A 54,686-nucleotide genomic window follows, 5' to 3' on the forward strand; every position below is an offset into this window, starting at 1 on the left:
CAATCGTGAACCTCGATCGCTCCGCGCTGGCTGATCTCAACATATTCGTGACAATCGTACGCCGCAAAAGCATGAAAATGGCTGCAATCGAGCTCGGCGTAACAACCTCCGCTATCAGTCATCGTATGAAAAATCGAGTGTGTCCGGAAGCCTGGCTCCCAATGCCCACTAAGTGAGGGACTTATTCATATTGATACCCGTCACATGAAATCCCGTTGCATCATAAACATGTCTGGCACGTGCGTTGTCAGCGGACTGTTTTATGCTGGCGATATGTCCGGTGCAGATCGCTGAGCCTGTCTTGGTGCTCGGATTTATGCCGCTCAGCCCACTCGAATACCGGCCTATACGTGGAAGAAACTTTCAACCGCATCTTTATCGGGAACAAAATGGCTTCAGATTCATTTAGTTCGAGCGTTTGTCTGGGAATCACCGGATGATTTGCTGCGTCCAGGTTTCCGGTCGTCACAAATCGGAAGTTTGGGGGCATATCGGTTTTCAACGATTGGAGTTCATTATGGGGATTTTCGATAAGATCAAGAACGCCATTTGGGGCGAGGCACAAGCGGCAACTCCTGAGGCGGAAACGGCTGCACAGCCTGCTCCGACACCTACCGCTTCCTCTACTGCCGCCGCTCCGGCGCCATCTGCATCCGCACCCGCTGCCGCGGGCGCTGTCGACGTAGGCGCCATTCTGGACGCTGCCGTTGCCAAAAGCGGCCAGAAGCTCAACTGGAAGACTTCGATCGTCGATCTGATGAAGGCTCTTGGCCTCGACAGCAGTCTGGAGCACCGCAAGCAACTTGCCAAGGAGCTGGGCTATACCGGCGACACAGGCGATTCCGCGACCATGAATGTCTGGCTGCACAAGCAGGTTATCCAGAAACTCAAGGATAATGGCGGTAAAGTTCCCGCCGGATTGTAATCAGGAGGGTTCCCGATGGGAAGCGCAGGAATTGGCTGGATTGCGGCGATCATCATAGGCGGCCTGGCCGGCTGGATTGCCTCCAATTTCATGAACAGCAATACCGGGATATTCATGAATGTCATTCTCGGTATCATCGGCGCAGCCGTAGCGAGTTTTATTTTCGGATTTCTCGGTGTTTCGTTCGGCGGCTGGCTGGGCTATCTGATCGCGGGCTTTATCGGTGCCTGCATATTGATATGGCTGGGCCGATTGGTAAGTTAGCAAAAAGGCGCCTTACGGCGCCTTTTTCTTTTGGTGCGTTATTTTCTTGCCCTATGCTGGGCGAGAAAAATACGGTCGTCGCGATTGGAACAAATGACTGCGAAGATGACCGCCAGAGCTGCGCCCAGAAACGTATCGAGGATACGTTCGGAAATTATACCATTGTGGGACACTCCGGGCATTGCCAGATAGGTCATCAAAAGCGCCATCGGAGTTACCAGAATCTGCCCCAGCGCATAATTGCTGCCAATAATGACTTCGGTGGCGAATTGCAGTCCGGCCAGGATTGCAATGACGCACCAGAGACTGGGGCCTTGCGCAAGCACCAGCCATGTAATCAAGGCGCCCAGAAGCGTACCTGCCATGCGTTGCAAGGCTCGGTTCATGCTGATGTGCAGATGCGCGCCCTGCATCACGGCGACAGTGCCCATGGCTGCCCAGGCTGGGTGGATGGCGCCGAGAGCATAAGCGGTCAGCGCGGCAATTGCGGCGCCAAGCGAAATCCGACCGGCGGCAATAAGCCGGTGAACTGTCGGACGTGACGGCTCGGATGGAAATGGCTTTTCCGGCGATGCCTGATGACGAAACTTCTCGGTCAGGGCACAGATCAGGCAAGCGAGAGCCGAGACGATTGCTGTCGCGGCGGTACGCTCAAACACAACGTGCAGCGACGCGACCGGCGTCATGGAGGCGCCGGCTGCGAAGATGAATATGAGCGCGCCGGGTGGTCCGAATTTGCCGGTAACGGTTATGAAAGAGAATATGCCCGCAGAAAGTGCCAGCAGCAAAAGCTGGCCGGGCAAGGGCAGGCCAACCCATGTGGCGAGCGACATGAAAAACACCGCGAGTGTCTGGCAGATCGCGCACAGGAGGACGATCCATTCGCGTTTTGCCTCCGGAGCAAACCGGCCGAACAATGCGACGAGCGAGCCAAGCGAGGCAAAGCCGATTAGATGCGACCACGAGGACAGGCTGACCAACGGAAGCGCGATGGCAACCGTGGCGGCAGCCTGTAGCCCGGCAAGCGACGAGTTTCGGAGCGATGGCTGGCCAGCAAGGGCGATGCTTTCGCGAAACTGCTGAGGCTTCAGAAGGTTATAGGCGGCGTGGCGGCGTCCTGAAAGAGATCCGTCCGCTTTCATTATTCTCGGTCCTGCTCGCGATCGGATTGCATCAGCGTCAGTCGGTGCTCAATGCTGTCAAAGCTGCGAAGCATGATTGCAATGTCATTGTCTGACAGATCGGCGAGCATTTCTTGCTCGCCCTTTGCCAGCTCCTGACGAATTTCGGCAACCCGCTTTTCCCCTTGCGCCGTCAGATGAACCAGCCTTGCACGACTATCCCTTTCATCGACGCGGCGCTCCGCCAGACCTTGCCGACATAGAATGTCGAGGAGGCGTACGAGACTGGACCCATCTATGCCGACCAGGGCAGCCAGTTCCTTCTGCGTCAGGCCACCGCCGGTCTGGTGAAGGTGGACAAGGGGAACCCAGGTCGCATCAGTCAGCCCGGCTTGGGCAAGGCGGATGTCGAGCGCACGTCGCCAGCGCCGTGCCAGCAGTGAAAAGCGAATACCGAATTGAGAGCGGGGAGCGTCTGAAATCATGAGGTCATTAAGATGCAATATAGTTTGAATTGCAAATCAAATTATATTGCGGAATGCGAATGACAGTTGCCGGAACGGGATTAGCCGCTCCGGCTTATGGCCTGTCCCTATTGCGGCAAGCGAGCGATGACTTTGATTTCAAAGTCGAAACCGGCGAGCCAGTTGACGCCTATAGCAGTCCAATTGGGGAAAGGTGGGGCGCTGAAAATTCGGTCCTTGACCTGCAGGACGGCCTCGAACTGGTTTTCAGGATCGGTATGAAAAGAGGTTATATCAACAATGTCATCGAAAGTGGCGCCGGCTGCCTTCAGTGTCGCTTCAAGATTATCGAAAGCGAGTTGAACCTGCTTTGCGAAGTCGGGTTCGGGCGTGCCGTCGCTGCGGCTTCCAACCTGACCGGAGACAAACAGCAGGTCGCCCGAGCGGATAGCGGCGGAATAACGATGCTTGTCATAAAGGGCACTGCGGTCGGCGGGGAAAATTGTTTCTCTTCTGGTCATTTTCGTTTTCCTTTTTGATGCTGAGGCGTGCGTTATCGGAAGATTTTTGTATTTGCGGCTTCACAAACAACCGGGATATTTGATATACGTCACGTATACTAAATAGTCATATACGATCCGTATGTCAATTAATATACGGTTCGTATACCAAAAAGGTGTGACGATGGCCATGAACCTGCGCATCAAGGCGATGGAAGAAAACCGGGTGAAGCTGATAGCGGCAGCCCGGAAGGCTTTTGCGGAAAAGGGTTATGCCGCCGCCTCTATGGATGAACTGACTGCGGAAGTCGGCCTGACACGTGGTGCGCTCTACCATAATTTTGGAGACAAGCGCGGGCTGCTAGCGGCTGTGGTCAGCCAGATGGATGGCGAAATGGCCGAACGTGCTCAAGAGATTGCTGCGCGGGCAGATAATCTGTGGGAGGGGCTTTTGGCGGAAGGGGTTGCCTATATCGAGGCGGCACTCGATCCTGATGTCCAGCGCATCGTGCTGCTTGATGGACCGGCGTTTCTCGGCGATCCGTCACAATGGCCGAGCCAGAACAGTTGTCTGCAGGCGTCCCGGCAAAAAATTGCTCTTTTGATAGAGCAAGGCGTGCTGAAACCGGTTGACCCGGAAGCCGCCGCACGGTTGCTCAACGGGGCAGCATTGAATGCAGCACTCTGGATTGCCGCCAGTGAAGATCCGAAAGGGGTTCTTTCGAAGGCGATTGATGCCTTTCGAGCGCTTGCAACCGGCCTGCTTGCAAAACCGGTTTAGATATCAGGTAGTCTGGATCGCAATCCGGTTGCCTTCGCTGTCCCTGATCTCCGCGACAAAGCCGTTTCCAACCGGCGTTTTCGGGAACAGCATTTCGCTGCCCTCTTGCACGGCCTTGGTGATGACGGTGTCCACATCGTCGACATTGAAATAGATAATCGCGCCATGCACGGTTGGAATATAGACGTCGCCTTCGGCAAGCGCGGCACTCGCGCCATCCTTGCCTTCTTCAAAAGGGAAATAGGCCATTCTGTTTCCGTGTATCGTAACGACTTCACCAAAAGTCGCTCCGAACACTGCGGAGTAGAATCGCATAGCCCTTTCAAGATCAGCTACCGGTATTTCCACATGGGCGATCAGGTTCATTCTTGCTCCGTTCTATATAACCACATGGAATGTAAGCCATAATCAGTTCGGCTGCCACATCGCGGATGGAATTTGAATCCGGTTGACGGAGATGCGTTAATTGTTCAGTTTTTATTGACTCGGTATATTAGTGAAACATAACAAACGGATCCTGACACGGAGACCATATGGCGACTGAAGGACTTGGACAGACACTCGGGCCTGCGGTGGTTCTGCTTGCCGCCGGTGTCGTGGCGGTGCCGTTGTTTCGGAAACTGGGTCTCGGTTCTGTGCTGGGATATTTCGCTGCCGGTGCCCTGGTGGGGCCTTCGGTCTTCGGCTTCTTCACTGATCCCGCAACGATCCTGCATTTTTCCGAACTCGGCGTCGTCATGTTCCTGTTCGTCATCGGACTTGAAATGCGCCCTGGCAAGCTCTGGACGATGCGGCAGCAGATATTCGGTCTCGGTCTTGCACAGGTTCTGGGCTGTATCGCCCTTCTGACAGGGGCGGGGGTTCTTCTGGGCCTGTCTCCAATAACGGCCTTGATCGCGGGGGCTGGCTTCGTGCTGTCTTCCACAGCTGTCATCATGTCGATGCTGCAGGAGCGAGGCGAAATAGCCACGCCCGACGGCCAGAAGGCCGTTTCCATTCTCCTGCTCGAAGATTTGATGATCGTTCCGCTGCTGGCGCTCGTTGCTTTCCTTTCGCCTTCCCAGCATGAGTCCGGCGGAATCCTGGGCATTGCGACGGCCATTGGCGCCATTTTGCTGCTGATTGCTGTTGGGCGCTGGCTGCTGGATCCGTTCTTCTCCTTGCTGGCGCGTGCGAGGGCGCGCGAGGTTTTGACGGCTGGCGCACTGATCGTTGTGCTCGGGGCTGCCCTGCTGATGGAAGCGAGCGGCCTTTCCATGGCGATGGGCGCTTTCCTGGCCGGGGTCATGCTGTCCGGTTCCAGTTACCGGCACCAGATCGAAAGTGACATCGAGCCGTTCAAGGGGCTCCTGATGGGGCTGTTCTTTCTGGCTGTCGGCATGTCGCTTGATCTCGGCGTGGTTGCTTCGGACTGGCCCACGGTCCTCATCTTCCTCATTGCCTATGTGATTACCAAGGCAATCGGCATCTATGCCGTCGCCCGAATTTTCGGCTCCAGCCATCGTTCGGCGCTCGAACGGACGTTGCTCTTCGCGCAGGGCGGAGAATTCGCCTTCGTGCTCTACACGTCGGCATTCGGTAACGGGTTGCTTTCAGCACGCGACAATGCGCTGTTTTCGACTGTCATCATTCTATCGATGGCCGTGACACCGTTCGTGCTGCTTCTGGGTTCCCGACTTTTGCGCGAGGAAGCGCCTTCTCTCGAAGGCGTTGAAACCGCTCATAATCTCAAAGGTCGGGTGTTGATGATCGGTTTCGGGCGTTTTGGACAAATCGCGGCGCAATTGCTTCTTGCCCAGAGATCGGATGTTTCGATTATCGAAGCCGATCCCAACCGTATCCGTGAAGCCGGGCGGTTCGGTTTCAAGATATTTTATGGCGATGGATCACGTCTCGATATCCTGCATCATTCAGGTGCAGACGAAGCGGAAGTCATCATGATCTGCGTGGATGACCGAAAGACGGCCAATCGCATTGTGGAACTGGTCAAGTCTCATTTCCCGGCAGCAAAGATCATGGTGCGCTCCTACGACCGCACGCATTCCATCGAGTTGTTGAAGGCAGGTGTGGATTTTGAACTGCGCGAAACGTTCGAATCTGCACTGCTTTTCGGAAAGGAAGCGCTTTGCGAGCTTGGTCTGGATGAGAGTCTCGCAGAGGATACGCTACGCGATATTCGCATGCGCGATGCTGAACGGCTGACGGCACAGGTGCAGGGCGATATTTATTCGGGGGCCGATCGGCTGCTCACCGGCGTTCCTGTTCCTGAACCGCTGACGCCGCCCGGCAAGGTTACGAAGCTTGCCGGGGACGAAGGTTCAAACTGAACAATATGGATGGGGCGGGGAGCTAGTCCCGCAGCGCCATCTGAAGCTCGGCATGACGTCCCAGCCTCTCCATCAATTCGGTAAACTGAGGGGTGCGTTCAATCTGGCGTCCGTAATGTCTGCGCAATGCAGCGGTGAGTTCGCCTCTGCGTCCAAGCTGCTCGTCGGCAAAGCCGATCATCTGGGAGTTCGGCCATGCCTGCGGGCGAATGGCGACAAGGCGGGTGAAAAGGCTTTCTGCCGTCTCGTCCGGATTGGCCTGTGCCATAAGCGAAACCATTGCCGCCGTCGAGCGCGACACGCCCATATGGCAATGGACCAGCAGATGGCTCGGCGCTTGCGGGTTCGGTGCCGCCTGGAATTCCGAGCCGAACTGCAGGATCGCATTCACATGGTCGGGCGTTGGCATTGTGTGGTTGTCGGCTGCGTTGATGATGTCGTGAAAACGCAGCGTTACACGATGGTGTTGCTCGAAAGTTTGAAACGCATCCAGTTCCGGAAGGTCCGGATCAACCAGCGAAAGAACATGTGTGACTTTGCGCGTCCGCTGATCGGGCAGTTCCTGAATTCCACACACAGTCAGTTGCGGGGCGAAATGCACAGTCATGCCGGTCTCCTTGAATTTCAGTTATGTTGTTCAGTTTACATTGACGAATGGTGATACATCGGCGGGACGACATTTTCATGGCTGCTATCAGTCCCTTGGAAGCTGTCGTCTGGCCCATTCTCTTTCCGGAATTGCCCTGCCGATATTGTAGCTGAAAGAGCCAATCACCATTGTTTCCGCATCGACCTTGCATGTGAAGTCGATAGCATACCACTTGCGCTGGCTGCGAAAGGCGCCGTCGCTGACGGTCAGGCCGGTTGTCGAAACGAAGCCGCCTTCACGCGCAAGCATATCCGGAAAAGCACCGGCTTTATGGCGGCGCACCTGTTCAAGCGCTTCGATGCCGCAAATCTGGATGATCCGGTCCTTCGGCGCGAGCTTTCCCAGCGCCTGTTTCACACGAGGATCGGACATGGCGTCCTTCGAATAGATTTCACGCGCTCGCGTCAGTTTCTTGGCAGGCGTCGCCGGTTTGGGAGCATCGGCTTTTTGCTTCGGTGCAGTTTGAGTTTTTTCCGCGGCGGCCTGACCGGATTCAGATGGTTTCTCCGCTTGAAGAAGCTGTTCGGAAGGCTGGCCCTCCGTCACAGAAGGTTTTTCTTCCGCCTTGTCAGCATCCGTTGTGGCTGCAGTCTCGGAGGGTTCGTCCGGCTTCTGTATTTCTTCAGGCGCTGCGGGCGGCAGGTCCTGCTCTGGCGGTGACTTCACGTCTTGCTTCGCCGAGGCAGATTCGAATGCCTGTGGCTGCGGTGGAGGGGCGGCCTGTTCCGGCGTCTTTGGTGTTTGCTGCTGAGGCTTCTTTTCAGGGGGCGGTGGTTGAACCAGCTCCACATTGACGCTTTGTTCCGAAGCCGGCGAAGGGAGTGCCGGAAGGCGGACCAGAAACAGAGTTGCCAGCACCAGATGCAGGACCACTGAGGCTGGCAAGCCCCAACCGGCCTCTTGCAAAACTCTTCTGGTGAACTGCAACATGGATCCAACGATCAGGGACTCGAAAGCTTCAATCTAGAGCGCATCCTGAAAAGTGTGAAACGGTTTTCGGGTAAGATGCGCGTCAAAATAAACAGTCAGAGACCGACATTCGGCCGGTCGATCACCTCACGCAGCGCAAAACTGGAATTGATCTTCACGACATGCGGAAGGGCCGAGAGCCAGTCGCGATGGATGCGCTCGTAATCCTCAAGATCGCGGGCTGCAACGCGCAGAATATAATCATATTCCCCCGACATCAGATAACAGACAAGTACGTTGGGACAACGCTTCACCGCAGCCTCGAATTCGGCCAGCGTCTTGGCGAACTGTCCGGAGAGCGAGATATGGACAATTGCAATCATCCGGTATTCGAGCGCCTTCTGGGACAGGCGGGCATGATAACCGGCGATTACATCGCTTTTTTCCAGAATGTCGAGGCGACGCGAACAGGCTGAAGGCGACAATCCAACCTTCTCCGCAAGTTCTGCATTGGTGATGCGCGCATTGGCCTGCAATGTCCTGAGAATTGCAAGATCGATAGGATCAAGATTGCTCATTCGAAGAACCTTCGAAAAAGAGGATCATCTGCACAATAATTCACTAAAAAATCTGCGCAGGCAAATCTTCTTTGCAAGGACATTGCAAGCTGCAGATGTTCTCATTTTCGGATCGACAACGACCCACGGCAAGTGGGCAAAAAATGAGAGGAACGCTTATGCGTGTCGGCTGCCCGAAGGAAATCAAGAACCATGAATATCGTGTCGGACTGACCCCCGCCGCGGTTCGTGAATATGTGGCTCATGGCCACGAAGTCTGGATTGAAACAAAGGCAGGTGCCGGTATCGGTGCCGATGATGCCAGCTACATCGCCGCTGGTGCGAAAATTGCCGCTTCTGCAAAAGACATTTTTGAGAAGTGCGACATGATCGTGAAGGTCAAGGAGCCACAGCCCTCCGAATGGGCGCAGCTTCGCGAAGGCCAGCTTCTCTACACTTATCTCCATCTCGCCCCCGACCCGGAACAGACCAAGGGCCTGCTCGCCTCCGGCGTGACGGCAATTGCCTATGAAACCGTAACGGATGATCGCGGTGGATTGCCGCTGCTCGCCCCGATGTCGGAAGTGGCGGGCCGTCTGTCGATACAGGCCGGTGCGACGGCGCTCCAGAAAGCCAATGGCGGCCTCGGTATTCTGCTGGGTGGCGTGCCCGGCGTGCTACCGGCAAAAGTCACGATCATCGGCGGTGGCGTCGTCGGGCTTCATGCGGCCAGAATGGCAGTGGGACTTGGCGCCGACGTGTCCATTCTGGATCGCTCGCTGCCGCGTCTGCGCCAGCTCGACGATATATTTAGCGGTCGCGTTCATACCCGCTATTCCAGCATTCAGGCGCTTGAAGATGAAGTCTTCTCTGCCGATCTCGTCATCGGCGCCGTGCTGATCCCCGGTGCCGCAGCGCCGAAACTCGTCACCCATGAAATGCTCTCGGGCATGAAGAAGGGGGCAGTTATCGTCGATGTGGCTATCGATCAGGGCGGCTGTTTCGAGACATCCCATGCAACGACACATTCCGATCCCACTTACGAAGTGGACGGGATCGTCCATTACTGCGTGGCCAATATGCCGGGTGCTGTTCCGGTGACCTCGGCGCACGCCCTCAACAATGCCACCCTTCATTACGGTCTGGCGCTTGCCGATCGTGGCCTGAGGGCAATTGCCGAGGACAAGCACCTGCGCAATGGCTTGAACGTTCACAAGGGGCGCATCACCAACAAACCTGTTGCTGAGGCGCTCGGTTACGAAGCTTTCGCGCCCGAAAGCGTTCTGAACATGGCGTGAGGCTTTATAGGAACAGCGATGAAAAGGGACTGCGATGGCGCTTTGTGCCATCGCAGTAACAAGTAGTCCACTAATATTCCGGTGCGTCGGTCTTGCGTGGAACGGGAAAAAGCTGGATTAGGCTTTGATCTATATCCTGGCAGGAAAATCCCGTGCAGTTTAAATTTTCGCGATCGGCATTGTGTTTCACGCTGATGCTTCTGGCGCTACTTGCTCTGCTCGCGACAATGGGGGCAGGATTGGGCTGGATCAGAAGCTTCATCGGGGATGTGATCGCCGTCATCTTTGTCTATGCGGTGCTCAGAACTTTTATTGACGGAAACCGCCTGCTGCTGGCCTTGATCGCGTTTCTGACCGGCGTGGCGGTGGAATATGGTCAGTATCTTGCAAAGCAGTTCGATATCGTGATCGGAAACCCGGCCCTGCGTATTATTCTCGGAGCGACGCCGGATTGGCTGGACGTTCTGGCCTATGCGATCGGTGGCGGAATTGTCGTCGTGTATCTGCTGACGCGACGTCAGGTTAAGGCGTCAAACTAATTTATAGAAATTGTTGCACGACCTTGTTTTGAACAAGATGTGCACCTATATGGCTGTCATAGGCATTGCTTAAGAGCGCTGGAACGCGTCTGTCGCTCGCAATAGCCTTCATCGCTTGATGCTTTTGACCACGGATGTACTGGCACTGGTAGGAAAGCGATGATCAGGAAGGTCGGTGCGTTTTCGCCCCGGCCTTTTTTGTTGTCTGCAGTTTCACGAGAATGAAGCATAACGGCCTGCTGAAATCCTCAAGCAGGCCGTTTGGCTAGAAATTAAGCAGCCAGTGCTTCGTCTTCCGAGGTCGGGACTTCAGAAATCGTCTTCAGAACCTGCGAAGCGATCTGGTATGGGCAGCCCTGCGAGTTCGGGCGGCGATCTTCCAGATAACCGCGATATCCATCTCTGACGAATGCGTGTGGAACGCGGATCGAAGCGCCACGGTCGGCAACGCCATAGGAGAACTTGTTCCATGGGGCGGTTTCATGCTTGCCGGTCAGGCGCATGTGGTTGTCCGGGCCGTAAACGTCGATATGGTCCTGCAGGTTCTTGTCGAACTGAGCCATGAGCGCTTCGAAATAGTCCTTGCCGCCCACTTCACGCATATACTTGGTCGAGAAGTTGCAGTGCATGCCCGAGCCGTTCCAATCGGTATCGCCGAGCGGCTTGCAATGGAATTCGATATCGATTTCGTACTGTTCGCAGAGGCGAAGCAGGAGATAACGGGCCATCCAGATCTGGTCGGCGGCGTTCTTGGAGCCCTTGCCGAAAATCTGGAATTCCCACTGGCCCTTGGCCACTTCAGCATTGATGCCTTCGTGATTGATACCGGCATCAAGGCAGAGATCGAGATGTTCCTCAACGATCTTGCGGGCGATGGAGCCGACATTCTTGTAGCCGACGCCCGTGTAATATGGACCCTGCGGGGCAGGGAAGCCCTGTTCCGGGAAGCCGAGCGGACGGCCATCCTTGTAGAAGAAGTATTCCTGCTCGAAACCGAACCATGCATCATCGTCTTCAAGGACGGTTGCGCGGCTGTTGGATGGATGCGGCGTGATGCCATCCGGCATCATGACTTCACACATCACCAGAACGCCGTTCTTGCGCGCGGGATCGGGATAGATCGCGACCGGCTTCAAGACGCAATCGGAGCTGCGGCCTTCGGCCTGCATCGTCGATGAGCCGTCGAAGCCCCAGAGCGGCAGTTGTTCAAGTGTCGGAAAAGCGTCGAATTCCTTGATCTGCGTCTTGCCGCGCAGTCCGGCAGCAGGGGTGCATCCATCGAGCCAAATGTATTCGAGCTTGTACTTGGTCATCGCTAGTCTCTCTGTCATCCTCGGTTGATCGATCACCACAAGTCATGCGGTGTCGCGCGGCTCGGTGTTCGATTTAATAGAAGCAAGGACCGTGCCAGTTTCAAATTTGACGCATTTCCACGGTGGCACAGGCGCAAGCGATAAAGCGGGCAAGATTTGCACAACGGAAAGCGGAGAATGTCTGCTCAAAAAACAGGCAACAGATTAGAATTTCATCACACCTGAAATACCGGGTGCGTCATCCCAATCTTGTCACCTGTCACTCAAGCCCAGAAACCCCTGAAATTCAAAGGCATAAAGCAAAATCGAACAGGCGGACAGAATAAGTCGCTGGACGCTCCGACCACCATTCTTCACCTTACCTTCAAACAAAAGGGGAGTGACTGATGGCACGTTCGATCAACAGAAAATCGGCTTTTCTGGCAAGTTTAGCGTTGAGTGTTTCGGCAATGACTGTTTTCGCAGCCAATGCTGCTGAAATCACGGTGATGGGTTATCGCGGCGCATTCCAGGACAATTATGTCAAGGCCGTCATCGAGCCGTTCCAGAAGGAACATCCCGACATCAAGGTCACCTATTATGGTGTGCAGAATGCAGCGACATCGCTCGGCAACATGCGCGCCCAGAAGTCCTCTCCCCAGACGGATGCGGTCATCTATGACCTTTCGGTCGCCAAGATCGCCGATGAGGAAGGGCTGGTCGAGAAGCTCGATCCGGCATCGCTCAAAAATTATGCGGATGTCGCCGACCTCGGCAAGGAACTCGCAGGCGCTGCAATTCCGATCACATATGACACGCTTTCGCTTCTTTATAACAACGATGCATTTGCGCAAGGTGCACCGGATAGCTGGGAAGCGCTCTGGGACAAGCAGCAAAGCGGCAAGGTTATCATCCCGGCACAGGGCGGCGGCGATATTCAAGCCATCCTGCTTACGATCATCGCGAACCGTCTCGCTGGTGAAGACGACTATACGAAGACTGTGAAGCCGGGCGTCGACAAGCTGGTGGAGCTGGCGCCTGCCGTGCAGACGTGGGAACCGAAGCCCGATGCCTATACGCTGGTTGCAAACGGCACTGCGACCTTGTCCATCGGCTATAATGCCCGCGCCCAGTTCTACTTCGACCAGACCGGCGGAAAGCTTCAGTCGGTCGGCCCGAAGGAAGGCACGGCTGCGCAGGTGAATGTCATCAGTGCGATTGCCAACGGCAAAAATATGGATGCAACCAAGACATTCATCGACTATGCGATAAGCCCCGAGACGCAGGCCCGGTTCGCCGAGATCATGTTCTATGCGCCATCGAACACGAAAGCGGACGTGAACGACGAAACGAAGAAGCGCATTCCGTACATGGATGCGGCCCAACGCGAAAAGCTCATTCCGGTCAACTGGATGACCATTGGTGATATGCGCGACAAGCTGCTCAATCCCTGGCGCCGCCAGATCATTCCGGCTGGTCGTTAAAACTCTACCTCACCCTGAAATTCACGCTTCCGCCCCGTTTCTCCGGGGCGGCAACGACCCCTCACAGGTTTCGATATGGTAGCAGAAAGCTCATTTCTACAGTTGAAGGCCCTCACCAAGCTTTACGGTAACAACTACCGGGCAGTGGACGATCTTCATCTCGATCTGCCGCGCGGAAAACTGCTTGGCCTCCTCGGTCCATCCGGTTGCGGCAAGACGACGACTTTGCGCATGATTGCAGGTCTCGCTTCGATCTCGGACGGCAACATCCTGATTGATGGCAACGATATTTCGCACAGGCCGCCCCATCAGCGCGATATCGGTCTGGTTTTCCAGAACTACGCCCTGTTCCCACACATGACCGTGGCCGAAAATGTCGCTTTCGGTCTCGATATGCGTAAGGTCGGTAAGGCCGAAGCAAAGAAGCGCGTTGAGGAAGCACTCGAAATGGTGCGGCTTCCCGGCTACGGTTCGCGCAAGCCCAAGGAGATGTCCGGTGGTCAGCAGCAGCGCGTGGCGCTGGCGCGCGCGCTGGTCATCCGTCCGCGCATTCTTCTGCTGGATGAGCCCCTGTCCAATCTGGATGCGAAGCTGCGCGACGACATGCGGATCGAAATCCGCGAGATTCAGAAGCGCCTCGACATCACGACGGTTTTCGTCACACATGATCAGGTCGAAGCACTGACAATGTGCGACGTCGTCGGCGTGATGGATAGCGGCAAGCTGGCACAGCTCGGTTCGCCGGAAGAAATCTATGAGAAGCCATCCTCCCTGTTTGTGGCCAAATTTGTCGGACGCGCCAATGTCCACAATTGCGAGATCGTTGACGAAAATGTCTGCCGTCTGGGCAGCGGCACCTATCGCTGCAACACGCATGGAAAGTCACGCGGGTCAGGGCAGATCGCCATTCGTCCGCATCGCATCAATCTCACGCCCAACCGCGATCGCAATCTTGTCAGTGTCGTAACCAATAGCGCCCACGGCGTGGTCGAGCGCACGACCTATATCGGTGACATCGTTCAATATGACATCGAGATTGAGGGCGCCTGCCTGAAAGTAGAAGTGCCAACCGCCAGTGCAGGACATGCATTCCATACCGGCGACCGACTGTTATGCGAATGGAAACCGGAAGACATGCTGGTTTTCGGGAGCTGATGTCATGACAGCGATCACATCGACCGACATCATCCCGGCAAAGTCATCAAGGCGCAGACGCTACAGCCTCGTCGCCGTTGCGCTTCTTCTGCCGATGGCCTTGATCAATCTCATTGCCTTCATTGCACCGGTTGCCCATCTGGCGCAGATATCCTTCCTGCAGAGCGAGAGCGGCGGTGTCCTGACAGACCGCTATACGTTTGAGAATTATATCAATTTCTTCACCGACAGTTTCAATTGGGGTCTGGTGTTCAACTCGCTCTGGCTGAGCGCGTTCATCACGTTGGCAACGCTTATCTGTGCCTATCCGATCGCGCTTTTCCTGCACCGTGTTTCGCCGGTCTGGCGCAACTTCCTTTTCGTGGTGACGGTCTCGCCGCTGCTCGTCAGCAGCGTGGTGCGCACCTATGGCTGGATGGTGCTTCTCGGCGATCAGGGACTTGTCAATGGAGCCTTGATGAACCTCGGCATCATTTCCTCCCCCATCAGGCTCGTCAACAATACGCTCGGCGTATTCATCGGGATGGTGGAAATCCTGATCCCCTATATGGCGCTGTCGCTGATTGCCGGTTTCGGGCGCCTGAATGCCTCGCTTGAGGAGGCTGCGGCATCCCTCGGCGCCAATGCCTTCACGCGGTTTCGCCGGATCATCCTGCCACTCACCTTGCCGGGCATCGCACTTGGCTGCCTGCTTTGCTTCGTGCTGGCAATCAGCTCCTTCATCACACCGAAATTGCTTGGTGGCGGGCGCGTATTCCTGCTGGCGACGGAAATCTACGATCAGGCTGTGATCCAGCTTGAATGGCCGCGAGCCGCCGCAACCTCCGTCATTGTCCTGATCATCTTCGGTCTCGCCTTGATGGTCTATTCCCGCATCGCACGTCGCATCGACTGATTGGCAAAGGAGAAACGAGATGATTGGTTCAACTTCATTGCCATTCCGCCTACTGGTCGGCCTGCTCTATTTGTTCCTGCTGGCCCCAATTCTGGTCGTCGTGCCGCTATCGTTCAGCAACGACAACTATCTCACTTTTCCGCCGCAGAGCTGGGGTGTGCGGTGGTATGCGGAAATGCTGCATCATGAAACGCTCATTCAGGCGTTCTGGATCAGCCTCGGCATTGCATCGGTCGTCACCGTCCTGTCGCTTCTGGCAGGTATCCCGGCGGCCTATGCCATCCGCCGTTATCAGTTCCGTGGACGCGAAGCGGTGCTGAACCTCTTTACCGCGCCGCTGCTTCTGCCTTCCATCGTGCTTGGCCTTGCCATTCTGCTGGTCTTTGTGCGGCTGGAACTGCTCGGCACGTTCACCGGTCTGGTGATCGCCCATCTGATCGTGACGACCCCTTACGTCATCCGCATCATGATAACGGCGTTCTCGACACTGCCGCCATCGGTTGAAGAGGCGGCCACGATGCTGGGTGCGTCACCGTTCACCGTGTTTCGTCGCATCACCCTGCCGTTGATGATGCCGGGTCTGGTGGCAAGTGCCGCACTGTCCTTTCTTCTGTCCTTCGATGAGGTGGTGATCTCGCTCTTCATCACCGGACCGCGCATGACGACGCTGCCGGTGGAAATCTTCAACTATGTCGAAAGCCGCACCGACCCGATGACCGCTTCCATCTCGGTCGTGCTGATCGCGGCCACGCTGCTCATCATCTTCGTCATCGAACGCACACTCGGATTGTCACGCACAATCGGCAAATAACCTCCCAACTGAAAGTGACTGCAAGCATGGAAAATATCGCCCTCTGGATGTCGCAACCGCATTTCAGCTATCTCGAAATTGCCCGGACCTGCGGCTTCTCATCCTTCGTTCTGGAACTCGAACACGGAACCTTCGACCTGTCGACGCTGGACCAGTTTCTGGCTTTCACCAAGGCGCAAGGTCTCTCCACCCTGACGAAGGTGCTGGCACCGACGCCAGAAGCCATTCAGCAGGCGCTGGACTTCGGATCGGATGGCGTCATCGTTCCGCATATTCTCGGCGTGGAACATGCGCATCAGGTTACGAAGGCTGCAAAATATCCGCTGGTCGGCACGCGCTCTTATACGGGTGGCCGCATTTTCGGCTATGCCCGCCCGGCGACCGATGCCTTCGAAAAAGAGAACAAGCGCACCAAATGCTTCGCCATGGTCGAGACGGCGGAAAGTCTAGCCGACGTCGAGAAGATTATCGCGCTCGATACGGTCGACGGCCTGTTTCCGGGCCCTTCGGATCTGGCGCTTGCGCGCGGTCGGGGAGCATACGCTTTCAATGATGACGACAAGGCCGATCTGCGCCGCTGTGCGGCGGCTGCACGCGCTGCCGGGAAGCCATGGATCATGCCCGCCTGGACTGAAGCCGAACGGCGCTTCGCACAGGAAGAGGGCGCCGCGATGCTGGTCGTCGCTACCCAGAACATGACGCTTCGCCAGGGCATGGTTTCGACTGTGAACATGCTGAAAAACGAAGCCCTGGTTGCCTGACTGAACTGAATACCCACTCATTCGCTGGAGGAAGAAATGAAGATTAGCCTGATCCAAACGAGCCCGCAGACCGACAAGGCAGAAAACCTGCGTATTACGCGGGGATTGATGGAAGATGCCGTGCGCACGGATTCTCCGGACCTGATCGTGCTGCCCGAGTATTTCGAATATTACGGTGGTACTCCGGAAGAAAAACTTGCGGCAGCCGAGAGCGTTCCCGGTGGCCCTGCCTACAAGATGGCGCAGGACTTTGCTCGCGAGCACAAGGTCTTCGTCCATGCCGGAACCTTGATGGAAAAGGTTCCAAACGAAAAGCGCATCTACAATTCCACCTTCGTCTTTAATCGCGAAGGCAAGGAGATCGCGCATTATCGCAAGATCCATATGTTCGACATCGTCGGGCCGGACGGGACGGCCTATAAGGAATCCGCAACCGTCAAGCCGGGCGAGAATGTTGTCGTCTATGACCTTGACGGGTTCAAGGTCGGCTGCGCGATCTGCTACGACATCCGCTTTGCCGAACTTTATCTGGAGCTGGAAAAGGCCGGTGCCGATGTCATCGTGCTTCCCGCCGCATTCACGCTGCAAACCGGCAAGGACCACTGGGAGGTGCTGGCGCGTGCCCGTGCCATCGAAACCCAGACCTATTTTGCCGCCTGCGGCCAGACCGGCAGCACGGTTTCGAATGGCGAACGGCGTCATACCTATGGTCACTCGCTCGTCTGCGATCCGTGGGGCCACGTTGTGGCGCGCGCGTCAGACGGTGTCGGCTTCGTGACGGCGCGCATCGAGCGCGCGCAGATCGAACGTGTGCGTTCACTCATCCCCATGGTCAGCCATCGCCGTATCGGCAAGCAGTTGCAAGCCTGCGCATAGGAGGCCCCATATGTATACGATCAATCCCATGCCGGAGCAGGTTGCTGCCGGTGACCTCCAGCTTCTGTCGGGGGTCGAGACAGCCACTGTCGGACACTGGCGCTTCTTCGGTTTCATGCACCGTTCCATCCAGCCGCTCCTCCCGAAGCGCCGTGTGGTCGGTACCGCCGTCACCATCGCCATACCGGGTCCGGATTCCACCCTGCTTCACCACGTAACCGGAATGCTTCGCCCCGGCGATATTCTGGTGGTGGACCGGATGGGCGACGACCGCTATGCGTGCTGGGGCGGCGGTGTGACCATCGCTGCGAAGGCCTCGGGTGCGGTTGCTGGCATCGTGGATGGCCCGTGCACGGACCTGACGGAAATCGAGGATTCCGATTTTCCGATGTGGGCGAGGGGTATCTCGCCCATCACCACGCGGCTCTATGATCTGGGCGGTGGCATCAACATTCCGGTCTCTTGCGGCGGTGTGGTTGTCAATCCCGGTGATGCCATTCTGGCCGATGAGAGCGGGGTTCTGGTCCTGCCGCGGGACGAAGTGAACGCGGTTGCCTCGCGCGCGCTCGATATACAGGACAAGGGAAAGGTGCGTGAGGCTTCGGTGAAAACCGGTCTCAAGCTCGGTGACGTGTCTGGCGCCACCAAGAAAATTCTCGCCCACGCGGGAAGCTGATCCGATACGGGCCGGTTTCGGCCGGCCCTGATCATTTGTGGGATGGAATATGACTATTTGCTTATTTTCATCCCGCAAGTGTCTTAGAAGGAAAGGACGAATCTGATTGCCCGCAGCGCTATAAGGGACTTCAAGAAACGCAGGCGCGCGGGTGATTGAAATGGGAAGGGACATGCCCGTCCATGAATATCCGTTTTCTGGAAACGGTGATCTGGTTGTCGGAACTGCGTAATTTCCGGGCGACGGCGGCTCGCCTCAATATGACCCCGGCGGCGATATCCAATCGTATCGGCGCGATGGAGCAGGAACTGGGGTTCCGGCTCTTCGACCGCGATGCCCGCGACGTCAATCTGACGGCGGAAGGCGAAGCTTTTGTCGAGGGCGCGCGCGATGTCGTACGCCGTTATCATGATCTGGTGGAAAGCCTGAGTCCGCAGAACGGGCTTGAAGGCACGCTGAAGATTGGTATTGTTCCGAGCCTCGCCATGACCATATTGCCGGGTATTCTCGATATCGTCCGCCAACGCTATCCGCAGATACGCATCTCGATCACGACCTCATCATCGAAAGGGATCGTGCAGAAGCTGGAGCAGCGGGAACTCGACATCGTTTTTGCCATCAAGCCCGAGCCTACGCCCAACCTGCGCATCGTCGACATATGCACTTTCGGCATGTTCTGGATATCGCGCAGCAATCAGTTTCCGGGCGGGGCTGAAGACATGCTGTCACGCGATGACCTGCTTGGCTGCAATCTCATTTCCTATGAGAGCGGTTCCTATAATTATCAGCAGATCATCAATTATTTCACCGAAGAGCGCCTGAAAGACGCGACCGTTCATTATTCCAATTCGCTCACCACGACGATCAACATGATTTCGGCTGGTGTCGGTATTTCCGTCATTCCGCCGGTGGTGATCCAGAAAGAGCTTCGGACAGGTGAGCTGCAGGTGCTGAACACCAATGCCGTTTTCCCGGCGACGAGCTATAGCGCTATTTATCTCGAAAGCGCAGCGACGCGCCTGATCACGCTTGTGGCCAATATCGCCCGTGAAGCCGGGCGCAATTTCAGCGGCAATTTCAGTGATAGTCTGGCCTATCAGGACTAGCGCGCAGCTTTCCGTTCAGGCTGGTTTCAGGCTCTGCGTGGGCATATCCCCGCAATAAATGCTGATGATCTCTTCGGCGACCAGGCGCTGCAACTCCCAGAGATTGCGGTCGCGGATGCCTTTTTCTTCCAGATGCTTGACGGTGAGATAGAGATATTCGGCGCAGGAGCCCATATGCCCGCAGGCGCGCGCAAGCAATTGTGCCACGGACGTCAGGGGCATGTTGTCCGAAAGCCTGTCTCCACGCGGTCCGGCCCAGAAAACGAGCGCACGTATTGGTCCATCCTCGGTGTCGATCGAAACCCAGCGGATGGAATAGGCATCGTCAATCGAACTGATTTCGCGCCGGATCATTCGACGCAATTGTCCAAGGCGGTCCTCATCGGACAGCCGGAAAGCAATACCCTTGCAGCTGCCGCCCGGTCGCAGCGCCAGCATAAGGCCCGGCTGGGCCATCGTTGCGCGCCAGCGGGTCAGCCGAAGGCAGAATGAACGGTGCCAGCCGCTCGCCGTTCCGGCGCGCGAGTCCACCGCCTCGAAATCCGGCTTCCAGATCAGGGAGCCATAGGCGAAAACCCAGAGCGGTTCGTCTCCTGCTTCGTGAAAGAGCTGTTCCGCCAGTTCATCGACCTCATTGTCGGTGATCGGTGCCCGGCTTGGATCAGGACCGCGATCAACCTCAAGCCGAAGGCTCAGCGAAACGAGCTCCTCGGTCAAAGCCATACGGGACAGATCGGCAGAAGGCGCGGCGTATTCAGGCTGATCGTAATTCTGGGTCATTCTTTCACGGCAAAGCATGTTCATGGATGCGTCGCCTCAGATACTCGCATTTTTGCGCATATCATCAAGCTGCCGCAATGATGAAAACAACAATTCCCGGTCTCGCAGATGTTCTTCGTAGAGAGACACGAAAATGGAATTCGTCGTTACATGTGGCTCAGGCGCGGACTGGGCGCGTCGCAAGCTGTTGTTGGCCTTGCGCTTGGCATCTTCGACTTTGGCAAGCAATTCCTGAAGCCTGCCGGAATTGCCAAACGCACGAACACCGGCTTCCGGTGCGCCTGAGGCGACTGTATTCGATGTCGAGTGGATCATGGTCTGCATCTCCAATGGCAAGATATAGAGCTGATCGTGGAGTCTGTTTATGATATAATGATGTTATAAAATGTACTAAATTACATTCTTGTGATGTTGTGTTTCGGGCATTGTTTTTAAGAATAATTCTATTTCTTGCTGGGAGCATTTTTAGCACTGTCGCCCCGTTGAAAACGAGGCATTCAATGCCAAAACATCCAGTGAACAAGGAAAATTCGCGTGGTAGTGCTGCGCTCGGACAGATTCCGGGATGCGCGGGCAGCTGGCATTTGAGACCGGGATATCAATCAGCGTCATGATTCATGAAGGGGAGCATATCGACCGTGTCGATTGTCGTCGGCTCGACGGGCTTGCCGTCTGGCTTGGCAAAAATCATCACTGCAAAACAGTAGATCAGGAACACTGCCACGCCGATAGCTAGCAGGCTGGCAAATATGAGTGGCCAATCAATCATGGCCGACACCTTGGCGCAGTTTTCGCGTCAACTCAACCGTCTGTTGCGATGGGAAAGCCTTAACGCTAGCCTGTAAAAGAGAGCGGCAGGTTTCGACCGGAGGCTGGATGTCGGAAATAAAAACACTGGGATCCAGACGGGTCTACGAAAATCGTTGGATGAAGGTTCGCGAGGATCGCATTGTTTATCCGGACGGCAGCGAAAGCATTTATGGCGTTGTCGAGAAAAACGATGCCGCACTGATTTTCGCAATGGATGACGAAGACGGCGTCTATTTAGTGGAACAGTTCCGCTATCCCGTCGGGCGCCGCTTCTGGGAGCTTCCGCAAGGGGCCTGGCAGGAGCAGGAGAACGTCGATCCGCTCACTTTGGCTCGTGGAGAACTGCAAGAGGAAACCGGGCTGACCGCTGAGGAAATGGTCTATTTCGGAGAGACTTACGAAGCCTACGGCTTTGCGGCTAACAAGTGCCATATCTTTCTCGCTACAGGACTGAAAATGGGAAAGCCCAACCTCGATGCCGAAGAGCAGGGGCTCATCTGCCGCCGCTTTCCTATCGGGGAAGCCGTCGAGATGATCCTTCGTGGCGATATCAAAGATGCGAGTACTATTGCCGCCTTCGGGCTTCTGCGCCTGAAAGGGATTATCTGAAGCATACTGCGCGGTAACAGGGAGCGCCCACTGAAATCAATGGGGCAATCTCCACAGCAGATAAAGGCCTACGACCGTTGAAAAAATGACGCCTGACCAGAGCCAAATCTGATCGGCAAGTAACAAGCGCGTCATTTTCTGTGGATCTCGATCCAGGTAATGCCGAAGACAACAGCGCTGACGGCCAGGATCGCTGTTAACTCAATCCAAAAAATCAACTGCATGGCGATGTCCTCCAGCATGGTTAACAAACAACTAATGAAAAGGTTCACTCAGCCGGGTGAGTTTCATTGACATCATGACATCATGATGTCACTATCTTCTGATGAAAATCGCAGAAGATCATGCTCCGCTCTATGCCAAGGTGGAAACATCGCTGGCGGACGATATTTCAGCCGGTGCTCTGCCTGCTGGCAGTCAGCTTCCTCCAGAAGATCGCCTGATCGAACGTTTCGGAGTCAGCCGGACGACCGTTCGCAAGGCCATCGAGAATCTGGTCGCGCGTGGCCTTGTCGAAATTCGTCGCGGCAAGGGAACCTTCGTTGCCCAGCCCAAAGTCACGCAGGAATTGACGGAGCTGACCGGTTTCGTCGAAGACATGCAGGCGCTTGGCCGCGCGCCGACGGCACGATTGCTTGACACGGAGATAGTGCCAGCCGATGCAGACGTTGCGCGTCAGCTCGCTCTGCCGTCCGGAGCTCTGGTGATGCGGATCCGGCGCGTTCGGCTTGCCGACGGCGTCGCCATGTCTCTGGATGAAACATATCTGTCACGTGAAATCGGTGAGAAGATTGTTACGCACGATCTGGACGTCGAGCCGATCTTCACACTGCTGGAAGACAAATATGATCTGCCGCTTGTCGAGGCGGAGTATCGGCTGGAGGCTATCACTGCTTCGCCAGATGTTGCGGAGGCCCTCGCAGTCGAGCCGGGCAGCGCTGTCTTCCTGATCGAGCGCACGTCCTACACCGAGGGGCATCGGGCAATCGACTACGAAAAGCTTCACTATCGCGGTGATCTCATCAGCTTTGTCACTCGCCTGGCCCGGCGACCGCGCGGCCAAAGATAGCCGGGGGGTGAAATGTTGGCTTTATGGCTGTTCATAGCGGCTTTCGGGGCAAGCGCGCTCGGTGGCGTGCTGGGCATGGCAAGCGGCATCTTCATCGTGCCGGCGCTTACGCTGTTTTTCGACGTGGATATTCACGTCGCTATCGGGGCGAGCATTGTTTCGGTCATCGCCTGCTCTTGCGGCAGCGCGGCTCCGCTTTTGAAGCGACGGCTGACCAATGTCCGGCTCGCGGTCGTTCTTGAGACGGCAACCACGCTTGGTGCGCTGACCGGCGTGCTTCTGATCGGAATCGTTTCGACTTCGGTTCTATATGGTTTGTTCGCAGCCATTCTGGTGCTTTCTGCAAAGCAGATGCTGGTACGGCGGCGCGACGAAATCGGCTCAGCGATGCCGGATGCGAAGAGCCTCGCAACAAGCCTGCGACTGCATTCCAGCTTTCCCGATCACATATCCGGGCAGGAGGTGCACTATCGCGTCGGCCATGTTCCGCTGGGCATGGCGCTGATGTATGGGGCAGGACTGGTCTCGGCCCTTCTGGGGATAGGCTCGGGCGTTTTGAAAATCCCGGCGATGGACACCGCCTTGAAACTTCCTATCAAGGTCTCGTCCGCCACCTCCAATTTCATGATCGGCGTGACGGCTGCTGCAAGCGCAAGCGCCTATTTTGTTCGCGGTGACATCGATATCGGGATCACGGGGCCGATTGCGCTTGGTTCGGTCATCGGTGCGCTGGTCGGCGCCCGCCTGCTGATGAGCCTTCCGGCGGAAAAACTGCGCATCTTCTTTGTCGTGGTTCTCCTTGTTCTCGCGGTCCAGATGCTTCTGAGCGCTTTCGGTATAGAGATCTCTGGAGGCTTAGAATGAAAGTTACCGCAGACGCCGGACGACGGGACAAAATCATTGCAGCGCTTCTTTGGTATGGCACATGGTTCGCTTCTGCCTTGATCGCGGTCGGAGTCGTTATGACTTCTATTGAACCGCCGTCGCTTGCACTGAACGGCTATGACATCGTGAAGGCTGGTATTGCGGTATTCATTCTCCTGCCGATCATCCGGGTCGCGCTGACGATGTATCTTTTTCTGCGCGAGCGTGATTACGTCTACACCGTCATTGCCGCAACGGTTCTGCTGATTATCGCAACCGGCATCGTCGTGGACTTTCGCTAATCCCGATAAATCGCGTGAAACATAAGCAATATGGCTTGCATCGGCGTGCGTGGGCTGATTTTCTGCTCGCCAAAGCCGAAAGCATCGACCCTGATCTGTCGCACGCTCCGGACAAAAGCGGAGGGGACGGGATGGCCACTGGATTGGCAAAGCGACTGGCAGCATTCGGCATGGTTATCCTGCGCGAGGCGATCGGCGTCTACTGGACGCTCGTCAAGATCATGCTGCCGGTGATGGTGCTGACGCAGCTGGCGATCGAGATGGGCTTGATCAAAGCCATTTCTCCTGCTTTCGCTCCCGTCATGCAGTTCGTGGGGCTGCCGCCTGAAGCCGGTTTTGTTTGGGCTATGAACCTGCTGGTTGGCGTGTGGAGCGGGGCAGTGGTGATGTTCGCCGTCTTGCCGGTCGACACGCTCACCACAGCTCAGGTGACGATCCTCGGTTCGCTTTTCCTCTTCGCTCATGCTCTTCCCATCGAACAGCGTATCGTACAAAAGGCTGGCCCGCGCCTGATCGTCTCGACGCTGATACGGCTTGTTGGCGGACTTGCTTTCGCATGGGGGATCAACCTGATTTCCAGTCATACCGGCTGGCTGGCAGAACCGGCTGCGCCGAGCTGGGTGCCGGGCCATTACGATTCAAGCTGGAGCAGCTTCGTCGCCGATACGGCCTCCACGCTGGTCTGGATATTTATCGTCCTGCTCGGTCTGGTGGCCGTGCTGAGAACAATGGACGCGCTGGATGTGACACGCTTCCTCAACCTGCTTCTTTCACCCTTGTTGCGCTTGCTCGGCATATCGAAAAATGCCGCTCCATTGACCGTGGTCGGGCTGGTGCTGGGACTGTCCTATGGTGGAGGTCTCATCATCCGTGAAGCACAGCGCGGACACATTCAGCCTCGGGACGTCTTTCTCGCGTCGAGTTTCATGGGGCTGTGCCACAGCCTGATCGAAGATACGCTGATCGTGGTGGCTCTTGGCGCGGATATCTATGTCGTCCTGTTCGGTCGATTGATTTTCTCCATTGTTCTGGTCGCGATATTCGCCAGACTTCTGCGCGGAACGGGCGACGCCTTCTTCTTCCGTTTCCTTTATAGGGATACACTGCACGGCAAATCCCGACTGCACTACGGGGCAACAGTTGAACAGCCGGCAGATTCATCGCGCTGAGCTATTATTTCATCTGACAAGCATCGTCTGGAATTTCATTCTTGAGCATTCTCGCTCGGAATGAGCGCATCGATGACACTGGCAAGCTGCATGTCACGTTCACCCGCCTCCATGGTACGCCTGAGTACTTCAAGCACAGTTGCAGCGGCGCTGCGGGCTGCCTCGATCAATGTATTCCCCCGCGTAAGCTTGGTGGTCAGAAGGCCGGTGAAAAGGTCACCAGTCCCCACAGGTACGATCGGCAGGCGCGGCGATATCAGTCGCGTGCGGGTCTCGTGGTCGAAGACGATGTTTTCCAGCAAGCCTTCAGGAGTGTCGGCAAGTTCGCAACTGGTCACAACCAGCTGCGCGCCGTGAAGTGCCTGCACACGCCCCGCCGCGGTTTCAAGTGCAGCCCAGGAGGTTACATCTGTCTGTGCGATAAGACCCAATTCGAACTGGTTGGGTGTCAACAGATCGGCTAGCGGAACAAGCCGTTCAACGATACATTCCACCACCTGATCGGCAACGAAGATCCCGAGGTTCATATCGCCCATGACCGGATCGCAAATGTATTTTATGTCGGGATTGATCTGGCGGGCGCGTTCGACGAACGCGGCGACCACATTCCCGTTTGCCTGAGAGCCGAGATAGCCGGAAACAATATAGTGGCTTGTTTCAATCAATCCGCGCTCTTCGACGCCGCGCAGAAGATCGCCGACCAGTTCGGATTCGAGAACCCGCCCGCGCATGGTTTCGAAATGCGGATTGTTGGACAGCAAGGTCGTCGGGACTGCAGCGACATTCAACCCATGGGCCTGCATGGGCAGAACCGCAGCGCTGTTGCCGACATGCCCGTGCACAACCTGGCTCTGGATTGAAATGATGGAAGTGGTCATTCCAGTGCTTTTGGCAGTCATTTTGCAGCTCCTTCGCTCACGCTCAATTCGGTCCGTTCACGACGCGGCAGACGACCGTTGAGAACGATATAGGCAACCAGTCCGATTATCAGTCCCCAGAAAGCACCGCCGATGCCGAAGAGATTGATGTTTGCGGCGGATGCGAGAAAGGTAATCAATGCTGCCTCGCGATGCGTGGGGTCTGACATGGCTCCAGCCAGACTGCTGCCTATCGTGCCCAACAGGGCCAGACCTGCGAGCGTTGTGATAAAGCTTGCGGGAAAGGCCATGAAGACAGCTGCGAGCGTCACACCGAATATGCCGACGAGAATGTAGAACACGCCCGCTGCAATACCGGCGATCCAGCGCTTGGATGGATTTTCGTGTGCTTCAGGCCCGGTCGCGATTGCTGCCGTGATTGCCGCAATGTTGAAGGCATGCGATCCGAATGGCGCCATGATGAGCGAGCCGAGACCTGTTGCGGTAACGATTGGATTGGCGCTGGTCTTGAAACCATCATTACGCAGAACCAGCATCCCCGGCATATACTGTCCCGTCAGTGTGATGAGGAACAATGGCAGCGCGACGGACAGCAGGGCATTGAGAGAGAATGCAGGCATGGTGAAGACTGGAGTTGCAAACTCCAGTCGCAGTCCAGACAGGTCGACCCTGTTTTGCAGAAGCAGGAAGGCCAGTCCGAGCACGAGAATGCCGACTACGGCGTAGCGGGCGGACAGCCGTTTCAAAACCACATAGGCAACAATCAGCAGTCCAACCAGCAACGGGTCGGTGGTGGTGCCGCCGAAGGCCCCTATTCCGAATTGCAACAGAATGCCGGCCAGAAGCCCTGAAGCTATGCTTGGTGGTATCAGCCGGATGACTTTCTCGAAATAGCCCGACACGCCGAGGATGACAAATGCGAGAGCCGAAATCATGAAAGCGCCGATTGCCTCGGCGTAGGATGTGGTGGCAAGTGCCGTTACAAGAAAGGCAGCAGCTGGCGTCGACCAGGCGGTGATGATCGGCTCGCGGTAGCGCCAGCTGAGATAAAGGCCGGTAAGCCCGACGCCAATCGAAACCGACCAAACCCAGGAGGCAGTCAGTTCCGGGCTCAATCCCGCAACCTTTGCGGCCTGAAAAACAAGAATGAATGTGCCGCCATAATTGACAATGACGGAGATTAGGCCCGCCACGATAGGATGGGCAAGGTCGCTCAAGCGGATCGATGACGTTGAAGCACGGGATGGTATCATCCTCAAAAACCTTCTGGGAATTGGGCACATGGCCTGCAAGTCGGGCTGAAAAGATTGATTGACAGTTAGCTGTTTAATGGCCTGATATGCCCATCCATTTTTGACAAAAGGACCAGTCCATTTGTTCAGGCATTCGCAACTTGAATCCGTCAAGGCTTGGATTGCCCACCCCGCCCATGCGGCAATGCCGCTCCATGCGCGTATTCAGCGGTCGATCCGGCAATTGATCATCGATGGTGCGCTGGGGCCGGGAAAGCCGCTTCCGGCTTCGCGCAGCCTCGCCAAATCGCTGGGTGTCTCCCGAGACACGATCGAAGCGGCTTATGCGCAGCTGCATGCAGAGGGCTTTATCGACCGCCGGGTGGGCAGTGGAAGTTTCGTGGCGCAGATAACGGAATTCACACCCGGACACAGCGTTTCCCAGCGCGAAGCGCTATTGCGCAATCAGGCGCCCAATCTGAGCAAACGCGGAGCAGCCATGTTCCGAAGCGGTGGTGTACGCGAGCTGCTGGCGCCACGACCTTTCGCTCACGGTGTTCCGGAAACACGAAATTTTCCGCTTCAGCTTTGGGAACGTCTGGAACGGCAGGTTTTGAAGGAAGCCGGCACGCAAGCGCTGCTGCATGGTCATCCGCAGGGGACAGAGCCATTGCGACGCGCTGTTGCCGAGTACATGAACCTGGAACGCGGAGGACGCGCGACACCTGACAGGGTGCTGATCCTCACCAGCTCGCAACAGGCGCTGACTTTATGTGCCAACATGCTGTTCGACCCCGGTGACCGCATCTTCATCGAAGACCCGGCTTATTACGGTGCACGCAAGGCGTTCGATGCTGCAGGCCTTGAATCCATTCCGGTCAATGTGGACGACCAAGGCATTGTGATCGAGCGGATGGTTGGCGAAACGCTCAAGGCCAAGGCCGTGTTTCTCACACCCTCGCACCAGTTTCCAACCGGCGCGACCCTGTCGCTGGATCGTCGACTGGCGCTGATCGAATGGGCCGCCCGCCAGCAGACATGGATTATCGAAGACGATTATGACAGCGAGTTTCATTACGCTGGCAAACCGACCGCCTGCGTACAAGGCCTCGACCGGCATGAGCGGACAATCTATATCGGCACTTTCACCAAATCACTCTTTCCGGGCCTGCGTATCGGCTACATGGTATTGCCGCCGCAACTGGTCAAACCGATGACCGTTGCGCGCACCCTGCTTGATGGGCATTCCGCACCGATGGCGCAGTTGACGCTTGCCCGGTTTATGGAAGGTGGACATTTCGGCGCGCATGTCCGGGCCATGCGCGGCATCTATGCTGAACGGCGCGATGTACTGGCCAGGCTGATCGAGCGATATCTGGCGGATTTCGTCGAGCCGCATGTACCTGCCGGAGGGTTACAGATGTCTTGTCTGCTCACCGGTGATTTATCGGAGCGCAATGCCGTCGCTGCAGCCCAACGTGTCGGTATCGAGCTCCTCGGCCTGTCCGGGCTTTACGCTGCCGGTGACGGAAAGGCCGGTTTTCTGATGGGGTTTGCAGCCTATACGCCGACAGAAATCGGGGCCGCAGTTAAAAAGCTGGCGACGGCCTTTCGCGCGTTCAAGAAGCCATAGGTGCTCGAATGGTCAGCAGTTGAATGATCGTCATGACCGGATGACTTGGAAATTGGTCTGATCTTTGCGCTGGAAGTGGATGGGAGAACCAGACCACCTCCGTGATACAAGCTGGCGGGATGGTTGCCATGTCGTATCCGCGCAGCGGCAAGCATTTGTATCGGCGCTTGAAGGGAGATTGGCGATGCAACTATCTGTCGAGCCGCAGCCGGTTGAGGAGCAGGCAATCAAAGACGAGATAGCGCGTTTCGGTGCTGATCCGACTTCTGTTTTCGCGAGCAATTTCAAAGAGGTTCGCGCGCGGATCGCCGCGGCTTGTCATCGCAGCGGACGCGACCCGAACGATGTGCGTCTTCTCTCGATCACAAAAACAGTCCCGGCTCGCATCCTGCGGCACGCTTATGCGGCCGGAATTCTCGATTTCGGAGAAAATAAACTTCAGGAAGCGCGCGACAAACAAACGGCCCTGAACGATTTGCCAATCCGTTGGAGCATTGTCGGCCATCTGCAGACAAACAAGGTCAAATATCTTGTTCGTCTTGCATGGGAATTCCATGCGCTGGATAGTTTCCATCTGGCGGAAGAACTGAATCGCAGACTGGACGCGGAAGATCGTGATCTTGATGTTTACGTTCAGGTCAATACTTCGGACGAGGAAAGCAAATATGGGCTGCATCCGGACGATCTCATGTCGTTCGTGGCGCGCCTCTCAGAGTTTCCCCGCCTCAAACCACGTGGGCTGATGACGCTCGCAATTTTCAGCTCCGACACAGCGCGCGTGCGCGCCTGCTTTCGCCTGCTTCGTGGTCTGCGGGATCGTGTTGTTGATGTGCATCCGCATATGAACGGACTTTCCATGGGCATGTCTGGCGATTTCGAGGTTGCAATCGAGGAGGGGGCAACCGTGGTGCGGGTCGGGCAGGCCATTTTCGGTCCACGTCCGACCAGCAATGGTTATTACTGGCCGGGTCTGGCTGCGGACGCCCACACTCAGACTTCTGGCGGCCTGCGATAGCAGTATACGCCAGAAAAATGCGGGGTCAGGGTTTCAGGCTGATCCAGTATGAACCTTCAAACGGGACAGCCGCGAAACGCTGGTTAATTTCCGCCAGTGTCGCTTCGGGGCTGATATCCGCGAACAGTTCCGGTCGCAACCAGACGGCGAAGGCTTCTGCTGCCAGAACATTCAAGGGAACAGCATTGAAAAAGTTCCACAATCCATACACGCGCTTGTCGTTCACGGCCTTCAAACCAGCGCGGAAAGGATTTTTCAGGGCATTTGAAAGTGTGTCGCGCGCTTCCTGTTCGCTTACGCCCGGCCCAACCGAAAAACCGCTATACTTCCCGCCTGGGGATGAGGTGGCGATGTAAACTTGCGGGTCGGCGGCAACGATAAATTCGCTGCTGATCACCCCTCCCTGTGCTGGTCCATCTGCAGCAATATTTCGGCTGCCGGTCAATGTGATGAACTCGCCCATACTGGTTCGCCCGTAAGCGTAGCAGCATTGATCGGCATTGGGAAAGGCTTCCAGCAATACAGTCGGTCCGGCATCGCTCTTCGCCACTCGATCACGAATGCGGGCAATGCGCTCGTCGTAGAAGTCGGCAAAAGCGTTAGCCTGCTCCTCGCGGTTGAGTACCTTGCCCAGCAGGCGCATGTTTTTCGAAGTATTTTCGAGTGCATGATTGCCGAAGTCGACCACGAGCACCGGTATGCCCATTTTCTCGAGATAGGCGATCGCCTGCACGCCTTCATCATTGCGCATCTGCCAGTCTGAAAGAATGACCAGATCGGCTTTTACAGAAACGATTTTCTCGACCGAAACTGTAATGCCGTCGCCAATGATCGGCAGTTTTTCAATTTCCGGGAAGCGCTGTTTGAAGCCGGCATAGATTTCCGGATTGTCCCCCTTGAGGTCACCGGCCCAACCGGCCAGCACACTGACGGGATCTGGATGGACGAGCGACAACGCAATCAGATTGAATCCGCTGCCAAGCAATATGGATTTTGGTTGGGCGGTAATGGTGACTTCCCGGTCAAGCGCATCCTTGACGTGAATGGGATAGGTTACCTCTGCAACAGCGCTTTTACCGAGGGCCAGCCAGATTACAGTCAGACACACAACAAGACGGATCATTTCATTGCTTTCTAAGTTCGGGGAGCGCGCATAATTCACCGCATCCGGCAACGCCCGGCAGTTTATAGCGCAGGCAGCAAATCTTGCGCCGGCACAAATTGGCGCCATGATCTGTTTCTTGACGCAGACACCCAAAAAACGGGTTGCGCGTTCCATCGTCAAAAATCTGCGTTTCAAAAAGCGGGCGACATGGCCAGCCATCACGACAATGGTTTTCAGCTGCGCTGTTGACGGCGTAGTCGATATAGACCGCTGCATTATTCCAGGCGAGCTTCGGTGAGATGCCGGTGCGGTCTTTCAGGACTTGAACGACAGTGTTCAGATGGCTTTTTGCGACATGGCTGATAACCGTCATCACATCCGGCGCGTCACAAGCTTGCCCTTCGTGGGGCAAGCCAAAGGAACGTGGCAAGCCCTGATCATTGATGGCAATGGTCATATTCTCGAGCTCGACCGGAAGGGCCACTCCACTTTGTCGGGCGCAGATATAGGGAATGACCAGAAGCGAAAAATAATAGAGCGACCAGAACGAAGAAACCGCCCGCAGGTCGACATCAGGATAGGCGGCTGCGCATTGATGCAGGGTTTTCGTCAGGAGAGGGCCGTACAGAAATTCCGACAGAGGCATGCTGTCAGTCATTTCGCAGGACAGCATCATACTATCGGCACACCATGCATTGTCACCATGGAACAGTGCTCTCAGGCCTTGGGGCCTGAGAGCTTGCAGTGCTTCATTTCTGGTATCGGCGCTTACCATGAATATTTCAGGCTGCCGACAACAGTGCGGCCCTGATCACGATAACAGAAACCTGCGGAGCAGACCGGCTTGCTGGTGTCGAACAGGTTGGTGGCGTTGACCTGCAGTTTGACACCTTCATAGTCCTTCTTGATCGCGCCAAAATCGAAATCAATTGCTGCATCGACAAAGGCACGCGAGCTGTTTTTCATAGTATTTTCGTCATTGCCGTAACTTGAGCCGACAAAACGGACACCTGCGCCGACACCCAGCCCGTAAAGGAAGCTGTTCTCAGGCAACTTATAGTGAGCCCAGGCTGACGCCATGTGGGTCGGTACAGATGAGATTTCGTTGCCCACTGTTCCGTCCGGGCCGTCCTTGATGCTGGTCTGCATGTAGCTATAGGACGCAATGAGGGAGAGGCCGTTGTCGAGACTGGTGCTGGCTTCCAGTTCCAGACCGCGCGAACGCAGTTTCCCGCGCTGTACCTGAATGTTGGCCGGGCCAGCATCCAATTCGACCACTTCGTAATAGAGACCGTTGTCCTGATTGATGTTGAACAGGGCGGCCGTTATCAGGGTGTTGCTGTTGGGCAGCTGATACTTGATCCCGACTTCCTGCTGTTCGCTTTCCGTTGGCTCGAACGGATTGCCTGTTGCCCGGTTTACACCGGCATTGGGCGAAAAGGCTGTCGAATAGCTGGCATATGGCGTGATGCCCCAAGGTGTTTCGTAAGTCAGCCCGGCGCGCCATGTGAAGGCCTTGTCGCTCTGATCAAAATCGCTGGACGTGCTGGTTGCCAGATCGGTGTTCTTCGTGTCGGTGGTGACCCAGTCCTGACGACCGCCGAGGGTTATGGTCCAGGCATCATAGCGGATCTGATCCTGCAGATAGATGCCAGCCATGAGCTGGTCCTGAACGTCTTTTGTCTGGAAATCGATTGGCGCTACAGGGCGCCCCATGGACGGATGTCTGGTATCCAGCGGTGGCGTATAGCCATACCCGTTTAATCCCTTCCATTGCAGCTTTGTCAGGTCTACGCCGGCCAAAAGCGTGTGCTCGAAATTGCCGGTATCGAAGCTTGCTTCCAGTTGATTATCGATTGTGAAACTGGTCAGCCGCTCCTCAAAAGTGCCTGCGCTGCTGTCGAGCAGTAACGGATCGATTTCATTGGCCTGATAGGCAAAGGCCCAGTCGGCTCCGATCTTGGTCGATGCAAGGCGAGCATTCTGGCGGAACACGAACGTGTCGTTGAGGCGGGTTTCAAATTCATAACCGACACGCCCCTGCGTTTGTACTGAGTCATTGAAGGCAGTGTTGCCTGCAAAAATGTCGGATACCTTGCCCGTTACGGCATCGTAATAATAAGCGGCAGTGCCGCCGGTTTTGATGCGGGAGAACTCGCTGAGGATTGTCAGGCGCGTGTCTTCGTCGGGCTTCCACGTAAATGCCGGTGCAATGTAAATACGGTCGTCGGGAACCGAGGGTTGTTCGGTATCGGCGTTGCGCCAAAGCCCTGTCAGGCGGTAGTAAAGTGGGTCGCCTTCCTTGACCGGGCCGGAGAGGTCGAACTGGGTCTGATAACGATTATTGGTACCGTACTGGACCTGTACTTCGTGAAGCGGGGTTTCGGTCGGGCGCTTGCTGATCAGGTTGAACAGGCCACCGGCACCGGAAGCGCCGTAAAGGGCTGACGATGGGCCGCGCAGAATGGAAACGCCTTCCAGGCCATAGGGTTCAGTCTTGAACAGCGCCGAGCTTGCTCCGGGCTGGCGCAGATTGTCACGAAAGACACCGGTATAGGTGACGTCGAAGCCACGCACGGTGAAGGAGTCGAACCGCGGATCGAAACCAAAGCCGCCAACGCGTGCACTGGGCGTATAGGCAATGGCGTCGAGCAAGGTCTGCGGATTGCGATCTTCAAGCTGCTGTTGGGTGACGGACGAAATGGACTGCGGGGTCTGCACAAATGGCGTGTCGATCTTGGCGCCGGTCGCACTGCTGCGCGCCACATAACCGTCCGCATCGATCACGCCGCCGCTGCCGCCGTCGATCACAATCTTGTCGAGAACGATTGCACCATTCTCCGTTGGAGAGGCAGTGGTCTGGTCCTGCGCTATTGCCGTGGCGGCAAGAGCAATCAGGGATGTACCAGCCAGAATTGTACGGCGAAGAGGCATGCAATCGGAGCGCATATAGAATATTCCCAACATGATTTTGACAATCATGAGTGATATATTCATGTATTAGTGCTGGCAAGAAATTACATGATTAAAAGAGTCATGTTTGTCGGTTTGTAGTCATCCTGCAACACTCCCACTTTTGAAGCGGCGAAAGACCGGAACAGGTGTATGAGCGCATGATGCTCAACCGCTCATTTGTCGTCTTGGTGAAGGTCACGATGAATTCTGGCAAAGTGATTGGTTCCGGTGCAATCTTCTCACTCTGCGGACCGGTGTGGTGCGATCAATGTGGGTGAGCATGATAATGGCAAGCACGTCAGGTTCACGACCACCGGCGTCAGCGCTAGCATGGGTTATCATCTTGCCAGAGAACTGACTGTCGGGGCAGCTTCGGCTGTGGTCGTGATGATAGCGATATTGGCGACAAAGGGACAAGCAGCACGGCTTGAATATCGTGGTCTGATAGCTGCAGACGGGGACCGCGAACACGGTTTCCTGGTCAATTTCAAGAAGCGGTTCTGATAACGGAGGCGGCATGTTCCGCCTGTCCATCCTTATTTTATTTGCATCGGACGGCTCTCAGGTCAGTCAGTGTGTCACGTCGTTACGGACAGTTCGTCGAAAGGCACTTGACTGATGTATAGCCATTCGGCTATGTATCAACGCATAACCAATTGGGTATGAATTGAGCGATGACTATGCGAGACGAAGTTTTCAAAGCTTTATCCGATCCGACCCGACGGTCGATATTTGAACGACTTTGCCGAGAGGGCGAGAAGACGGTTACGGTTTTGACCGCAGGAACGAGTGTGTCCCAGCCGGTCGTCTCAAAGCATCTTGCCGCTCTCAAGAGGGCAGGCCTCGTCAGTGATCGTCACGAGGGGCGCCAAAGCCACTACAGGGCCGAATACACGGCACTAATTCCACTGATCGATTGGGCGAAAGAGTTGAACGGTTTCTGGGAGCAGAAGTTCGATGCCCTTGAAGACCTGTTGAAGAGGATGGATCAATGACCGAGATATCTGATGATGTGCGAACGGTAATTGTTGAGCGTGAAATGCCTCATCGGCCTGAAAAGCTCTGGCGCGCATTGACGGAGCCTCACCTCATCGCGGAATGGCTGATGAATAATGATTTCGCTCCGACCGTAGGCCATTGTTTCAAGCTCAAAGGTGAGTGGGGCGGGGTGCTGGATTGTGAGGTTCTGGTGGTCGAGCCGAACAGGCGGCTATCCTACACCTGGAACCACACCCATGAGGACGAAGCATACAATCTCAGAAGTATCGTAACATTGACTTTGATACCGACCGCCACCGGGACACATCTGCGGATGGAACAGTCGGGCTTTATGCCGGGTCAGAAACAGGCCTTTCACGGTGCACATCATGGATGGCGAAATTTCCTTGAAAAGCTCGATGCCGTCGCCGCTGATTTGGACTGAACCTGCTCCTAGAGAGAGTGCCGCAAAACATAATGAGCTGGAAGGAGCTGGAGTTCAGCCAATGTGGTTGGCGAACTCCATAAGGAGAAGCACATATGGTCTTGAATAAATCCATACGCCAAATTCACCGCTGGTTGTCGATCATATTCACGCTTACCGTGATTGCGAATTTCGTCACTATGGCGTTCGGGCAGCCTCCGGTGTGGATCGTTTATTCTCCGCTTCTACCGCTGTTTATATTACTCGCAACCGGGCTGTATCTGTTTATTCTGCCCTATACTCTGAGACGGGGTGAGTGAAGCCTTTAAACCTGTTCGATAGGCCCTTTCACCAGGCCAGCTTGGGCACCGCGTCAAGCAGCATGCGCGTATATGGCTGTTTCGGCTGAGTGAATATTTGAGAAACGGTACCTTCTTCGACAATCTTGCCGTGATGCATGACAACAACGCGGTCGCACAGATGGCGAACGACAGACAGGTCATGGCTGATAAAAAGCAATGTCAGATCAAGGCTTTTCCTCAGTTGCAACAGGAGATTGATAACCTGTGCCTGAATGGAAACGTCGAGCGAAGCCACTGGCTCGTCGCAAACGATGAGCTCCGGTTGCATTGCCAGCGCCCGCGCAATAGCAATGCGCTGTCGCTGTCCGCCGGAGAATTGGTGAGGATAACGGTCTGCCAGCGCCGGATCGAATGCCACTGATTTCAGCCAGCGATTGACATATTCGCGCGCGTCTTTCTTGGTGCAAAGCCCGTGTGCGATCGGCCCTTCCGCGACGGACTGAAATATTGTGCGGCGTGGATCAAGCGATGCAAAGGGGTCCTGAAAGATCATTTGAACGGAAGTGCCAATCTTGCGGTCTTTTTCCCGCACCTTGCGAGCGTCAACCAGAACATTACCCGAAGTTGGCGTGGAGATGCCGCAGATGATGCGGCCAAGCGTTGATTTCCCCGAGCCGGATTCGCCGACCAGCCCCAGCACTTCGCCGCGTGCAATCGTAAGAGTTGCGGACTGAACGGCATGGACGGCATGAGCTGGTTTGGCGAGGCCGAGCCGTTGGGCAAAACGGCCAAGCGAGCCTACCGGCTTTTGGAAGATCATCGTAACGTCATCGGCGCTGACGAAGTTCGGGCTTGGGGCGAGAGATTTATTCTTCTGCGTCTCTATAATTGAATATTCGCCAGCGTTCTCGGTGGCGCTTGAGGTTAGAAGCTCCCCTGGCTGTTTTCGTGACGGCAGGGCATCAAGCAGGCCTTGAGTGTAGGAGTGCTTGGGAGAACCGAGTACTTCGGCAACGCTCCCCATCTCGACAATCTTGCCAAGCCGCATGACGGCTATTCTCTGTGAGATTGAAGCAACGGTCGCGAGATCATGGCTGATCCAGATCATCGAGATGCCCAATTCAGAGACGAGCGCTTTCACTTCTTTGAGGATTTCCGCTTGAACCGACACATCGAGCGCGGTTGTGGGTTCGTCCGCGATTACCAGTTTGGGCTTGTGAAGCAGCGCAATAGCAATCGCCACGCGTTGGCGCATGCCACCTGAAAACTGATGTGGATACTGGTCGACCTTCTTTTCCGGCTCGACAATGCGCACCCGCGCCAAAGCTTCGATTGCTCTGCGGCGAACTTCGGCATCCGAAGCCTTTTCGTGAGCGCGGATAGCCATTGCGATCTGGTCGATGACCTTGAGGACCGGGTTTAGGGTCATCATGGGGTCCTGAAAGACCATAGAGACTTCCCGACCGCGAATGCTGCGCAATTGGTTTTCCGGCAATCCGACCAGCTCCCGGCCTTCAAATCGAATTGAACTTCCGGGTTGAATTCTGCCGGGCTTATCGATCAGGCCAATCAGAGAGAAGCCGGTGATCGATTTTCCTGAACCAGATTCTCCGACAAGGCCAAGTATTTCGCCTTTCCCGATTTCAAATGAGATGCCATCGACGGATTTCACCGTACCGCGGTCAGTTTCAAAATAAGTGGAGAGATTGTCGACTTGTAGCAGAGCTGTCATTTGCGCAGCCTCGGATTGAGTATGTCTCTGATCTGATCGCCCATGAGATTGATGGCCATGATCAGAACAATCAGCGCAACGCCCGGATAGATGGAAATCCAGTAGCGGCCCGACAGAAGATACTGGAAGCCATTGGCAATCAACATTCCAAGGGAGGGCTCTGTTGGCGGCAGGCCGACACCAAGAAATGAAAGCGTGGCTTCCAGCGAAATGGCTGAAGCAACTTGCACAGTTGCCACGACGATGAGCGGTGGCAGGGAGTTGGGCAGGATATGCCGTGTCACGACGTGCCAGCCACTCATCGGCACGGAAAGGGCTGCCTGCACGTAATCCTTTTGCCGTTCCGCCGCCGCCGCACCATGTGCCGTGCGCACGAAATAGGCATATTGCGCGAAGACAAGTGCCAGAATGAGCTGCCACTTTCCCTGACCGAGCACGGCGGCAACCACGAAGGCCAGCAGGATGGCCGGAAATGACAATTGCACATCCACAAGGCGCATTATGAAAGTTTCTGTTCGCCCGCCAAGATAGGCCGCGAAACAACCGACAATCGCGCCGAGGCTGAAGGCTATGGCCCCTGCAATCAGTCCCATTTCGAGTGATATGCGCAGACCATATATAATGGCTGACAGCAGGTCGCGTCCCTGACTGTCCGAGCCGAGCAGATAATACATGCCCTGGGCACCGACATAGCCGGGCGGCCGGCGCGCATCACGCAGCACGAGAGATTTGAGGTCGTAGGGGTCTTGTGGCGTGATCCATGGCGCGAATATTGCCAGCAGAGCAATGATGACAACCACAGCGAATGCGATAACCGCGACCTTGTTCTTGGAAAAGGCCCGCCAAAACTCCTTCACAGGAGACGTGCTGCTTATTGGAGCGGAGCTTTGAGTTGATACCGTTTCGGCCATCTCAGCGACCTTTCTGACGCAGTCGTGGATCGAGGGCTGCATAAGCCAGATCGACGCAAAGGTTGATGACGACGAAGAGGATCGCGACCATCATCAGATAGGCGACCATGACTGGACGGTCGAGCGATGCGATGGAGTCTACGATGAGTTTTCCGAGCCCCGGCCAGTTGAAAATGGTTTCCGTGACAAGAGCGAAGGCAAGTGTTGAGCCGAGTTCCAGACCAAACACCGTAACAAGCGGAATGGAGATCAACTTCAATACATGCCGGCGCAGGATCGTGTGTTCAGGAATGCCTGCCGCCCGTGCAAATTTAATTGTATCGGTCGTCATTATCTCGCGTGTGCCTGCTGCTGCCAGTCGACACATCATCGCCATCTTGAACAGAGCCAGATTAAGAACTGGAAGGAAGAGATGTGACCAGCCATCGCGGGTCAAAAACGAAAAGGGAATCCCGAAAATATCGGCAGTCTCTCCTCGCCCACCGGCGGGCAACATGCCGAGCTGAACAGCAAACACCATAATCAGCATCAATCCGATCCAGAAGGTAGGTACGGAAAAGCCAAGTATCGAGCCTGCCATGATCAGTTTGGAAACGAACCCTTCTGGCTTGTAACCGGCATAGACGCCAAGAGGGATGCCGATAAGAGAGGCAAGCAGAACGGCGATAACAGCGAGCTCCAAGGTCGCCGGCAATCGCTGGGCAATCAACTCGCTGACTGGCATGTTGAAGACGAATGATCTTCCGAAGTCGCCACTGACAGTCTTGGCGACAAAATCGGCATATTGTTTCCAGAGGGGCTGGTTGAGGCCGTATTCCTCGATAACCCGCTGGCGGATTTCTTGCGTAACATCCGGTGAAATGAGTACGTCAATGGGGTTGCCGATGACGTAAACGCCAATGAACACAAGAATGGACATGACCACCAGGACGATGAACGCCTGTCCCGACCTGCGGAGAATGAATGAGGCCATTGGCTTTTCTCTGGCTAGTGCCCCAATGGTTGCATTCGGGCAAGGGTTGCGAGGGACTTGGAAGGTTTGACCGGCGCGTTAATGCCAGTCATGCTCGATCTCGTGGCGTGTTTCTTCGACACCGACTTTCCAGATTTCCATCATGTCCCGATCGGGCCTTTGGAAGACGCCGTGATAATTGCCCTCAGCAATACGTTCACGCTTTCTGCCAGCATCGACGCGCGCGGATGCGGCAAAGTCGATGCGCTCTTTCTGGAAATTCGGGATCGGCGCACCTTCCAGGCGGGTCCATGGAAAGTTCTCCATCCAGCTGGCATGGCTGGCAGCAGGGTCAATCTCCTGCACTTTTGCCATGGTCTTTGGCGCGCGCCACCAGTCGTGGAGCTTGACCGAAGTGTCGCGATGACTGTTCATCCATTCCGACAGGAGAGGGTTGATAGGCGAATTGCCGCCATGACCGTTGACAATCAGAATGCGACGGAAACCTGAATGATAGACACTGTTCAGAACGTCCTCGATCACATTGATGTAGGTGCGCAGCGTCAGCGTAACCGTACCTGGAAAATCAGCGAACCCGGATGCCATTCCATAGGGCAGGCAAGGAAACACCGGCACGCCTGTCGGCTCGGCCGCCTCTACGGCGACGCGTTCGGCCAGGATCATATCGGTTGCCAAGCTCAAATAGGCATGTTGTTCAATAGACCCGATCGGGATGACGCAACGGTCGTCTTCTTTTACACGTGCTTCGACCTGCGACCAATGCATGTCCTGAATGCGCATTTTCGTCTCCTGCAATTTTCCGGATTGGCAACCAGAGCGCACTAACCCCTCGCAGGGATGGTTGTGCGATGGCACCCCTGCATTCATTTGCTTTTTTGAATTCGGTTCCATTAGGAACAAAAAAATAGAGTTGACGCAACAAAATTTTTAAATATCGTTCCAAATAGTACTAAATGAAAAACCGCTGAGGTTTTATCGATGGATGATTTGTTGCGTACGGCTCTTTACGAAGGGCGCGCGGGACGGGAGGAGCCGGGGCTTTCCAGTCTTTCGGAGGGCGATCCGCTCTATCCCAAGCTCTGGCGAAATCCGTGCTGGCTTTCATTTCGGTTGAACTATCTGGCGTTGCGGTTCAACAATCCTGTTTATGGATTGATCCAGCAGCAACTTGGTTTGCTGCGGCCGGAGTTTGTCGTGCTTTGGTCGCTCTATCTGAGCGCCGAGTTGACCCTGACCGAAGTTGTCCGGTCGTCCGGTTTCCCAAAAAATACCTTGAGCCGTGCCGTGAACAAGCTCGACACGTTGGGCATGATCAGCCGCGAGCTCGACCCCATTGACCAGCGCCGAGTTGCTTTAAAACTGACTGAAAAAGGGCGTTTGGCGGTGGAAGCTGTCGAGGCGAAGATGATGGATCACGAACGCATGATGCTCGAATCCCTGTCGCCCGCCGAGCGTTTGAACCTTTCTGAAATCCTGACCAAGCTGGTGGTAGCTTCGGAAAGTTGGCCGCAGCAGCTCGTCGCGGATTTGGAGCCTATCGAAGGCGAAGATACCTGAAACAGCACATCTCGGATCAATAATCGGCAAGTCGGCTTGCCATGGATTTTACTACTCGTCATGCCAATGAGAAAATTACAGGGGAAAAAATGACCATTCGTTCGATATTCAACACCGCCTTACTGGCAACGACACTGATGATGCCGTTGTCAGCGATTGCTGCCGACCTCGTGATTGCCACGAAATCGGGGCCAGCTTCAATGGACCCGCACTTTACGGCAACGTCTGCGAATGCCGAAGCGACCAAGCATGTTTTCGATACGCTCTTGAAATCGGGCAATAAGCTCGAAGTCGAACCGTCACTCGCTGTGAGCTGGAAGCCTGTCGATGACACGACGTGGGAGTTCAAACTGCGTGAAGGTGTCAAATTCCACGATGGATCGGACTTTACTGCCGAGGACGTGAAGTTTTCCATCGAGCGCATTCCAAATGTTACGGGACCTAATCCTTCGACCATTTATGTTCGCAGGGTGAAGGGTGTGGAAGTGATCGATCCGCTGACCGTCCGTGTGACGACGGTTGGATCGGCGCCAACATTGCCCAATGATTTCGTACGTCTGTTCATTGTTTCCCACAAGGCTGCAGCGGATTACTCGACCAAGGAAACGGCCGCAGACGGTTTCAATTCAGGTAAGGCTACGATTGGTACGGGTCCTTATAAATTTGTGAAATGGGCTCCCACGCAGGACTTGGTACTGGAAAAATTTGACGGTTACTGGGGTGGTGCCCAGCCTTGGGATCACGTCGTGCGCAAGGAAATTCCCAATGATGCTGCTCGCGTTGCCCAGCTGAAGGCCGGTCAGGTTGATTTGATATCGAAGGTTCCTTCGACAGATCTTGCTGCCTTGGAGTCCGATTCCAAGCTGGACGTCGTGAAGGATGAATCCGTCTATATTCCCTATCTGGAGTTCGACTTCCGCAAAGAATCGCCAATGGTCTGGGATAAAACCGGCAAAAAGCTGGAGAAGAACCCATTCCTTGATCCGCGTGTGCGTGAAGCTTTCGACCTGGCTATTGATCGCCAGACGATCACGGAAGTAGCGTTGGAAGGCATGGGCTCGGTGCCCACGCAAATGGTGGCCTCGAATATTTTCGGCTACAACAAGGACATTGCTCCGGCTGCTTACGACGTTGAAAAGGCAGTCAAGCTGATGGCCGATGCTGGCTATCCGGATGGTTTCAAAGTGTCATTGAATTATGCCAATGACCGTATGCCGATGGAATTGGGGCCGACAATTGCCCAGTTGCTCGCTTCGATCAATGTTCAGGTCGATGTCAGCGGCGTCCCTGCAGCGGTATTTAATCCGGCCAAGACGCGCGGGGATTATTCGCTCTATATGGCGTCTTGGGGCACGCTGACCGGTGAATCCAACTATATGCTGTCGTCATTGATGCATACAAATGACACCGCGAAATCACTGGGCGCTTTCAATACGCGCGGATATTCCAATCCGGAAATGGACAAGCTGATTGAGGATGCCGGTAGTGAAATGGACGAGGCCAAGCGTGGCGCTCTTCTTGAGAAAGCCAATCTGCTTGTTTCAACCGACAGACCAGATTTGCCGCTTGCTGTGAACATGTCGGCATGGGGTGTAAAAAAGGACAAGATTTCCTATACGCCGCGCTCTGACGAGGACACGTTGGCAATGGACGTCAAGCCGAAATAAGACCGTATCCACTGGCGGCTTCAAGGCCGCCGGTTTTTTTAGCGAGTTAATGAAGATGCCCGAATTTGTACCTGTCATCGCGTTGCATGGCGGCGCTGGAACCATTCTTAAAGCCAATATGACGCCAGAGAAGGAAGCAGCCTATCATGCCGGCCTGCGGGAATGCCTGCAGGCTGGACTGGATGTTCTGCGTAAAGGTGGCAAAGCACTTGATGCCGTGACGGCATCTGTGATTGCCCTGGAAGAAAATCCGCTTTTCAACGCCGGGCACGGAGCCGTTTTCACGACGGATGAAACGCATGAGATGGATGCGGCCATCATGGATGGTGCAACGCGGGCATGCGGTGCCATCTCCGGAATTTGCGGGCCACGCAATCCTGTTCTGGCGGCACGTGCAGTCATGGAGCAGACCGAACACGTATTTTTCGCAGGCGAGGGGGCAAAGCGATTTTGCGAAGCTGCCGGTCTGGAAATGATGGCGCCGGAATGGTTCTCGACGGAACAGCGTCGCAAGGCCTTGCACGACGAAATGGCACGTCGTCGCAGTGGTGCCGCCGACGATGGCGATCCTGCCCGCAAACATGGCACTGTCGGAGCAGTTGCACTGGATCGTTTCGGTCATCTGGCGGCAGCCACATCCACGGGCGGCATGACCGCCAAGACACCGGGACGCGTTGGCGACAGCCCGGTCATCGGTGCTGGAACCTGGGCGGATGACGAGACGGTAGCGCTTTCCGCCACAGGTCACGGAGAATATTTCATTCGCTGGGCGGTGGGTCACGAAGTGAATGCACGGATGCGCTGGGCAGGGCAATCGCTCAATGAGGCAGCTGGCGCGGTTGTCCGCGAGCTGGGTGAAATCGGTGGCTCTGGCGGTCTTGTTGCGGTGGATCGCAAAGGCAATGTCAGCCTGCCGTTCAACAGCCCAGGCATGTATCGTGCATGGTGCGGTTTGGACGGGGAGATAAATACGGGTATATATAGATAGCAGAGATGCCATAAAGACCAGAACACAGCCTGATACCGGGATGCAATTTATGAACCTCTACAATGGAAGCATCCGATCTGCCTTGCTTCCATTTCTCTTGTGTCTGCTGTTCAACCTTCTGGCGATAGGCAGCCTTGCTGTTTATCAACGAGCGGCGCTGTTGTCCGAACTTCAAGCTGCCAGCTTTACGTTACATCGTGAGGCTTCCCAACGTGCCGACCAACACGATGCCCATCTGACGGCGCTTTCAACGATCGCTCAATCCAAAGCGCGAACGGCTGATGTTTCGCAGGATGACGTTTTCCTCGAAGTGGCGGCAACGATCACTCGTTTCTATCCGCGCATCGATGAAATTCAACTGGTGCCGATGAACCCGGCTGAGCCGGTGACCGGCACAAGAAAGCTGGAACCGGAACTGGCTGATGCCATACGTGTGGCCGCTCGTTCATCGCGAGGCGTCCCCGAGCTTCTGGCACCTGCTGCGCGACCCGGGCATTACATGATCGTAAAACGCAGCCCGAATACGGACACCCCGCACGACGGTCTGACACTCTCGATCAATGCGAGCAGTCTCATCAGTTCTGACGATGCATTCTGGAGCCGGGATGGCGTTGCGCAGCGTATCCTCATGCCAGATGGGAAGGTTTTGTTCAGTAGCGCGGGCACATTTGGTGAAGCGCATTTTTCCAAGAAACTGGGCAGTGCAACGCAACCGCTTCTCTTCCAGACAGCCCTTGCCATGGGCTGGACTGATCTTTTGCCGTTTGACCAGCTTATTCCGATCCTCGTTCTTACGAACCTGCTGTTCTTTGGTGGATTGGTCATCGTTCGCCAGACACAACGCACGCGCCATGCGGAACGTCGTGCAGAACTGAGTAGCCTCGAAGCCCGATTGGCACACGCCTCACGCGTCAACACGATGGGCGAAATGGCAAGCGGCATGGCACATGAGTTGACGCAGCCCCTGACGGCCCTTCTGGCGGGGGCTCAGGCGGGGCGCCGCTTGTTGAGCCGCAACAATATGACGGCGCTGGCCGGAGCGCTGGACGATATGGTGGATCAGGCGCGTCGGGCATCCGCCATTCTGGATCGGCTACGCAATTGGTCTCGTCCGCAGCGCCGGCAGACGAAACATGCTGATCTGCGCCTTTCACTTCAGAACGTGCAGACACTGCTCGCCTCGGAGGCTGTACGACAAGGCGTCAAAGTTGAACTCTCGATACCCGAGACACCTTTGTTGGCTGCGTTTGACCCGGTGGAAATGGAACAGGTGATGTTCAATCTTCTCCGCAATGCAATTGAATCCTTTCATGATAGTGATGGTGATCGATGGATCAACGCATCTCTGAAAGCTGACGGATCGCTCGCTATTCTGGAAATTGCCGATAACGGCCCCGGTGTTGCGCCAGAGTTGTTGCCGCGTCTTTTTACCCCTTTTACGACAAATCGCCCTGAAGGGACCGGTCTCGGCCTGGCACTCAGCCAGCGGCTGGTTGAACGCTTTGGTGGTGAAATTTCCTATATTCCTCAGGAGCAAGGTGCGTTGTTTCGCGTTGTGCTCCCAATCGCCGATGGCACAGGAAGTTAAGACGATGGTTCAACCGGTCTATCTTGTCGATGATGATGAAGCGGTACGAAAGTCGCTCAGCCTTCTTCTGTCAACCATAGACATCGAGGTCAGGGGGTTTGCTGATCCTTCCGCTTTTTTGGCGCAGCTGCCGCGACTGAAACCCGGATGCATGATTTTCGATATTCGCATGCCTGTCATGACGGGCCTGAAGCTTCAGGAGCTTCTGGCCGGGCAGGAAGTTGACTGGCCGGTGATCATCATCTCGGGCCACGGCGATATCGAAGCCTGTCGTCGCGCCTTTAGAAATGGCGCGGTGGATTATCTTTCCAAGCCGGTCGATGAGCAGGATTTGATCGATGCAATCCAGAAGGCTCAGCAACTGCTTGAACGCAAGCTGGGGAGCGAGGCTCTGAGAGCCGAAACGCTGGCACTGCTGGACGCGCTGACAGCGCGTGAGCGTGAGGTGCTTGATCGTATTGCACAAGGCTTCACTACCCGGCAAATTGCCGACGGTCTTGAATTGTCACCACGCACGATAGATAGCCACCGTGCGGCCATAGGAGCAAAACTGGGCACGACATCGCAAGCGGAAATGACACGCTTGTGGCTTGAAGGACAGTCACATCCGTAGAACTACCGATAAGTTCGTAAATGTTACGGATTTCACTGCTTGCTGACGGGAACTAAATGTTCCTCATCACAACTGAGGAACGACCATGATCCGTAAACTTGCAATTATCGTTTTGTCGATGGCCCCGGCTGCCGCTTTCGCTCAGACTCTTCCCACCACGCCCTATCTGCCGCTTGATCTGGCAACCAAAGCTGCACAGGCTGCACTGGATGCCTGTGTCGCCAAGGGCAATAATGTGAGCGTTGCAGTTGTGGCGCGAGACGGATCGACCAAGGTTCTGCTCAAGGCCGATCTTTCTGGTCCGCATACCGGCAACAGCGCAGAAGGAAAAGCGTTCACGTCGGCTGCTCTGGGCCGTGATTCCGGTGAAGTCGCAGAGTTTATCGCGTCGAAGCCAGCCAATAATGGCATGCGGGACATGGATTCTCGCTTCGTTATTCAGGCGGGTGGGTTGCCGATCAAGATCGGGGATGCACTGGTCGGCGGAATTGGCGTTGGCGGCGCACCATCGGGTGCAACTGATGCGGAATGCGCACTTGCTGGTCTGCAGGCTATCGAAGCAAAGTAAGAATGAACAATCGGGGCTGAACGTGGTTCAACCCCGATCATTTTCAGCGAGAATGACAAAAGGGGCGCAGTTACGCGCCCCTTTTACTAATAGTGACCCCGCCTCACGCGTGGCCCACTATAATAGTGGTGTCTGTGATGATTGCGCCAGGCGTTGTGCCTGTAATGGCGATGCGAATGCCAGCGTGGTCCACGATAATGGCGGTGATGCGAGCGCCAGTTGTTTCGCTTGTAGTGATGCCGTTTCTTCCAATGTTTCCGTGAATGATGTCCCCGATGATCCCGGACTTGTTCGACATTCGAACTCACGTCTGGTTTTGCGACGTTCAGTGTCGGCGCGGCATTGGCAGCACCTGCTCCGATCAGCATCCCGACACCGAGAACACCGGCGATCAGTCCTTTAACTAGGTTCATTCTGCGTACTCCTTTCAAGCTCGCATCCTGAAATCTGGCGCATGAACTGATGATGAACGGGAAAAAGCGGGGAAAATCCGGCTTGATGGTCATACAAGTTTTACAACCACAAACCAGTCCCCAGACTGGTAGCTTCGCGATTCAACGACTACGTATAAGGGTGGAATCGTAACCGTGAAATCGCGACGGAGAAACATGCACAGAACTGGCTTCGTCGGAACTATCCTGATGCTGTTTGCAGCCTTTCCCGCTGCTGCAAACGACGCGCAATTGGTTGCCGATATGGCTTCCGAGTGCTGGAAGTTGCCCGAGAATATTGATTATCAACGAGCGTCCGCAACTTTCGAGGTTACATATAATGCTGAGGGCGAGTTGGTACGCATCGTGACTGTCGAGTATCAACCAGTTAGACGAGCGGGTCGCGAATTCGCAATCAGCGCACAGCAGGCGCTGAATGAGTGCGCGAACAGAACTCCGGTTAAGTCGCGGACGATCCGGGTGGTAATGCGATATACGGCACCCGCCTCAGATGGGCCATTGATCATGAAGAGGCCCCTCCGGTAGCCAATGTCTATCTCTTATGGGCCAGTACCAAGTGCCGCTCGACTGAATAATTCATACAGACGGTTGCCAAAAAAACATAATTGCTGAACAAGGGTTGGAACTAAGCGCTCAATGTCGAGAATGGAACACAGCTTGAAACGCATTAAAATTGGCTTGGTCTGGCTCTTTTTGGCAGGCATTTCGTCAGCGCATGCTCTTGAAGTCAGTTCTCCGGCCATTTTGAAGCCGTCGCCGGAGCAAATGCAAGCCGCCAATCTAACGGCAGAGTTTCTCACGCGTTTTCATTATCGGCCCATTCCTCTGGATGATGCGCTGTCGGTCCGGATCATGAACCGGTTTATCGACTCGCTGGACCCGGATCGGCTCATCTTTCTGCAGGCGGATGTCGACAAGTTCCTGACCGGCAGCAAGGAAATCGATGATGCCATCGAACGCCAGGATTTGACTGTTCCGTTTTCCATCTTCAACACCTACCAGATGCGCATCATCGAGCGCATGACCTTTGCGCGCAGCCTGCTCAAGCAGGGGTTCGATTTCAGCAAGCAGGAAGATTTCTCTATCGTGCGCGACAAGGAGCCCTGGCCGCGATCAAGTGAGGAGAGCAATGATCTGTGGCGCAAACGCGTCAAGAACGACTGGCTGCGTTTGAAGCTTGCCGGCAAGGATGATGCGACGATTCGCAAAACCCTCGACAAGCGCTATGAAAACTCCATCGAGCGCACGTTTAAATACAACAGCAACGACGCTTTCCAATCATTCATGGCTGCCTATACGACGTCGGTCGATCCGCATACCGATTACTTCGGTGCCAAGGCTTCAGCCGAATTCGATATTTCAATGAAGCTGTCTCTGGTCGGTATCGGCGCGGTGCTCCAGGAAAGAGACGACTATACGACGATCCGTGAACTGGTTGCGGGTGGTCCGGCACAGTCATCGGGCAAGCTTGCCGTGGGCGACCGTATTGTTGGCGTTGGACAGGGCAAGGAAGGTCCTATCAAGGAAGTGATCGGCATGCGTCTCGATGAGGTCGTGCAGATGATCCGTGGTGACAAGGGTTCGGTTGTGCGGCTCGATATCCTGCCCGTCGATGCTGGCCCCGACGGCAAGCACCATGTCATCTCTCTAGTCCGCGACAAGATCAGTCTCGACAAGCAGGCCGCCCAGAAGAAGATCCTTTCGGTGAAAGACGGAGACGCCTCCCGCAAGATTGGAGTGATCACTCTGCCTGCGTTTTACGAAGACATTGAAGCGCGGCGCAAGGGCGACAAGAATTACAGGAGTGCCAGCCGCGACGTTGCCAAGCTCATTGCTGAGTTGAAGCAAGACAAGGTTGATGGTGTGCTGGTCGACCTGCGCAACAACGGCGGCGGTTCGCTCAGCGAAGCGATCGATCTAACAGGATTGTTTGTTGGAAAAGGACCGGTCGTCCAGCAGCGCAATGCAAGCGGCGAAGTCAAGGTGGAAAGCGATACTCTTTCGGCACCTGCCTGGAAGGGCCCGCTGGGCGTACTCATCAATCGCGGTTCAGCTTCGGCTTCCGAGATTTTTGCTGCGGCGATACAGGATTATGGTCGTGGTGTGGTTATCGGCGAACCAAGTTTCGGCAAGGGAACGGTGCAGACCGTGGTCAATCTTGACGAAGTGGCCAATAACCCCAAACCCGAATATGGCGAGCTTAAATTTACAGTCGCGCAGTTCTTCCGAGTTGACGGTGGTACGACCCAATTGCGTGGTGTAACACCCGATATCAGTCTACCGGGGCTTTTCGATCTCAAGCTTGTCGGTGAATCAAGCTTCGACAATGCGTTGCCGTGGTCGCAGGTGAAGGCTGCGAAGTTCAAGCGATCGGACAATATAAAGACGCTGTTGCCTCGGCTGCAGAACCTGCATGATGAGCGCGTGCAGAAATCCCCGGAGTTTCAGGACTTTTTGCAAGACGTTGCAACGCTGAAAGAGCAGCGCGAGAAAAAGTCCATATCCCTCAACGAAACTGAACGTCGCAACGAGATGGCCGCTCAGGAAAAGCGGATCAAGGCACGCGGGAAGGTCAACGACGGTATTGATACCGGGATGGATGACGGTCTGCAATCGAATGAGCGAAGCTTGAGTGCTGATCTGGCGATTGAGAAAAACCGCAAGAGCGCGACAGATGTCCTGCAGAACGAGGCTGCGGCGATTGTGGGCGATCTGGTTGATCTGCGATAGGGCTTTGGTTCAAGCCAGTGCGGGAGAGAACTCGCAACGGGAGGTGCTGGCGCCGCCCGCTGCGCTGTTGCTAAACTTAGGGATTATCGGATTTCAGAAGATAACCCGCACTAAACCCGTTAGATCGCGTGAACGGTCAGGTTTCACGGTCCGCGCTTATTTGCGCAGCTCGGCTTCGATCTGATCGAGAACCTGATCCTTGCCAATGCCGGTCAGGAAGGGGAGGCCCTTTATGACGGGCTTGGTCACAGAAGCCGAAATAGGCGTAGTGGAAACGATGAAATCCACATTGTCAGCCAGAGAAGCAACTTCAGTTGCTTTTGCCTGCTGAGCGTTGAAGGTAAGCCCACGCTTTTTCATTTCTTCGGTGACGGTTGCATTCACTGCCGTAGATGTCGCTACACCTGTACCGCAAGCGAAGAGAATTGTTTTCATTTTAGCCATGGTTTCCTCCAATTGGTGCTTGTGTGTTCAGGGCGCTAGAGCATTCCCTGTTTTTCTTGAATCATTGGAAATGCTCTATTTCTTTGTTTTTCGCATTATCCGACGCAAAACCGCTTCGCACTTTTGCTGGAAATGCTCTAGCCTTTATTGCAAGGCAGTTTGAACGTCCTCAAGCGTGCGTGCGGCCTTCAGCCTGTCGAGTGCATCAGCATCCTGAATGGTTGCCATGATCTGCTGTAAGGTCTCAATCTGTTTGTCCTTGTCGTTGATAGCAAGCAGAAACACATATCCAACCGGGACAGCTTCTTCCGGGTCTTCCATATTGGCGAACTGGATGGGCGATTTCAGCGTCGCGAATGCAATACCAGCCTTGATCACATGTTCAGGATCGGTGTGAGGGACTGCGACGTTATCATCGCGCTCTAGTGGCAATCCGGTAGGCATGGACAATTCGCGGCTAACGACGGCATCAGCATAGCTTGGCTTGACGTAGCCAAGTTTCTCCAGCTTGCCCGCCAATATCCGGATAATCTCTTCGTTGGTTTTTGCGTCGCTCTGAAGCTCGATCGCTTGTGGGTCGAGAAAATCAATCAGACCAGCAGCCATTCCATTCTCCATTCAAAGAAGGTCGCACGCCGATCTCGACGTGCGACTTGTATTTCATGCAGCGATCATTGCCGCGCTCAGGCTGCAATTTCGTCTGCAGGTTCGTCCTCAGCACCCGCAGCGCGTTCCCATGCCTGCGTATTGCGACGATAGAGCATGAAAAGTGCTGCAATAACCACGGCGATTACCGCGATACCAATAGCACCGAGCCACTGGATGGCCGAGATGATGACGTAAGGCACCCACAGGAATCCATCGACCACCGAAGTAATCTGCAAGGCGTTCTCAGGCAGCTTGAAGCCCGATGAAACAGCAGCGCTGGTGAACAATGGTGCGAGCGCATTGGCGACATAGAAGCCGATGGCCAGTGTGATGGTTCCGACGACGACCATGCGGAACACGTTCCCTTTCAGAAGCGGTGCCGTCATGGCGACGATGAACGGAATGACGGCAAGATCGGCGAACAGGATCACGCGGTTGCCCGGCAGGATGACCGACAGAATGATCGCAATCGGCACAAGAATGAGTGACGACGAGATTGCAGCCGGGTGTCCAATCAGGATTGCCGAGTCGAGACCGACGAGAAGTTCGCGGTCGCCCGTGCGCTTGCGCACAAATTCCTGTGCAGCGTCAGAAACCGGCAGCAGGCCTTCCATCAGGATTTTCACCATGCGCGGCAGAAGCAGCATGACTGCTGCAAGCGTCATGCCGGTGCCGAGAACCTTGGCGAGGATCGTGCCGAAGTCGCCTGCATTATAAAATGCGATAGTACCAAGAACGAGACCTATGATCAGCCCCATCACGACCGGCTCACCGAAAACCCCAAAGCGACGTTCGATGGTTTCGGTGTTGATGTTGATCTTGTTGATGCCGGGGATGCGATCCATGATCCAGTTGAGCACGATGGCAATTGGCAGGATCTGCGCCGAGGCCAGATGCGGCACGGACACACCGGGTACGCCATAGAACTGCTGAACAGCGCGTGCGGACCAGTCTGCAAACAACAGCGACAGTGCTGCAACCAGTGCTGCAATGATGATGCCATAAGCGAGGTTATCGGTTGCAGCGACAACCAGCGAGCCTACGAAAGCAAAGTGCCAGAAATTCCATACGTCCACATTGAGCGTGCGCGTCCAGCGCATCAGCAGGAGGACGATGTTGACCAGAATACCAACTGGAATAACCCACAAGCCCACGGATGAACCAAAGGCGATGGCTGCAGCCGATGGCCAGCCCACATCAACGATGTCGCGTTTGATGCCTGTATTGGTGACGATTGCCTGAGCCACTTCACCGATAGAGGTGAACATAAGGCCAAGGACCAGGTTGATACCGATGAAAGCGACGCCAATTGTTATGGCTGCACGGAAGGCTTTGCCGACCTTCGCCCCAAGTACCACTGCAATAATGAAAATCACGATAGGCAACAGGACTGTCGCCCCAAGCGTATCGACTGCCGTTTTAAGTCCGCTCAGAAATGCGTCCATTTATCTCTCCTCCCCCTCGGAGCACGTCCCAAAGTGCACCGAACTAACAGAACATCATTATTAGCTCGCACGTATCGACGTTTCAAAATGTGAATTGGGCGAAACGGCAGAACATTTGTATTCTATAGCAAACTAAAGTTGAATAACAAGATGGCATTTCGGGAGGTGTAAACGCTGCGAGAAATGAACACTGGTATTGACTTAGAAACAAATGTTCATTAATCGATAATGCATCAGAGGAGACTGCGAGAATTTTGCAGGGACGTTCAGGAGGAAACGATGGCAACCAATGTGGCGTTGACAGGTTTGGCGCGTGACATGCAGGCGCGGGCGGATAGTGGGCGCCCAATTCGCATCGGACTGATTGGCTCCGGCGAAATGGGCACCGATATCGTCACGCGCGTTGCACATATGCCGGGTATTGAGGTTGGTGCCATCTCCGAATTGCGCGTTCCAAATGCACTCAAGGCAGTGGATATTGCTTTTCAGGAAGAAGGCCATGGCCGCGAGGTCTCGACAGCTTCCGACCTGACTGCTGCTATGGAAGCGCACAAGGTTGCTGTAACCGACAATGCCAATCTGATCCTCGAAAATGATCTTATCGATGTCGTGATCGATGCAACCGGTGTTCCAGCTGTGGGGGCCGAAATCGGCCTGCGCGCTATGGAGCATGGCAAGCATCTTGTCATGATGAATGTCGAAGCGGACGTCACCATCGGTGCATATCTGAAAGCCGAAGCCGAGCGCCTTGGCGTGACCTATTCGCTGGGCGCAGGCGATGAGCCGTCATCCTGTATGGAGCTGATCGAGTTTGTGACTGCCATGGGTCATCCGATTGTGGCGGCGGGCAAGGGCAAGAACAATCCGCTCAATATCGACGCCATTCCAGATGAATATATGGAAGAAGCCACGCGCCGTAACATGAATGTACGCATGTTGGTGGAATTCGTTGACGGTTCAAAGACCATGGTTGAAATGGCGGCTATTGCCAATGCCACAGGTCTCGTCCCCGATAAGGCCGGTATGCACGGCCCTGCTGCAACGCTCGACCAGCTCAATAAGACGCTGATCCCTGAAAAGGATGGCGGCGTGCTGTCGAAGGTCGGTGTGGTCGATTATTCCATCGGCAAGGGTGTTGCGCCGGGCGTATTTGTTGTCGCCGACATGTCGCATCCGCGTATTTCCGAGCGCATGGAAGATCTGAAAATGGGCAAGGGTCCATATTTCACGTTCCATCGTCCGTATCACCTGACTTCCCTTGAAGTGCCGCTCACCTGCGCCCGCGTTGTGCTCTATGGCAAGCCGGACATGGTTCCGCTTTCAAAGCCGGTCGCCGAAGTGGCAGCCGTTGCAAAGAAGGACATGCAGCCGGGCGAAAAGCTCGATGCGATTGGCGAATATTGCTACCGCGCTTGGATCATGACTTCCGGTGAAGCAAGAAGCGCGCATGCGATCCCATGCGGGTTGTTGCAGGGTGGCAGCGTGACCAAGCCGATCAAAAAAGGCGAACTGATCACTTACGACAATGCGGCTGTAGCTCCCGGCTCCAAGATTGCCGAGCTGCGCGCACGTCAGGACAAGCTCGTTTACGGAGCGTGAGGACAAAACATCATGGTTCAAGCCAAAAAAGTCGAACCGCAGGATACGGGCGACCGTCACAATTTGCCTTATGCTTTCCGCACTTATTCGCCGGAACAGCTGAAAGAAGCACTGCATAAAATGTATCTCATCCGCCGCTTTGAAGAGGGCGCGGAAGAAAGCTACACGCGTGGCCTCATTCATGGAACGATGCATCTGTCCATCGGGCAGGAAGCAAGCGCGATGGGCTCGTGCCTGCCACTTAACGATGACGACATGATCACCTCGACCCATCGTGGTCATGGCCACTGCATCGCCAAGGGTGCAGACGTGAAGCGCATGTTTGCTGAGTTTTTCGGCAAGGAAACCGGTTATTGCAAAGGCCGTGGCGGCTCGATGCACATTGCTGACGTTTCCAAGGGCAATCTTGGTGCAAACGGCATTGTCGGCGGCGGTATCCCGATTGCGGTCGGTGCAGCTCTTTCCGCCAAGAAGCAGAAAAACGGCAAGGTGGTCGTGTCGTTCTTTGGCGATGGTGCGAACAATGAGGGTGCTTTTCACGAAGCACTCAATATGGCTTCGGTCTGGAAGCTCCCTGTCATTTTCGTGTGCGAAAACAACGGTTACGGGATGTCTACTTCGACCAAGCGTTCGACGGCGGTTGCCAATGTCGCTGATCGTGCATCGGCCTATAACATGCCGGGCGTGATCGTGGATGGCAACAATCTGTCGGAAGTGGCAGAGGCCGTGAATGAAGCCACCGAACGCGCACGGCGCGGCGATGGGCCTACGCTCATTGAAAACAAGACCTACCGCATTCGTGGTCATTCCAAGAGCGATCGCAACCGCTATCGCACCAAGGAAGAAATCGAGCACTGGCAGAACGATCGCGATCCAATCGCGCATTTTGAGGCCGACTTGAAAGCCTATGGCTTCATCAACGATGCCGAGATCGAGGCGATCCGTACCGAGGTGGAGAAGGAGATCGCTGAGGCGATTGAGTTCGCCAAGAACAGCCCTGCACCCGATCTGACCAACCTGACCCGCGACGTTTACACGGATGATATTTGAACATGGACACAGCAATCCGTGAGTTGAGCTATTCGCAAGCCATTCAGGAAGCAATGGCGATTGCCATGGAACGCGACGACCGCGTGTTCCTGATGGGTGAAGATATTGGCGTCTATGGCGGCGCATTTCAGGTGACAGGGGATCTGGTGCATCGCTTTGGCGAGGACCGTGTCATGGACACCCCGATTTCAGAACTGGGCGGCGCG

The 54,686-nt window shown here is 55.3% G+C and carries 60 protein-coding genes (1 of these 60 running past the window's edge); 36 read left to right on the forward strand and 24 right to left on the reverse strand.

What is annotated here, in order from left to right; all coding sequences use genetic code 11:
* Positions 1-5: 5 nt before the first annotated feature.
* From AC1RHM_RS10320 to AC1RHM_RS10330, 3 genes are all read left to right on the forward strand, one after another.
* A complete protein-coding gene (locus AC1RHM_RS10320; RefSeq protein ID WP_012093484.1) occupies positions 6-176 on the forward strand; it encodes a helix-turn-helix domain-containing protein in 171 nt (56 codons plus the stop codon).
* Positions 177-517: 341 nt separating this feature from the next.
* Positions 518-925, forward strand: coding sequence for a DUF3597 domain-containing protein (locus tag AC1RHM_RS10325; protein WP_010659354.1), 408 nt, complete (start codon positions 518-520; stop codon positions 923-925).
* Positions 926-940: 15 nt separating this feature from the next.
* Positions 941-1,189 (forward strand): GlsB/YeaQ/YmgE family stress response membrane protein, encoded by a 249-nt coding sequence (locus AC1RHM_RS10330; protein WP_010659353.1) that lies wholly within the window; start codon positions 941-943, stop codon positions 1,187-1,189.
* Between the two features lie 38 nt (positions 1,190-1,227).
* Here the strand turns inward: AC1RHM_RS10330 and AC1RHM_RS10335 are convergent, their stop codons facing one another.
* The 3 genes from AC1RHM_RS10335 to AC1RHM_RS10345 all read right to left on the reverse strand — a co-directional run bounded on the left by AC1RHM_RS10335 (position 1,228) and on the right by AC1RHM_RS10345 (position 3,295).
* Positions 1,228-2,331, reverse strand: a complete 1,104-nt coding sequence (locus AC1RHM_RS10335; RefSeq protein WP_029929963.1) for an FUSC family protein — start codon at positions 2,329-2,331, stop codon at positions 1,228-1,230.
* Positions 2,331-2,795, reverse strand: a complete 465-nt coding sequence (locus AC1RHM_RS10340) for a MarR family winged helix-turn-helix transcriptional regulator (protein WP_029929966.1) — start codon at positions 2,793-2,795, stop codon at positions 2,331-2,333. Before AC1RHM_RS10340 ends, AC1RHM_RS10335 begins: the two co-directional genes overlap by 1 nt.
* A 107-nt stretch (positions 2,796-2,902) precedes the next feature.
* Positions 2,903-3,295 carry a RidA family protein gene (locus AC1RHM_RS10345; protein WP_029929969.1) on the reverse strand — a complete coding sequence of 131 codons (393 nt, stop codon included), beginning with the start codon at positions 3,293-3,295 and terminating at the stop codon, positions 2,903-2,905.
* A 163-nt stretch (positions 3,296-3,458) separates the two neighbouring features.
* Between AC1RHM_RS10345 and AC1RHM_RS10350 the strand changes: the two genes are divergently transcribed.
* The gene (locus AC1RHM_RS10350; RefSeq protein ID WP_029929971.1) at positions 3,459-4,055 is read left to right on the forward strand and encodes a TetR/AcrR family transcriptional regulator; all 597 of its coding nucleotides are present in this window, start codon (positions 3,459-3,461) and stop codon (positions 4,053-4,055) included.
* 3 nt (positions 4,056-4,058) lie between these two features.
* Here the strand turns inward: AC1RHM_RS10350 and AC1RHM_RS10355 are convergent, their stop codons facing one another.
* On the reverse strand, positions 4,059-4,421 hold the full coding sequence (locus tag AC1RHM_RS10355; RefSeq protein ID WP_151577176.1) for a VOC family protein: 363 nt from the start codon (positions 4,419-4,421) through the stop codon (positions 4,059-4,061).
* Between the two features lie 167 nt (positions 4,422-4,588).
* Here AC1RHM_RS10355 and AC1RHM_RS10360 point away from each other — a divergent pair, with 167 nt between their 5' ends.
* Entirely contained in the window at positions 4,589-6,382 is a 1,794-nt protein-coding gene (locus tag AC1RHM_RS10360; RefSeq protein WP_010659347.1) for a monovalent cation:proton antiporter-2 (CPA2) family protein, read from the forward strand.
* Positions 6,383-6,404: 22 nt separating this feature from the next.
* Here the strand turns inward: AC1RHM_RS10360 and AC1RHM_RS10365 are convergent, their stop codons facing one another.
* From AC1RHM_RS10365 to AC1RHM_RS10375, 3 genes are all read right to left on the reverse strand, one after another.
* Complete coding sequence (locus tag AC1RHM_RS10365) at positions 6,405-6,989, reverse strand: tyrosine phosphatase family protein (protein ID WP_010659346.1); 585 nt, start codon at positions 6,987-6,989, stop codon at positions 6,405-6,407.
* Positions 6,990-7,076: 87 nt separating this feature from the next.
* Positions 7,077-7,961, reverse strand: a complete 885-nt coding sequence (locus AC1RHM_RS10370) for a DUF930 domain-containing protein (RefSeq protein ID WP_151577177.1) — start codon at positions 7,959-7,961, stop codon at positions 7,077-7,079.
* 95 nt (positions 7,962-8,056) lie between these two features.
* Positions 8,057-8,518 (reverse strand): Lrp/AsnC family transcriptional regulator, encoded by a 462-nt coding sequence (locus AC1RHM_RS10375; RefSeq protein ID WP_010659344.1) that lies wholly within the window; start codon positions 8,516-8,518, stop codon positions 8,057-8,059.
* Between the two features lie 158 nt (positions 8,519-8,676).
* On the opposite strand from AC1RHM_RS10375, the gene ald reads away from it, so the two are divergent.
* Together ald and AC1RHM_RS10385 are read left to right on the forward strand one after the other, a co-directional pair.
* A complete protein-coding gene (gene ald / locus AC1RHM_RS10380; protein WP_492332565.1) occupies positions 8,677-9,795 on the forward strand; it encodes an alanine dehydrogenase in 1,119 nt (372 codons plus the stop codon).
* Between the two features lie 152 nt (positions 9,796-9,947).
* The gene (locus AC1RHM_RS10385; protein WP_151577178.1) at positions 9,948-10,334 is read left to right on the forward strand and encodes a ribosomal maturation YjgA family protein; all 387 of its coding nucleotides are present in this window, start codon (positions 9,948-9,950) and stop codon (positions 10,332-10,334) included.
* 272 nt (positions 10,335-10,606) lie between these two features.
* Here AC1RHM_RS10385 and AC1RHM_RS10390 read toward each other — a convergent pair whose 3' ends face one another.
* Positions 10,607-11,647 carry a glutamine synthetase beta-grasp domain-containing protein gene (locus AC1RHM_RS10390; protein WP_010659341.1) on the reverse strand — a complete coding sequence of 347 codons (1,041 nt, stop codon included), beginning with the start codon at positions 11,645-11,647 and terminating at the stop codon, positions 10,607-10,609.
* Between the two features lie 386 nt (positions 11,648-12,033).
* Between AC1RHM_RS10390 and AC1RHM_RS10395 the strand changes: the two genes are divergently transcribed.
* From AC1RHM_RS10395 to AC1RHM_RS10430, 8 genes are all read left to right on the forward strand, one after another.
* Complete coding sequence (locus AC1RHM_RS10395) at positions 12,034-13,110, forward strand: extracellular solute-binding protein (RefSeq protein WP_036589259.1); 1,077 nt, start codon at positions 12,034-12,036, stop codon at positions 13,108-13,110.
* Positions 13,111-13,185: 75 nt separating this feature from the next.
* Complete coding sequence (locus AC1RHM_RS10400; RefSeq protein ID WP_012093472.1) at positions 13,186-14,265, forward strand: ABC transporter ATP-binding protein; 1,080 nt, start codon at positions 13,186-13,188, stop codon at positions 14,263-14,265.
* 4 nt (positions 14,266-14,269) lie between these two features.
* Positions 14,270-15,160 (forward strand): ABC transporter permease, encoded by an 891-nt coding sequence (locus AC1RHM_RS10405; RefSeq protein ID WP_010659338.1) that lies wholly within the window; start codon positions 14,270-14,272, stop codon positions 15,158-15,160.
* Between the two features lie 19 nt (positions 15,161-15,179).
* Positions 15,180-15,971, forward strand: coding sequence for an ABC transporter permease (locus tag AC1RHM_RS10410; protein ID WP_006470062.1), 792 nt, complete (start codon positions 15,180-15,182; stop codon positions 15,969-15,971).
* Between the two features lie 26 nt (positions 15,972-15,997).
* Positions 15,998-16,732 (forward strand): aldolase/citrate lyase family protein, encoded by a 735-nt coding sequence (locus AC1RHM_RS10415; RefSeq protein WP_010659337.1) that lies wholly within the window; start codon positions 15,998-16,000, stop codon positions 16,730-16,732.
* A 36-nt stretch (positions 16,733-16,768) separates the two neighbouring features.
* Positions 16,769-17,608 (forward strand): carbon-nitrogen hydrolase family protein, encoded by an 840-nt coding sequence (locus tag AC1RHM_RS10420; RefSeq protein ID WP_029929986.1) that lies wholly within the window; start codon positions 16,769-16,771, stop codon positions 17,606-17,608.
* Positions 17,609-17,618: 10 nt separating this feature from the next.
* Positions 17,619-18,284: an RraA family protein gene (locus tag AC1RHM_RS10425; protein WP_010659335.1), complete on the forward strand. Its 666-nt coding sequence runs from the start codon at positions 17,619-17,621 to the stop codon at positions 18,282-18,284.
* A 182-nt stretch (positions 18,285-18,466) separates the two neighbouring features.
* Positions 18,467-19,390: a LysR family transcriptional regulator gene (locus tag AC1RHM_RS10430; protein ID WP_010659334.1), complete on the forward strand. Its 924-nt coding sequence runs from the start codon at positions 18,467-18,469 to the stop codon at positions 19,388-19,390.
* A 15-nt stretch (positions 19,391-19,405) separates the two neighbouring features.
* Here AC1RHM_RS10430 and AC1RHM_RS10435 read toward each other — a convergent pair whose 3' ends face one another.
* The 3 genes from AC1RHM_RS10435 to AC1RHM_RS10445 all read right to left on the reverse strand — a co-directional run bounded on the left by AC1RHM_RS10435 (position 19,406) and on the right by AC1RHM_RS10445 (position 20,939).
* Positions 19,406-20,170, reverse strand: a complete 765-nt coding sequence (locus AC1RHM_RS10435; RefSeq protein ID WP_226622641.1) for a gamma-glutamylcyclotransferase — start codon at positions 20,168-20,170, stop codon at positions 19,406-19,408.
* A 36-nt stretch (positions 20,171-20,206) separates the two neighbouring features.
* Entirely contained in the window at positions 20,207-20,485 is a 279-nt protein-coding gene (locus tag AC1RHM_RS10440) for a hypothetical protein (RefSeq protein ID WP_010659332.1), read from the reverse strand.
* A gap of 283 nt (positions 20,486-20,768) precedes the next feature.
* Positions 20,769-20,939, reverse strand: a complete 171-nt coding sequence (locus AC1RHM_RS10445) for a hypothetical protein (protein WP_155243286.1) — start codon at positions 20,937-20,939, stop codon at positions 20,769-20,771.
* 107 nt (positions 20,940-21,046) lie between these two features.
* Here AC1RHM_RS10445 and AC1RHM_RS10450 point away from each other — a divergent pair, with 107 nt between their 5' ends.
* The 5 genes from AC1RHM_RS10450 (at position 21,047) to AC1RHM_RS10470 (ending at position 24,993) form a co-directional block, all read left to right on the forward strand.
* Positions 21,047-21,589: an NUDIX domain-containing protein gene (locus AC1RHM_RS10450; protein WP_029376026.1), complete on the forward strand. Its 543-nt coding sequence runs from the start codon at positions 21,047-21,049 to the stop codon at positions 21,587-21,589.
* A gap of 325 nt (positions 21,590-21,914) precedes the next feature.
* A complete protein-coding gene (locus AC1RHM_RS10455) occupies positions 21,915-22,658 on the forward strand; it encodes a GntR family transcriptional regulator (protein ID WP_010659330.1) in 744 nt (247 codons plus the stop codon).
* Positions 22,659-22,670: 12 nt separating this feature from the next.
* Complete coding sequence (locus tag AC1RHM_RS10460; protein WP_010659329.1) at positions 22,671-23,522, forward strand: sulfite exporter TauE/SafE family protein; 852 nt, start codon at positions 22,671-22,673, stop codon at positions 23,520-23,522.
* A complete protein-coding gene (locus tag AC1RHM_RS10465; RefSeq protein WP_010659328.1) occupies positions 23,519-23,824 on the forward strand; it encodes a DUF1634 domain-containing protein in 306 nt (101 codons plus the stop codon). The genes AC1RHM_RS10460 and AC1RHM_RS10465 overlap by 4 nt, the downstream gene beginning before the upstream one ends.
* A 14-nt stretch (positions 23,825-23,838) precedes the next feature.
* Positions 23,839-24,993 carry a nucleoside recognition protein gene (locus AC1RHM_RS10470; protein ID WP_235916911.1) on the forward strand — a complete coding sequence of 385 codons (1,155 nt, stop codon included), beginning with the start codon at positions 23,839-23,841 and terminating at the stop codon, positions 24,991-24,993.
* A gap of 35 nt (positions 24,994-25,028) precedes the next feature.
* Here AC1RHM_RS10470 and pdxY read toward each other — a convergent pair whose 3' ends face one another.
* On the reverse strand, positions 25,029-25,892 hold the full coding sequence (gene pdxY, locus AC1RHM_RS10475) for a pyridoxal kinase (RefSeq protein WP_010659326.1): 864 nt from the start codon (positions 25,890-25,892) through the stop codon (positions 25,029-25,031).
* On the reverse strand, positions 25,889-27,124 hold the full coding sequence (locus AC1RHM_RS10480; RefSeq protein WP_010659325.1) for a benzoate/H(+) symporter BenE family transporter: 1,236 nt from the start codon (positions 27,122-27,124) through the stop codon (positions 25,889-25,891). The genes pdxY and AC1RHM_RS10480 overlap by 4 nt, the downstream gene beginning before the upstream one ends.
* Before the next feature lie 121 nt (positions 27,125-27,245).
* Between AC1RHM_RS10480 and pdxR the strand changes: the two genes are divergently transcribed.
* Positions 27,246-28,736 (forward strand): MocR-like pyridoxine biosynthesis transcription factor PdxR, encoded by a 1,491-nt coding sequence (gene pdxR, locus AC1RHM_RS10485; RefSeq protein WP_010659324.1) that lies wholly within the window; start codon positions 27,246-27,248, stop codon positions 28,734-28,736.
* 184 nt (positions 28,737-28,920) lie between these two features.
* Positions 28,921-29,751: a YggS family pyridoxal phosphate-dependent enzyme gene (locus tag AC1RHM_RS10490; protein WP_010659323.1), complete on the forward strand. Its 831-nt coding sequence runs from the start codon at positions 28,921-28,923 to the stop codon at positions 29,749-29,751.
* A gap of 25 nt (positions 29,752-29,776) precedes the next feature.
* Here AC1RHM_RS10490 and AC1RHM_RS10495 read toward each other — a convergent pair whose 3' ends face one another.
* The 3 genes from AC1RHM_RS10495 to AC1RHM_RS10505 are packed head-to-tail and all read right to left on the reverse strand — an operon-like array spanning position 29,777 to position 33,790.
* Positions 29,777-30,874, reverse strand: a complete 1,098-nt coding sequence (locus AC1RHM_RS10495; protein WP_036577601.1) for an ABC transporter substrate-binding protein — start codon at positions 30,872-30,874, stop codon at positions 29,777-29,779.
* Between the two features lies 1 nt (position 30,875).
* The gene (gene fhuF, locus AC1RHM_RS10500) at positions 30,876-31,631 is read right to left on the reverse strand and encodes a siderophore-iron reductase FhuF (protein WP_010659321.1); all 756 of its coding nucleotides are present in this window, start codon (positions 31,629-31,631) and stop codon (positions 30,876-30,878) included.
* The gene (locus AC1RHM_RS10505; RefSeq protein WP_376913431.1) at positions 31,625-33,790 is read right to left on the reverse strand and encodes a TonB-dependent siderophore receptor; all 2,166 of its coding nucleotides are present in this window, start codon (positions 33,788-33,790) and stop codon (positions 31,625-31,627) included. Before AC1RHM_RS10505 ends, fhuF begins: the two co-directional genes overlap by 7 nt.
* Before the next feature lie 291 nt (positions 33,791-34,081).
* Here AC1RHM_RS10505 and AC1RHM_RS10510 point away from each other — a divergent pair, with 291 nt between their 5' ends.
* The 4 genes from AC1RHM_RS10510 to AC1RHM_RS10525 all read left to right on the forward strand — a co-directional run bounded on the left by AC1RHM_RS10510 (position 34,082) and on the right by AC1RHM_RS10525 (position 35,533).
* Positions 34,082-34,315: a hypothetical protein gene (locus tag AC1RHM_RS10510; protein WP_029376022.1), complete on the forward strand. Its 234-nt coding sequence runs from the start codon at positions 34,082-34,084 to the stop codon at positions 34,313-34,315.
* Between the two features lie 170 nt (positions 34,316-34,485).
* Complete coding sequence (locus AC1RHM_RS10515) at positions 34,486-34,806, forward strand: ArsR/SmtB family transcription factor (RefSeq protein WP_010659318.1); 321 nt, start codon at positions 34,486-34,488, stop codon at positions 34,804-34,806.
* The gene (locus tag AC1RHM_RS10520) at positions 34,803-35,234 is read left to right on the forward strand and encodes an SRPBCC family protein (RefSeq protein ID WP_010659317.1); all 432 of its coding nucleotides are present in this window, start codon (positions 34,803-34,805) and stop codon (positions 35,232-35,234) included. Before AC1RHM_RS10515 ends, AC1RHM_RS10520 begins: the two co-directional genes overlap by 4 nt.
* A gap of 95 nt (positions 35,235-35,329) precedes the next feature.
* Positions 35,330-35,533 (forward strand): hypothetical protein, encoded by a 204-nt coding sequence (locus tag AC1RHM_RS10525; protein WP_010659316.1) that lies wholly within the window; start codon positions 35,330-35,332, stop codon positions 35,531-35,533.
* A gap of 28 nt (positions 35,534-35,561) precedes the next feature.
* Here the strand turns inward: AC1RHM_RS10525 and AC1RHM_RS10530 are convergent, their stop codons facing one another.
* From AC1RHM_RS10530 to AC1RHM_RS10545, 4 genes are all read right to left on the reverse strand, one after another.
* Positions 35,562-37,247 carry a dipeptide ABC transporter ATP-binding protein gene (locus tag AC1RHM_RS10530; protein WP_010659315.1) on the reverse strand — a complete coding sequence of 562 codons (1,686 nt, stop codon included), beginning with the start codon at positions 37,245-37,247 and terminating at the stop codon, positions 35,562-35,564.
* A complete protein-coding gene (locus AC1RHM_RS10535; RefSeq protein ID WP_010659314.1) occupies positions 37,244-38,104 on the reverse strand; it encodes an ABC transporter permease in 861 nt (286 codons plus the stop codon). The genes AC1RHM_RS10530 and AC1RHM_RS10535 overlap by 4 nt, the downstream gene beginning before the upstream one ends.
* Positions 38,105-38,159: 55 nt before the next feature.
* The gene (locus AC1RHM_RS10540) at positions 38,160-39,131 is read right to left on the reverse strand and encodes an ABC transporter permease (RefSeq protein WP_010659313.1); all 972 of its coding nucleotides are present in this window, start codon (positions 39,129-39,131) and stop codon (positions 38,160-38,162) included.
* Positions 39,132-39,209: 78 nt separating this feature from the next.
* A complete protein-coding gene (locus tag AC1RHM_RS10545) occupies positions 39,210-39,911 on the reverse strand; it encodes a creatininase family protein (RefSeq protein WP_010659312.1) in 702 nt (233 codons plus the stop codon).
* 198 nt (positions 39,912-40,109) lie between these two features.
* Here AC1RHM_RS10545 and AC1RHM_RS10550 point away from each other — a divergent pair, with 198 nt between their 5' ends.
* The 6 genes from AC1RHM_RS10550 (at position 40,110) to AC1RHM_RS10575 (ending at position 46,112) form a co-directional block, all read left to right on the forward strand.
* Entirely contained in the window at positions 40,110-40,688 is a 579-nt protein-coding gene (locus AC1RHM_RS10550) for a MarR family winged helix-turn-helix transcriptional regulator (protein ID WP_010659311.1), read from the forward strand.
* Between the two features lie 89 nt (positions 40,689-40,777).
* Positions 40,778-42,355 (forward strand): ABC transporter substrate-binding protein, encoded by a 1,578-nt coding sequence (locus AC1RHM_RS10555; protein WP_010659310.1) that lies wholly within the window; start codon positions 40,778-40,780, stop codon positions 42,353-42,355.
* A gap of 55 nt (positions 42,356-42,410) precedes the next feature.
* Entirely contained in the window at positions 42,411-43,343 is a 933-nt protein-coding gene (locus tag AC1RHM_RS10560) for an isoaspartyl peptidase/L-asparaginase family protein (protein ID WP_105529408.1), read from the forward strand.
* A 49-nt stretch (positions 43,344-43,392) separates the two neighbouring features.
* Entirely contained in the window at positions 43,393-44,931 is a 1,539-nt protein-coding gene (locus AC1RHM_RS10565) for a sensor histidine kinase (RefSeq protein WP_010659307.1), read from the forward strand.
* A gap of 4 nt (positions 44,932-44,935) precedes the next feature.
* Complete coding sequence (locus AC1RHM_RS10570; RefSeq protein WP_010659306.1) at positions 44,936-45,544, forward strand: response regulator transcription factor; 609 nt, start codon at positions 44,936-44,938, stop codon at positions 45,542-45,544.
* Between the two features lie 85 nt (positions 45,545-45,629).
* The gene (locus AC1RHM_RS10575) at positions 45,630-46,112 is read left to right on the forward strand and encodes a GlcG/HbpS family heme-binding protein (RefSeq protein WP_010659305.1); all 483 of its coding nucleotides are present in this window, start codon (positions 45,630-45,632) and stop codon (positions 46,110-46,112) included.
* A gap of 103 nt (positions 46,113-46,215) precedes the next feature.
* Here AC1RHM_RS10575 and AC1RHM_RS10580 read toward each other — a convergent pair whose 3' ends face one another.
* Positions 46,216-46,410 (reverse strand): hypothetical protein, encoded by a 195-nt coding sequence (locus AC1RHM_RS10580; protein WP_010659304.1) that lies wholly within the window; start codon positions 46,408-46,410, stop codon positions 46,216-46,218.
* 799 nt (positions 46,411-47,209) lie between these two features.
* On the opposite strand from AC1RHM_RS10580, the gene AC1RHM_RS10585 reads away from it, so the two are divergent.
* The gene (locus tag AC1RHM_RS10585) at positions 47,210-49,294 is read left to right on the forward strand and encodes a carboxy terminal-processing peptidase (protein WP_492332566.1); all 2,085 of its coding nucleotides are present in this window, start codon (positions 47,210-47,212) and stop codon (positions 49,292-49,294) included.
* Between the two features lie 156 nt (positions 49,295-49,450).
* Here AC1RHM_RS10585 and AC1RHM_RS10590 read toward each other — a convergent pair whose 3' ends face one another.
* The 3 genes from AC1RHM_RS10590 to AC1RHM_RS10600 form a co-directional block, all read right to left on the reverse strand.
* On the reverse strand, positions 49,451-49,738 hold the full coding sequence (locus AC1RHM_RS10590; protein WP_010659301.1) for a PTS sugar transporter subunit IIB: 288 nt from the start codon (positions 49,736-49,738) through the stop codon (positions 49,451-49,453).
* A 144-nt stretch (positions 49,739-49,882) separates the two neighbouring features.
* Complete coding sequence (locus tag AC1RHM_RS10595; protein WP_010659300.1) at positions 49,883-50,344, reverse strand: PTS sugar transporter subunit IIA; 462 nt, start codon at positions 50,342-50,344, stop codon at positions 49,883-49,885.
* A 77-nt stretch (positions 50,345-50,421) separates the two neighbouring features.
* On the reverse strand, positions 50,422-51,831 hold the full coding sequence (locus AC1RHM_RS10600; protein WP_010659299.1) for a PTS galactitol transporter subunit IIC: 1,410 nt from the start codon (positions 51,829-51,831) through the stop codon (positions 50,422-50,424).
* A gap of 279 nt (positions 51,832-52,110) precedes the next feature.
* Between AC1RHM_RS10600 and AC1RHM_RS10605 the strand changes: the two genes are divergently transcribed.
* The 3 genes in view from AC1RHM_RS10605 to AC1RHM_RS10615 are tightly spaced (at most 12 nt apart) and all read left to right on the forward strand, a layout consistent with a single transcriptional unit that may run on beyond the window.
* Complete coding sequence (locus AC1RHM_RS10605) at positions 52,111-53,430, forward strand: NAD(P)H-dependent oxidoreductase (protein WP_010659298.1); 1,320 nt, start codon at positions 52,111-52,113, stop codon at positions 53,428-53,430.
* A 12-nt stretch (positions 53,431-53,442) separates the two neighbouring features.
* Positions 53,443-54,480, forward strand: a complete 1,038-nt coding sequence (locus AC1RHM_RS10610; RefSeq protein WP_010659297.1) for a thiamine pyrophosphate-dependent dehydrogenase E1 component subunit alpha — start codon at positions 53,443-53,445, stop codon at positions 54,478-54,480.
* Positions 54,481-54,482: 2 nt separating this feature from the next.
* On the forward strand, positions 54,483-54,686 hold the 5' end (the start) of the coding sequence (locus AC1RHM_RS10615) for an alpha-ketoacid dehydrogenase subunit beta (protein WP_010659296.1). Its footprint extends 795 nt past the window's final position; the window shows 204 of its 999 coding nt (coding positions 1-204); its start codon is at positions 54,483-54,485; its stop codon lies beyond the right edge, outside the window.

This window comes from Brucella sp. GW823-FHT04E01 (assembly GCF_058796175.1).

Bases quoted from the DNA above. Each gene is read 5' to 3' on its own strand.
- AC1RHM_RS10440 (WP_010659332.1), bottom strand. From the start codon at position 20,485: ATGATCCACTCGACATCGAATACAGTCGCCTCAGGCGCACCGGAAGCC.
- AC1RHM_RS10490 (WP_010659323.1), top strand. From the start codon at position 28,921: ATGCAACTATCTGTCGAGCCGCAGCCGGTTGAGGAGCAGGCAATCAAA.
- AC1RHM_RS10425 (WP_010659335.1), top strand. From the start codon at position 17,619: ATGTATACGATCAATCCCATGCCGGAGCAGGTTGCTGCCGGTGACCTC.
- AC1RHM_RS10570 (WP_010659306.1), top strand. From the start codon at position 44,936: ATGGTTCAACCGGTCTATCTTGTCGATGATGATGAAGCGGTACGAAAG.
- AC1RHM_RS10395 (WP_036589259.1), top strand. From the start codon at position 12,034: ATGGCACGTTCGATCAACAGAAAATCGGCTTTTCTGGCAAGTTTAGCG.
- AC1RHM_RS10505 (WP_376913431.1), bottom strand. From the start codon at position 33,790: ATGCCTCTTCGCCGTACAATTCTGGCTGGTACATCCCTGATTGCTCTT.
- AC1RHM_RS10520 (WP_010659317.1), top strand. From the start codon at position 34,803: ATGACCGAGATATCTGATGATGTGCGAACGGTAATTGTTGAGCGTGAA.
- AC1RHM_RS10600 (WP_010659299.1), bottom strand. From the start codon at position 51,831: ATGGACGCATTTCTGAGCGGACTTAAAACGGCAGTCGATACGCTTGGG.
- AC1RHM_RS10610 (WP_010659297.1), top strand. From the start codon at position 53,443: ATGGTTCAAGCCAAAAAAGTCGAACCGCAGGATACGGGCGACCGTCAC.
- AC1RHM_RS10415 (WP_010659337.1), top strand. From the start codon at position 15,998: ATGGAAAATATCGCCCTCTGGATGTCGCAACCGCATTTCAGCTATCTC.
- AC1RHM_RS10405 (WP_010659338.1), top strand. From the start codon at position 14,270: ATGACAGCGATCACATCGACCGACATCATCCCGGCAAAGTCATCAAGG.
- AC1RHM_RS10595 (WP_010659300.1), bottom strand. From the start codon at position 50,344: ATGGCTGCTGGTCTGATTGATTTTCTCGACCCACAAGCGATCGAGCTT.
- AC1RHM_RS10525 (WP_010659316.1), top strand. From the start codon at position 35,330: ATGGTCTTGAATAAATCCATACGCCAAATTCACCGCTGGTTGTCGATC.
- AC1RHM_RS10590 (WP_010659301.1), bottom strand. From the start codon at position 49,738: ATGGCTAAAATGAAAACAATTCTCTTCGCTTGCGGTACAGGTGTAGCG.
- AC1RHM_RS10435 (WP_226622641.1), bottom strand. From the start codon at position 20,170: ATGACCCAGAATTACGATCAGCCTGAATACGCCGCGCCTTCTGCCGAT.
- AC1RHM_RS10515 (WP_010659318.1), top strand. From the start codon at position 34,486: ATGACTATGCGAGACGAAGTTTTCAAAGCTTTATCCGATCCGACCCGA.
- AC1RHM_RS10365 (WP_010659346.1), bottom strand. From the start codon at position 6,989: ATGACTGTGCATTTCGCCCCGCAACTGACTGTGTGTGGAATTCAGGAA.
- AC1RHM_RS10330 (WP_010659353.1), top strand. From the start codon at position 941: ATGGGAAGCGCAGGAATTGGCTGGATTGCGGCGATCATCATAGGCGGC.
- pdxY (WP_010659326.1), bottom strand. From the start codon at position 25,892: ATGACTGCCAAAAGCACTGGAATGACCACTTCCATCATTTCAATCCAG.
- AC1RHM_RS10340 (WP_029929966.1), bottom strand. From the start codon at position 2,795: ATGATTTCAGACGCTCCCCGCTCTCAATTCGGTATTCGCTTTTCACTG.
- AC1RHM_RS10445 (WP_155243286.1), bottom strand. From the start codon at position 20,939: ATGATTGATTGGCCACTCATATTTGCCAGCCTGCTAGCTATCGGCGTG.
- AC1RHM_RS10575 (WP_010659305.1), top strand. From the start codon at position 45,630: ATGATCCGTAAACTTGCAATTATCGTTTTGTCGATGGCCCCGGCTGCC.
- AC1RHM_RS10585 (WP_492332566.1), top strand. From the start codon at position 47,210: ATGGAACACAGCTTGAAACGCATTAAAATTGGCTTGGTCTGGCTCTTT.
- AC1RHM_RS10450 (WP_029376026.1), top strand. From the start codon at position 21,047: ATGTCGGAAATAAAAACACTGGGATCCAGACGGGTCTACGAAAATCGT.
- AC1RHM_RS10565 (WP_010659307.1), top strand. From the start codon at position 43,393: ATGAACCTCTACAATGGAAGCATCCGATCTGCCTTGCTTCCATTTCTC.
- AC1RHM_RS10430 (WP_010659334.1), top strand. From the start codon at position 18,467: ATGAATATCCGTTTTCTGGAAACGGTGATCTGGTTGTCGGAACTGCGT.
- AC1RHM_RS10580 (WP_010659304.1), bottom strand. From the start codon at position 46,410: ATGTCGAACAAGTCCGGGATCATCGGGGACATCATTCACGGAAACATT.
- AC1RHM_RS10335 (WP_029929963.1), bottom strand. From the start codon at position 2,331: ATGAAAGCGGACGGATCTCTTTCAGGACGCCGCCACGCCGCCTATAAC.
- AC1RHM_RS10455 (WP_010659330.1), top strand. From the start codon at position 21,915: ATGAAAATCGCAGAAGATCATGCTCCGCTCTATGCCAAGGTGGAAACA.
- AC1RHM_RS10545 (WP_010659312.1), bottom strand. From the start codon at position 39,911: ATGCGCATTCAGGACATGCATTGGTCGCAGGTCGAAGCACGTGTAAAA.
- fhuF (WP_010659321.1), bottom strand. From the start codon at position 31,631: ATGGTAAGCGCCGATACCAGAAATGAAGCACTGCAAGCTCTCAGGCCC.
- AC1RHM_RS10540 (WP_010659313.1), bottom strand. From the start codon at position 39,131: ATGGCCTCATTCATTCTCCGCAGGTCGGGACAGGCGTTCATCGTCCTG.
- AC1RHM_RS10605 (WP_010659298.1), top strand. From the start codon at position 52,111: ATGGCAACCAATGTGGCGTTGACAGGTTTGGCGCGTGACATGCAGGCG.
- AC1RHM_RS10360 (WP_010659347.1), top strand. From the start codon at position 4,589: ATGGCGACTGAAGGACTTGGACAGACACTCGGGCCTGCGGTGGTTCTG.
- AC1RHM_RS10480 (WP_010659325.1), bottom strand. From the start codon at position 27,124: ATGATACCATCCCGTGCTTCAACGTCATCGATCCGCTTGAGCGACCTT.
- AC1RHM_RS10555 (WP_010659310.1), top strand. From the start codon at position 40,778: ATGACCATTCGTTCGATATTCAACACCGCCTTACTGGCAACGACACTG.
- AC1RHM_RS10325 (WP_010659354.1), top strand. From the start codon at position 518: ATGGGGATTTTCGATAAGATCAAGAACGCCATTTGGGGCGAGGCACAA.
- ald (WP_492332565.1), top strand. From the start codon at position 8,677: ATGCGTGTCGGCTGCCCGAAGGAAATCAAGAACCATGAATATCGTGTC.
- AC1RHM_RS10560 (WP_105529408.1), top strand. From the start codon at position 42,411: ATGCCCGAATTTGTACCTGTCATCGCGTTGCATGGCGGCGCTGGAACC.
- AC1RHM_RS10400 (WP_012093472.1), top strand. From the start codon at position 13,186: ATGGTAGCAGAAAGCTCATTTCTACAGTTGAAGGCCCTCACCAAGCTT.
- AC1RHM_RS10345 (WP_029929969.1), bottom strand. From the start codon at position 3,295: ATGACCAGAAGAGAAACAATTTTCCCCGCCGACCGCAGTGCCCTTTAT.
- AC1RHM_RS10420 (WP_029929986.1), top strand. From the start codon at position 16,769: ATGAAGATTAGCCTGATCCAAACGAGCCCGCAGACCGACAAGGCAGAA.
- AC1RHM_RS10530 (WP_010659315.1), bottom strand. From the start codon at position 37,247: ATGACAGCTCTGCTACAAGTCGACAATCTCTCCACTTATTTTGAAACT.
- AC1RHM_RS10355 (WP_151577176.1), bottom strand. From the start codon at position 4,421: ATGAACCTGATCGCCCATGTGGAAATACCGGTAGCTGATCTTGAAAGG.
- AC1RHM_RS10550 (WP_010659311.1), top strand. From the start codon at position 40,110: ATGGATGATTTGTTGCGTACGGCTCTTTACGAAGGGCGCGCGGGACGG.
- AC1RHM_RS10465 (WP_010659328.1), top strand. From the start codon at position 23,519: ATGAAAGTTACCGCAGACGCCGGACGACGGGACAAAATCATTGCAGCG.
- AC1RHM_RS10460 (WP_010659329.1), top strand. From the start codon at position 22,671: ATGTTGGCTTTATGGCTGTTCATAGCGGCTTTCGGGGCAAGCGCGCTC.
- AC1RHM_RS10390 (WP_010659341.1), bottom strand. From the start codon at position 11,647: ATGACCAAGTACAAGCTCGAATACATTTGGCTCGATGGATGCACCCCT.
- AC1RHM_RS10350 (WP_029929971.1), top strand. From the start codon at position 3,459: ATGGCCATGAACCTGCGCATCAAGGCGATGGAAGAAAACCGGGTGAAG.
- AC1RHM_RS10410 (WP_006470062.1), top strand. From the start codon at position 15,180: ATGATTGGTTCAACTTCATTGCCATTCCGCCTACTGGTCGGCCTGCTC.
- AC1RHM_RS10370 (WP_151577177.1), bottom strand. From the start codon at position 7,961: ATGTTGCAGTTCACCAGAAGAGTTTTGCAAGAGGCCGGTTGGGGCTTG.
- AC1RHM_RS10495 (WP_036577601.1), bottom strand. From the start codon at position 30,874: ATGATCCGTCTTGTTGTGTGTCTGACTGTAATCTGGCTGGCCCTCGGT.
- AC1RHM_RS10375 (WP_010659344.1), bottom strand. From the start codon at position 8,518: ATGAGCAATCTTGATCCTATCGATCTTGCAATTCTCAGGACATTGCAG.